This is a genomic window from Blastomonas sp. 34TW, from assembly GCF_059803595.1.
The window spans coordinates 55,391-112,340 of record NZ_JAPFGW010000006.1; the positions used below are offsets into that span (position 1 = coordinate 55,391).

Annotated in this window: 51 protein-coding genes and 1 tRNA gene (2 of these 52 cut by a window edge); 30 read left to right on the forward strand and 22 right to left on the reverse strand. The window is 63.2% G+C overall.

What is annotated here, in order from left to right; translation table 11 throughout:
* The 6 genes from hslU to OPU69_RS09495 form a co-directional block, all read left to right on the forward strand.
* On the forward strand, nt 1-257 hold the 3' portion of the coding sequence (gene hslU / locus OPU69_RS09470) for an ATP-dependent protease ATPase subunit HslU (RefSeq protein ID WP_498510609.1). The gene continues 1,045 nt to the left of window position 1, outside the view; only the last 257 of its 1,302 coding nucleotides appear in the window; its start codon lies off the left edge, out of view; it ends in the stop codon at nt 255-257.
* Between the two features lie 122 nt (nt 258-379).
* The gene (locus tag OPU69_RS09475; RefSeq protein ID WP_498510611.1) at nt 380-2,008 is read left to right on the forward strand and encodes a methyl-accepting chemotaxis protein; all 1,629 of its coding nucleotides are present in this window, start codon (nt 380-382) and stop codon (nt 2,006-2,008) included.
* Between the two features lie 155 nt (nt 2,009-2,163).
* Nucleotides 2,164-3,549, forward strand: a complete 1,386-nt coding sequence (locus OPU69_RS09480; RefSeq protein WP_498510613.1) for a M48 family metalloprotease — start codon at nt 2,164-2,166, stop codon at nt 3,547-3,549.
* Nucleotides 3,550-3,644: 95 nt separating this feature from the next.
* Nucleotides 3,645-4,424: a DsbA family protein gene (locus OPU69_RS09485; RefSeq protein ID WP_067513546.1), complete on the forward strand. Its 780-nt coding sequence runs from the start codon at nt 3,645-3,647 to the stop codon at nt 4,422-4,424.
* Between the two features lie 42 nt (nt 4,425-4,466).
* Complete coding sequence (locus OPU69_RS09490) at nt 4,467-5,456, forward strand: M48 family metalloprotease (protein ID WP_498510615.1); 990 nt, start codon at nt 4,467-4,469, stop codon at nt 5,454-5,456.
* A 142-nt stretch (nt 5,457-5,598) separates the two neighbouring features.
* Nucleotides 5,599-6,495 carry an OmpA family protein gene (locus OPU69_RS09495; protein ID WP_060977872.1) on the forward strand — a complete coding sequence of 299 codons (897 nt, stop codon included), beginning with the start codon at nt 5,599-5,601 and terminating at the stop codon, nt 6,493-6,495.
* A 60-nt stretch (nt 6,496-6,555) separates the two neighbouring features.
* On the opposite strand, the gene OPU69_RS09500 is transcribed toward OPU69_RS09495, so the two are convergent.
* Nucleotides 6,556-7,155 (reverse strand): HD domain-containing protein, encoded by a 600-nt coding sequence (locus OPU69_RS09500; protein WP_498510617.1) that lies wholly within the window; start codon nt 7,153-7,155, stop codon nt 6,556-6,558.
* 103 nt (nt 7,156-7,258) lie between these two features.
* On the opposite strand from OPU69_RS09500, the gene OPU69_RS09505 reads away from it, so the two are divergent.
* Nucleotides 7,259-8,356, forward strand: coding sequence for a sensor histidine kinase (locus OPU69_RS09505; RefSeq protein WP_060977874.1), 1,098 nt, complete (start codon nt 7,259-7,261; stop codon nt 8,354-8,356).
* Nucleotides 8,353-9,159, forward strand: a complete 807-nt coding sequence (locus OPU69_RS09510) for a LytR/AlgR family response regulator transcription factor (protein ID WP_060977875.1) — start codon at nt 8,353-8,355, stop codon at nt 9,157-9,159. Before OPU69_RS09505 ends, OPU69_RS09510 begins: the two co-directional genes overlap by 4 nt.
* A 120-nt stretch (nt 9,160-9,279) precedes the next feature.
* Here OPU69_RS09510 and OPU69_RS09515 read toward each other — a convergent pair whose 3' ends face one another.
* Nucleotides 9,280-9,735 (reverse strand): nucleoside deaminase, encoded by a 456-nt coding sequence (locus tag OPU69_RS09515; protein ID WP_498510620.1) that lies wholly within the window; start codon nt 9,733-9,735, stop codon nt 9,280-9,282.
* Between the two features lie 147 nt (nt 9,736-9,882).
* Between OPU69_RS09515 and rpmB the strand changes: the two genes are divergently transcribed.
* Both rpmB and OPU69_RS09525 read left to right on the forward strand, forming a co-directional pair.
* Complete coding sequence (gene rpmB, locus OPU69_RS09520; protein WP_060977877.1) at nt 9,883-10,164, forward strand: 50S ribosomal protein L28; 282 nt, start codon at nt 9,883-9,885, stop codon at nt 10,162-10,164.
* Complete coding sequence (locus OPU69_RS09525; RefSeq protein ID WP_060977878.1) at nt 10,164-10,631, forward strand: Rid family hydrolase; 468 nt, start codon at nt 10,164-10,166, stop codon at nt 10,629-10,631. Before rpmB ends, OPU69_RS09525 begins: the two co-directional genes overlap by 1 nt.
* On the opposite strand, the gene OPU69_RS09530 is transcribed toward OPU69_RS09525, so the two are convergent.
* Both OPU69_RS09530 and OPU69_RS09535 read right to left on the reverse strand, forming a co-directional pair.
* Nucleotides 10,600-11,637 carry an esterase-like activity of phytase family protein gene (locus tag OPU69_RS09530; protein WP_498510622.1) on the reverse strand — a complete coding sequence of 346 codons (1,038 nt, stop codon included), beginning with the start codon at nt 11,635-11,637 and terminating at the stop codon, nt 10,600-10,602. The two genes, OPU69_RS09525 and OPU69_RS09530, sit on opposite strands and share 32 nt — an antisense overlap.
* Nucleotides 11,638-11,653: 16 nt before the next feature.
* Nucleotides 11,654-13,528: an ABC transporter transmembrane domain-containing protein gene (locus OPU69_RS09535; protein ID WP_498510624.1), complete on the reverse strand. Its 1,875-nt coding sequence runs from the start codon at nt 13,526-13,528 to the stop codon at nt 11,654-11,656.
* Nucleotides 13,529-13,801: 273 nt separating this feature from the next.
* Between OPU69_RS09535 and OPU69_RS09540 the strand changes: the two genes are divergently transcribed.
* Both OPU69_RS09540 and dgcA read left to right on the forward strand, forming a co-directional pair.
* On the forward strand, nt 13,802-15,022 hold the full coding sequence (locus OPU69_RS09540; RefSeq protein ID WP_498510626.1) for a polyhydroxyalkanoate depolymerase: 1,221 nt from the start codon (nt 13,802-13,804) through the stop codon (nt 15,020-15,022).
* Between the two features lie 69 nt (nt 15,023-15,091).
* Nucleotides 15,092-16,060, forward strand: a complete 969-nt coding sequence (gene dgcA / locus OPU69_RS09545) for an N-acetyl-D-Glu racemase DgcA (protein WP_498510628.1) — start codon at nt 15,092-15,094, stop codon at nt 16,058-16,060.
* A gap of 55 nt (nt 16,061-16,115) precedes the next feature.
* Here the strand turns inward: dgcA and OPU69_RS09550 are convergent, their stop codons facing one another.
* From OPU69_RS09550 to OPU69_RS09575, 6 genes are all read right to left on the reverse strand, one after another.
* Nucleotides 16,116-16,625: a pyridoxamine 5'-phosphate oxidase family protein gene (locus OPU69_RS09550; RefSeq protein ID WP_498510630.1), complete on the reverse strand. Its 510-nt coding sequence runs from the start codon at nt 16,623-16,625 to the stop codon at nt 16,116-16,118.
* 141 nt (nt 16,626-16,766) lie between these two features.
* Nucleotides 16,767-17,942 carry an acetyl-CoA C-acyltransferase gene (locus OPU69_RS09555; RefSeq protein WP_060977883.1) on the reverse strand — a complete coding sequence of 392 codons (1,176 nt, stop codon included), beginning with the start codon at nt 17,940-17,942 and terminating at the stop codon, nt 16,767-16,769.
* 51 nt (nt 17,943-17,993) lie between these two features.
* On the reverse strand, nt 17,994-18,452 hold the full coding sequence (locus OPU69_RS09560) for a MaoC family dehydratase (RefSeq protein ID WP_060977884.1): 459 nt from the start codon (nt 18,450-18,452) through the stop codon (nt 17,994-17,996).
* A gap of 185 nt (nt 18,453-18,637) precedes the next feature.
* On the reverse strand, nt 18,638-19,816 hold the full coding sequence (locus OPU69_RS09565) for a mechanosensitive ion channel family protein (protein ID WP_060977885.1): 1,179 nt from the start codon (nt 19,814-19,816) through the stop codon (nt 18,638-18,640).
* A 27-nt stretch (nt 19,817-19,843) separates the two neighbouring features.
* Complete coding sequence (locus OPU69_RS09570; RefSeq protein ID WP_060977886.1) at nt 19,844-21,205, reverse strand: putative O-glycosylation ligase, exosortase A system-associated; 1,362 nt, start codon at nt 21,203-21,205, stop codon at nt 19,844-19,846.
* A complete protein-coding gene (locus OPU69_RS09575) occupies nt 21,198-21,371 on the reverse strand; it encodes a hypothetical protein (RefSeq protein ID WP_167348194.1) in 174 nt (57 codons plus the stop codon). Before OPU69_RS09575 ends, OPU69_RS09570 begins: the two co-directional genes overlap by 8 nt.
* A 123-nt stretch (nt 21,372-21,494) precedes the next feature.
* Here OPU69_RS09575 and OPU69_RS09580 point away from each other — a divergent pair, with 123 nt between their 5' ends.
* Together OPU69_RS09580 and OPU69_RS09585 are read left to right on the forward strand one after the other, a co-directional pair.
* Nucleotides 21,495-22,742, forward strand: a complete 1,248-nt coding sequence (locus OPU69_RS09580) for a TIGR04063 family PEP-CTERM/XrtA system glycosyltransferase (RefSeq protein WP_498510634.1) — start codon at nt 21,495-21,497, stop codon at nt 22,740-22,742.
* A gap of 27 nt (nt 22,743-22,769) precedes the next feature.
* Complete coding sequence (locus tag OPU69_RS09585; protein ID WP_498510636.1) at nt 22,770-24,209, forward strand: hypothetical protein; 1,440 nt, start codon at nt 22,770-22,772, stop codon at nt 24,207-24,209.
* 98 nt (nt 24,210-24,307) lie between these two features.
* Here the strand turns inward: OPU69_RS09585 and OPU69_RS09590 are convergent, their stop codons facing one another.
* The 4 genes from OPU69_RS09590 to OPU69_RS09605 form a co-directional block, all read right to left on the reverse strand.
* Nucleotides 24,308-24,751, reverse strand: a complete 444-nt coding sequence (locus OPU69_RS09590; protein ID WP_498510638.1) for an ExbD/TolR family protein — start codon at nt 24,749-24,751, stop codon at nt 24,308-24,310.
* Nucleotides 24,752-24,789: 38 nt separating this feature from the next.
* On the reverse strand, nt 24,790-25,323 hold the full coding sequence (locus tag OPU69_RS09595; protein WP_060977890.1) for an ExbD/TolR family protein: 534 nt from the start codon (nt 25,321-25,323) through the stop codon (nt 24,790-24,792).
* 177 nt (nt 25,324-25,500) lie between these two features.
* Nucleotides 25,501-26,268, reverse strand: coding sequence for a MotA/TolQ/ExbB proton channel family protein (locus OPU69_RS09600; protein WP_060977891.1), 768 nt, complete (start codon nt 26,266-26,268; stop codon nt 25,501-25,503).
* Nucleotides 26,269-26,365: 97 nt separating this feature from the next.
* Entirely contained in the window at nt 26,366-27,028 is a 663-nt protein-coding gene (locus OPU69_RS09605; protein WP_498510640.1) for an energy transducer TonB, read from the reverse strand.
* A 313-nt stretch (nt 27,029-27,341) separates the two neighbouring features.
* Here OPU69_RS09605 and OPU69_RS09610 point away from each other — a divergent pair, with 313 nt between their 5' ends.
* Nucleotides 27,342-28,181: a hypothetical protein gene (locus OPU69_RS09610; protein WP_498510642.1), complete on the forward strand. Its 840-nt coding sequence runs from the start codon at nt 27,342-27,344 to the stop codon at nt 28,179-28,181.
* A 48-nt stretch (nt 28,182-28,229) separates the two neighbouring features.
* On the opposite strand, the gene OPU69_RS09615 is transcribed toward OPU69_RS09610, so the two are convergent.
* Nucleotides 28,230-30,296 carry a S9 family peptidase gene (locus OPU69_RS09615; protein ID WP_498510644.1) on the reverse strand — a complete coding sequence of 689 codons (2,067 nt, stop codon included), beginning with the start codon at nt 30,294-30,296 and terminating at the stop codon, nt 28,230-28,232.
* 222 nt (nt 30,297-30,518) lie between these two features.
* Here OPU69_RS09615 and OPU69_RS09620 point away from each other — a divergent pair, with 222 nt between their 5' ends.
* The 3 genes from OPU69_RS09620 to OPU69_RS09630 all read left to right on the forward strand — a co-directional run bounded on the left by OPU69_RS09620 (nt 30,519) and on the right by OPU69_RS09630 (nt 35,854).
* A complete protein-coding gene (locus OPU69_RS09620) occupies nt 30,519-32,303 on the forward strand; it encodes an aminopeptidase P family protein (RefSeq protein WP_498510798.1) in 1,785 nt (594 codons plus the stop codon).
* A 252-nt stretch (nt 32,304-32,555) separates the two neighbouring features.
* Nucleotides 32,556-35,225 carry a TonB-dependent receptor gene (locus OPU69_RS09625; protein ID WP_060977894.1) on the forward strand — a complete coding sequence of 890 codons (2,670 nt, stop codon included), beginning with the start codon at nt 32,556-32,558 and terminating at the stop codon, nt 35,223-35,225.
* 161 nt (nt 35,226-35,386) lie between these two features.
* Nucleotides 35,387-35,854, forward strand: a complete 468-nt coding sequence (locus tag OPU69_RS09630) for an acyl-CoA thioesterase (RefSeq protein WP_060977895.1) — start codon at nt 35,387-35,389, stop codon at nt 35,852-35,854.
* Nucleotides 35,855-35,918: 64 nt separating this feature from the next.
* On the opposite strand, the gene OPU69_RS09635 is transcribed toward OPU69_RS09630, so the two are convergent.
* From OPU69_RS09635 to OPU69_RS09645, 3 genes are all read right to left on the reverse strand, one after another.
* On the reverse strand, nt 35,919-36,524 hold the full coding sequence (locus OPU69_RS09635) for an FKBP-type peptidyl-prolyl cis-trans isomerase (protein WP_060977896.1): 606 nt from the start codon (nt 36,522-36,524) through the stop codon (nt 35,919-35,921).
* Between the two features lie 129 nt (nt 36,525-36,653).
* Nucleotides 36,654-36,860 carry a 30S ribosomal protein S21 gene (gene rpsU, locus OPU69_RS09640; protein WP_007688176.1) on the reverse strand — a complete coding sequence of 69 codons (207 nt, stop codon included), beginning with the start codon at nt 36,858-36,860 and terminating at the stop codon, nt 36,654-36,656.
* A gap of 189 nt (nt 36,861-37,049) precedes the next feature.
* Complete coding sequence (locus OPU69_RS09645; protein ID WP_498510647.1) at nt 37,050-37,697, reverse strand: SOS response-associated peptidase; 648 nt, start codon at nt 37,695-37,697, stop codon at nt 37,050-37,052.
* 30 nt (nt 37,698-37,727) lie between these two features.
* Between OPU69_RS09645 and OPU69_RS09650 the strand changes: the two genes are divergently transcribed.
* Both OPU69_RS09650 and OPU69_RS09655 read left to right on the forward strand, forming a co-directional pair.
* Nucleotides 37,728-38,489, forward strand: a complete 762-nt coding sequence (locus OPU69_RS09650) for a class II aldolase/adducin family protein (RefSeq protein ID WP_060977898.1) — start codon at nt 37,728-37,730, stop codon at nt 38,487-38,489.
* Between the two features lie 62 nt (nt 38,490-38,551).
* On the forward strand, nt 38,552-39,091 hold the full coding sequence (locus OPU69_RS09655; protein WP_498510650.1) for a (2Fe-2S)-binding protein: 540 nt from the start codon (nt 38,552-38,554) through the stop codon (nt 39,089-39,091).
* On the opposite strand, the gene OPU69_RS09660 is transcribed toward OPU69_RS09655, so the two are convergent.
* Complete coding sequence (locus OPU69_RS09660) at nt 39,075-39,746, reverse strand: uracil-DNA glycosylase (RefSeq protein ID WP_498510652.1); 672 nt, start codon at nt 39,744-39,746, stop codon at nt 39,075-39,077. The genes OPU69_RS09655 and OPU69_RS09660 overlap by 17 nt on opposite strands.
* A gap of 22 nt (nt 39,747-39,768) precedes the next feature.
* On the opposite strand from OPU69_RS09660, the gene folK reads away from it, so the two are divergent.
* The 8 genes from folK to OPU69_RS09700 all read left to right on the forward strand — a co-directional run bounded on the left by folK (nt 39,769) and on the right by OPU69_RS09700 (nt 50,050).
* Nucleotides 39,769-40,263, forward strand: coding sequence for a 2-amino-4-hydroxy-6-hydroxymethyldihydropteridine diphosphokinase (folK, locus tag OPU69_RS09665; RefSeq protein ID WP_060977901.1), 495 nt, complete (start codon nt 39,769-39,771; stop codon nt 40,261-40,263).
* Between the two features lie 84 nt (nt 40,264-40,347).
* Nucleotides 40,348-40,423, forward strand: a tRNA-Lys gene (locus OPU69_RS09670).
* Nucleotides 40,424-40,636: 213 nt separating this feature from the next.
* On the forward strand, nt 40,637-41,479 hold the full coding sequence (locus tag OPU69_RS09675; RefSeq protein WP_498510654.1) for a cobalamin B12-binding domain-containing protein: 843 nt from the start codon (nt 40,637-40,639) through the stop codon (nt 41,477-41,479).
* Nucleotides 41,480-41,646: 167 nt separating this feature from the next.
* Nucleotides 41,647-43,479, forward strand: coding sequence for a DUF885 domain-containing protein (locus OPU69_RS09680; RefSeq protein ID WP_498510656.1), 1,833 nt, complete (start codon nt 41,647-41,649; stop codon nt 43,477-43,479).
* Between the two features lie 148 nt (nt 43,480-43,627).
* Nucleotides 43,628-45,019 carry an MATE family efflux transporter gene (locus OPU69_RS09685; protein ID WP_498510658.1) on the forward strand — a complete coding sequence of 464 codons (1,392 nt, stop codon included), beginning with the start codon at nt 43,628-43,630 and terminating at the stop codon, nt 45,017-45,019.
* Nucleotides 45,020-45,095: 76 nt separating this feature from the next.
* Entirely contained in the window at nt 45,096-46,091 is a 996-nt protein-coding gene (locus OPU69_RS09690; protein WP_060977905.1) for a glycosyltransferase, read from the forward strand.
* Between the two features lie 209 nt (nt 46,092-46,300).
* Complete coding sequence (locus OPU69_RS09695; protein ID WP_498510660.1) at nt 46,301-47,368, forward strand: cell wall hydrolase; 1,068 nt, start codon at nt 46,301-46,303, stop codon at nt 47,366-47,368.
* Nucleotides 47,369-47,731: 363 nt separating this feature from the next.
* Complete coding sequence (locus OPU69_RS09700; RefSeq protein ID WP_060980208.1) at nt 47,732-50,050, forward strand: EAL domain-containing protein; 2,319 nt, start codon at nt 47,732-47,734, stop codon at nt 50,048-50,050.
* A gap of 463 nt (nt 50,051-50,513) precedes the next feature.
* Here the strand turns inward: OPU69_RS09700 and OPU69_RS09705 are convergent, their stop codons facing one another.
* Nucleotides 50,514-51,797 carry an enoyl-CoA hydratase-related protein gene (locus OPU69_RS09705; RefSeq protein WP_082730690.1) on the reverse strand — a complete coding sequence of 428 codons (1,284 nt, stop codon included), beginning with the start codon at nt 51,795-51,797 and terminating at the stop codon, nt 50,514-50,516.
* 86 nt (nt 51,798-51,883) lie between these two features.
* On the opposite strand from OPU69_RS09705, the gene OPU69_RS09710 reads away from it, so the two are divergent.
* Nucleotides 51,884-53,089 carry a DUF3667 domain-containing protein gene (locus tag OPU69_RS09710; RefSeq protein ID WP_498510663.1) on the forward strand — a complete coding sequence of 402 codons (1,206 nt, stop codon included), beginning with the start codon at nt 51,884-51,886 and terminating at the stop codon, nt 53,087-53,089.
* An 11-nt stretch (nt 53,090-53,100) separates the two neighbouring features.
* Here the strand turns inward: OPU69_RS09710 and OPU69_RS09715 are convergent, their stop codons facing one another.
* Together OPU69_RS09715 and OPU69_RS09720 are read right to left on the reverse strand one after the other, a co-directional pair.
* A complete protein-coding gene (locus tag OPU69_RS09715; protein WP_498510665.1) occupies nt 53,101-53,505 on the reverse strand; it encodes an acyl-CoA thioesterase in 405 nt (134 codons plus the stop codon).
* Nucleotides 53,506-53,588: 83 nt separating this feature from the next.
* On the reverse strand, nt 53,589-55,949 hold the full coding sequence (locus tag OPU69_RS09720; RefSeq protein ID WP_498510667.1) for a TonB-dependent receptor plug domain-containing protein: 2,361 nt from the start codon (nt 55,947-55,949) through the stop codon (nt 53,589-53,591).
* A 189-nt stretch (nt 55,950-56,138) separates the two neighbouring features.
* Between OPU69_RS09720 and OPU69_RS09725 the strand changes: the two genes are divergently transcribed.
* Nucleotides 56,139-56,950 carry the 5' portion of a phytase gene (locus OPU69_RS09725; protein WP_060980212.1) on the forward strand. It continues 268 nt past the right edge of the window, so the window shows 812 of its 1,080 coding nt (coding positions 1-812); it begins with the start codon at nt 56,139-56,141; its stop codon lies off the right edge, out of view.

Genomic DNA, 56,950 nt, shown 5'->3' on the forward strand with positions numbered 1-56,950 from the left:
TGGGTACCGAGGAGTTGAAGCTGGAATTCAGCGAGGACGCGCTGCGCGAGGTCGCGCGGATTGCCGCCTCGGTGAACGAGACGGTGGAGAATATCGGCGCTCGCCGTCTCCAGACCGTGATGGAGAAGTTGCTGGAAGATATCAGCTTTAATGCAGAAGATCACCGCGGCGAGACGATCAATATAGATGCCGATTACGTTCGATCGCAGCTGACCGGTATCGCCAAGAATACCGATCTCAGCAAATACGTGCTGTAAATTATCGGGGGTTTGATCGACGGACGCCTTGCCTGCGAATCATTTTAGCGGCGTGTTAACCACGAACGTGACAAGTGATTCGCATGACAAGCTTGCGATCTCGGCAGAAACTGGCCCCAAACATGGGACAGCTCGGATTCCGTGCGCAACCCTCCCTGGGCGATGGCACGGATAGCCATCGGCATCCCGAACTCGCATCGATCTCTATCGCCGTCCACCATATGCAGCGCATCTGCACCTGCAGCGTGCACATGCTGCCCAGTGCGATCATTGTGGCGGTGGTCCTCAGCTGGGCGGCCTGGGGCACGCCGGGACGGATGCTGACGTTGACGGGCACGAGCCTGAGCGTCCTGTGCGTGTTCAGCCTTGTTCCGTTGGGCGGTGTATTGAAGCGGTTGGCGGAGGGCCAGGACAGTGCCGACCAGAACCGGCTGGCCAGATTGCATCTGCTGTTCTGCATCAATGCGCTGGTCTCGGGACTGAGCTGGGCCTTGGCATTTGGCGGCCTGATGCACTCGCAAAACAGCCATCTGATCGATCTGGCCGTTCCCCTGGGCATAGGTATCGCCGCGATCGGCGCACTCAACTTCCTGCCCCTGCCCTCTGCCAATCTGTTCTGGTTGAGCGCCATGATGAGCGGTCTGTTCACGGGGATCATGGCGACCGGATACGCCATCACCGTCTACTTCTTTCCGCTCGCGGCGATCTTTGCCATCATCATGTGGCGCAACACTGCGGCCCTATGCAGCAACTTCGCCAGCCATCTTGTGCAATCGGATGAACTGGCCAAGGCGCGAGAGCGCGAATTTGCTCTGCGGCAGAGCGAGGCCGTGGCGGTCGCCGAACGCGATCAGCGTGCCCAGGCGGCGCTGGTTGCGCAACGCGAACAGCATATGGCTGCGCAGCGCAAGGCAATGGCAGCGCTGGCCGAAGGGTTCGAGCTTTCCGTCGTGCAGACCATCGATCGGCTGACCGACGCGCTGGCGCAACTGGGCAAGAGTGCGGCGGCGCTGCACAGCATCGGCGAGGAGACCGACAGCAGCGCGACCCAGGTTACTGCGCGAGCGAGCAATGTCGGCCTGTCGGTGCAGCATGTCGCCACTGCCATCGAGCAGCTCAACCGATCGGCCAAGGCGATTGCGCAGCGCGTCGATGCCCAGCACCAGGCAGCGGCGGCCGCCCGCAGCGCCAGCATGTCGGGCAGTGTGGCCGTGAGTGCGCTTGCCACCCAGGCGGAAAAGGTTTCGGAAATCACCACGCTGATCAACGAGATCGCCTCGCAGACCAATTTGCTGGCGCTCAATGCAACGATCGAGGCTGCCCGTGCGGGCGAGGCAGGCCGCGGCTTTTCGGTCGTCGCGCACGAGGTCAAGCAGCTTTCGGGCCAGACGCGCGGCGCAATCCAGGCCGTCGACGAAACGGTACAGGGAATCCGCGCACGCATGGACCTGACCGAAATGACGATCGATTCGATCGCCGACCAGATCGACCTGGTAACCGAAGGCGCGGCGCATATTGCCAAGGTCATCGCCGATCAGGGCGAGGCGACCAGCGACATCCACTCGAGCAGCCTGCAGGTGGCCAGCGATGCGCACGCGATGGAAGAAACCGCGCAGGCCGTCCGCCACAATGCCGAACGGGTCAAGTCGGTCTCCGATGACATGCGGCTTGTCACCTCGCAGCTAGAGGAACAGGCGCTGGCGCTGCGCCGGGCGAGCAGTGCGTTCCTGGCCGAACTCAGGGCCGCCTGAAACACCTGTCGTCGCATTTGTTGCCGCCCCGCTGGGCATATCGTCCGCACCACGCTAAGTTCGACCCCGAATATGCGGTTTCATCGCATGTTCATCGGCGGGGCTTCACCTGTCCCGCCTTCGATCGAGCCTCCAGCCATGGAAACCGGCAGCGCATGCAGCACCGCTCCCAGCCTCAGCCTCCTGCGATAGCCCGGCTGCTTGCCAGGATGCTGGCGCTGTGCGCGGCTGCCATGCTGGCGATCCAGCCGGCGGCGGCGCAATCGATCCTGCGCGATGCGGAGACCGAGGCGCTGCTCGCAGACATGTCGCGCGACCTGATCCTTGCCGCAGGGCTTCTGCCGTCCAATGTCAATGTCGTCGTCATCAACGACCGCAGCATCAACGCCTTCGTCGCCGGGACGCAGGACGTGTACATCCATAGCGGGCTGATCGAGGCGGCGGACAATGCCAACGAGGTTCAGGGCGTCATCGCACACGAACTCGGGCATATCGCACTCGGCCATTCGATCACCCGGTCGGAAAACGCCTCGAAAGCTGGCAATATCACCATCCTGTCGTTGCTGCTCGGCCTTGCTGCGGTGGCGGCCGGCGCGGGCGAAGCGGGGCTGGGTATCATCGGTGCAGGCCAGCAGGCCGCTCTGGGCAAATTCCTGGCGCACACTCGTGGCGAAGAATCGGGAGCCGATGTCGCCGGCGCGAAATATCTCTCGCAGGCAGGCCTGACCGGCAAGGGCTCGCTCGCCTTTTTCAAGAAGCTGCAGAACCTGGAATTCCGTCTCGCGATCCCGCAGGAGGACAGCTACAACCGCTCGCACCCGCTGTCGGGCGAACGCATCTCGCTGCTGCAGGAAATCTACCAGGACGACCCGGCGTACAACAATCCGCTCGATCCGGCGCTCGAAGCGCGGTTCCAGCGGGTCAAGGCCAAGCTGGTCGGCTATGTCGCCGAACCCACCGAGACGCTGCGCGATTATCCCGAGACCGACCAGAGCGTGCCTGCGCGCTATGCCCGGGCCTATGCTTGGCACAAGAGCGCCTACCCTGAAAAGGCGCTGGCAGAGGTCCGCTCATTGCTCGCCGAGGCACCCGACGACCCGTATTTCCTTGAAATCTACGGCCAGATCCTGCTCGAATCGGGGCGCCCCAAGGAAGCAATCGCCCCGCTGCAAAGGGCGGTGGCCAGCACCAACGCCCAGTCGTTGATCGCCGGCGTCTATGGCCATGCGCTGATCGCGACCGAGGATCCGTCGAACCTCGCCGAAGCCGAGCGCGTGCTCAAGGCGGCGGTGGCACGCGATGCGGAAAATCCGTTTGCATGGTATCAGCTGGGCGTGGTCTATGCCGATCGCGGCGATACCGCGCGCGCGGCGCTGGCCAGCGCAGAACGTTACGTGCTTCAGGGCAATGCGCCATTGGCGCTTCAGAGTGCCGAACAGGCGATGACCACCCTGCCCCAGGGCAGCGCCGACTGGATCCGCGCGCAGGATATCGCGATCCTTGCCCGCGATGCGGTTGAACGCCAGCGCCGCCGCCGCTAAGTCGCATCGATCCATTGCATTTCACCAACCAAGGGCCCGCCATGACATCGCAATCGTCTTCTTCCGGCGAGGCCCGTTCAGGGAAACTTCCATTTATGATCGGTGCCGGTTTGCTCACCATCGCCGCAGGTGTCGGCACGCTTCTGTGGCAGAGCGGTGCGACCGTGACCTCGGGCGGCGCGGCGGCACAGGATGCCGACAAGGCGGCGGCCGCCGCCGGGTTCGATACGAAGGACAAGGCGGCGATCGAGGCCATCGTGCGCGCCTATATCCTGGAAAATCCGGAGATCATTCCCGAGGCGGTCGAGAAACTGCGCGGCAAGCAGGCGGCCAAGCGCATCGCCTCGGTGCGCAGCGAAGTCGAAACGCCCTATGCCAGCGCCTTTGCCGGCAATCCCCAAGGCGATGTCGTGCTGGTCGAATATTCGGATTTCGCCTGCGGTTTCTGCCGCCAGAGCGTGGCCGATGTCGCGAAGCTGTTGGGCGAGGACAAGAACCTCAAGATCGTGTTCCACGAGCTCCCCATCCTGTCGGACGAGAGCCGCGTTGCAGCCGCCTGGGGCCTGGCCGCCGCAAAGCAGGGCAAATATTATCCGTTCTACAAGGCGATGTTCGCCGCCGGGCGCCCGAGCCAGGCGACGATCGAGCAGGCCGCCAAGACGGCAGGCCTCGACATGGCCGCTGCGCGTGGCTTCGTTGCCAGCAAGCAGGCCGAACAGGTGCTCGACGACAATATCCGCATCGCGCAGCAGCTCGAATTCAGCGGGACGCCCAGCTGGGTCGTGGGCAACCGCGTGCTCAACGGTGCGGTCGGCTATGACGAGCTCAAATCGGCGATTGCCGATGCCCGGTCGGTGAAGAAGCCGGTCGGCTGATTCATGCGCAGGGCTGCGTGCGCCTGGGCCATGGCGGGGCTGATGGCCCTCGCGGCCCCGCTGCCCGCCATCGCGGCTTCAGGATCGCCCAAGGCTTCCGAATGGTCGCTTGCTGAGTTGCGCGCGGCCGATGTCCGCGTGCTCAGCGTCGGTTACCGGCTCGCCACGGCCAGCGCGCCGTTCTGTCGCGCGATCGAGAACGCTGCCGGGATGACGCTGCATCATATCGGGCAATATCCCGATGCCGATGCGGCGCGTGCCACCTTCGGCTTTGCCAGCGACTATGCCGTGCTTGCGCTGGTCGCCGATGGCCCGGCTGCGCGCGCAGGTCTTCGCACCGATGATGCGATCGTCTCGCTCAACGGCATGCCCCTTGCCCCAACTGCCGAGGAACTCGCGGCGATCGATCAGGTCGCGGCCTATCGCCCAATCGCCTGGGCCGATGCGCGGATGCGGGCAGCGCTGGACAAGGGACCGGTGGCGCTGGGCATCCTGCGGGGCGGCGAGCCGATGACGGTCACGGTCGCGGGCACACCGGCCTGCCGAAGCCGGTTCGAGCTGCGCCCGAGCGATTCCTATGGCGCATCCGCAGACGGCGATATCGTCGGCATCACCGTGCCGATGCTGGCCTTCATGGTCGATGATGACGAACTTGCGGCCATCCTGGCGCACGAACTGTCGCACAATCTGCTCGAGCATCGCAGGCGGCTCAACGAGGCGGGGGTTCAGCGCGGGCTGATGCAGCAGCTCGGCCGCAACGCCCGCATCACCCTGGCCACCGAGATCGAGGCGGATCGGCTATCGGTCTGGCTGATGGCCAATGCCGGCTATGATCCGCGCGGCGCCATCCGCTTCTGGACGCGCTATGGCCGCCAGCGCGGCAAGGGCATCTTTTCTGCACCGACGCATTACCGCTGGAAGAAGCGGGTGAGGCTGTTTGAAGATGAACTCGCGACACTGCAGGCGTCCGTGCAGGAGCCCCGCGGCTGGTATCCGCCGCTGCTCGCTGAACCACCAGCGCCGCTCGAGTAACGGGCCAGGACCGTTTGTTCCTCGCCTCGCCGTATGCATCGGGTCGTCTTGCCGCAGGTTTCGAGTCGCAACAGGAACCGATAGCCCCATTTGTCAGTCTCCCGAGGAACAGGGACGAATTTCATTTCCTCAAGGAGCATCTATGCCTTTTCATGCCACCACGTCGGGCATTCGTCTGACCCTGGCCGCGCTCGCGCTTTCCGCCTCGCCTGCGCTCATCGCCCAGCAGAACACGCCACTGCGCGCCGATGTCGCGAGCGAAGCCGAAGCGCTTCCCGATCCCGCGACGATGACCAAGGGGCCCGAGATCAAGGGCGTGCTCACCGCGCGCCAGGGTGACCGAATCCAGGTGCAGACTGCCGATGGCAGCCGCACGATCCTGTTCGTCAACGACCAGACCCAGGTCCGAGCGACTGGCGGTCTGTTCGGAGCAAGCCGCACCCAGCTCGATACCGGCGCGCTGCTCAACGGCCTGCCGCTGACGATCAAGACGCTGCAGTCGGGCGACGCGCTGCTCGCCAGCCAGATCACCTTCAAGAACACCGACTTCAAGACCGCTTCAATGATCCGCACCGGCACCGCGCAGCAGTTCGCCGAACAGTCGGCGGCGACCGAGGCGCTGCGCGGACGCATGGGCGATATCGACCAGTATAACGTCAAGGCGACGACCAACGTCTATTTCGACACCGCGCAGGCGAAGCTCAGCGATCAGGCCAAGGCAGAACTGTGCGCCGCTGCAGGGTCGGCTGAGCAGATGGACAACGCGCTGCTGCTGGTCGTCGGCTATACCGACGCTGATGGCGACGAGGAATTCAACCAGACGCTGAGCGAGAAGCGCGCGGCGAGCGTGATCAACTATCTGCAGCAGGTCTGCAAATGGAAGCCCTATCGCATGCTGACGCCTGCCGGGATGGCCGAGGCCGATCCGGTCGCAGACAATATGACCGAAGAGGGCAAGGCGCAGAACCGCCGTGTTGCGGTCAATGTGCTGGTGAGCAAGGCGGTGGATGGCCTTTACGCCGAAAATTCGGCGCGCTGACCGGTCCGGGTGCCAGAAACATGCAAGGAAGCCCTCCCGCTTGGGGAGGGCTTTTTGCTGTCAGGCCTGTTCGGCGACCTTGGCATACATCGAGTTGATCGGGCGAGCCATCACCCGGCGCACCATCGGCTCGAAGAATTCGAGCGGTTCGCTCTCGTAATCCGGATCGAACGCGGCCTGATCGTATTTCTCGCAGAATTCCGCGCAGGCGTCGAAATGGGGCGAGCTGCGGAAATTCTCGCGCACGTCGCGGTCGCCGCCGATGAAGTGGAAATAGTAATAGCCCTGGAACGCACCGTGGTTGGCGCAGATCCAGTGGATTTCCTCCGACACGAACGGCTTGACGATCGCAGCTGCGACATCGGGATGGTTGAAGCTGCCCAAGGTGTCGCCGATATCGTGGAGCAGCGCCATCACGACATATTGCTCGTCGCGCCCGTCGCGATGCGCGCGAGTTGCAGTCTGCAGGCTGTGCTGCAGCCGATCGATCGGAAAGCCGCCGAAATCGCCATCGAGCAAGCGCAGGTGCGCCAGCACGCGATCGGCCAGCCCTCCTGCGAATTCGCGGTACTGCCCGGCGATGATCGCCCAGTCTTCCTGCGTCCCGTTGGTCATCGCGGTGAACTTGGCCCGAGCCTCGGGCGCCAGCATATCCGTCATGGGGCATCCTCTCCTGTCTGTTTGCACGAAGCGTAACCCAGCCTGTCAGAGGATGCAAAAAATTGTGGGGTGCGGGAGCGAAACCGGCTAGACCGGGTTTACCATGGCGATGCTGCCCATCAAGCCGACACCGTTCTTTGCCAACAAGAACCGGGCCTTCTGGAACCTGCAGACGCTGGGCTGGGCGGGAGCCTTGGCGCTGCGCGGCATATCGGGGCTCGCCAATGGCCAGCCGATCTCGTTTCTGGTACCGATCATCATCGCGACGATCACCGGCTATTCGGTCTCGCTGGTGATGAGCGTGATCTACCAGACGCTGATCGACCGCAAGCCGCTGGTCACCTGGGGCGTCACCCTCATCGTGCTGCTGACCGGCTCTGCGCTCTGGGCGTTTGTCGATGCCTGGGTAGCCACGCTCTATCGCCCCGGCACCGACAGCAATTTCACCGCGATCCTGCTCGGCGCGTTCTATCTCGACCTCACCCTGCTCGGCGCGTGGTCGGCGCTCTATTACGCGATCAACTTCTTCCTGAGGATCGAAGAGCAGCAGGACCAGATGCTGCGGCTGGAGAACCAGGCGACCAGCGCGCAGCTGGCGATGCTGCGCTATCAGCTCAACCCGCATTTCCTGTTCAACACGCTGAACAGCATCTCGACGCTGGTGCTGCTCAAGCAGACCGAACCGGCGAACGCGATGCTTTCGCGCCTCTCGTCGTTCCTGCGCTACACGCTCGCCAACGAGCCGACGGCGCGCGTGACGCTCGAGCAGGAAGTCGAGACGCTGAAGCTTTATCTCGACATCGAGAAGATGCGCTTCGAGGAGCGGTTGCGCGCGCATTTCGACATCGAGGCGAACGCGGCCAAGGCGCTTCTGCCATCGCTGCTCTTGCAACCGCTGGTCGAGAACGCCATTAAATATGCCGTGACGCCCAAGGAGGACGGCGCCGATATCACCATCTCGGCGCAACTCATCGGACCTCTGCTGCGTATCACCGTGACCGACACAGGGCCCGGATTGAAGAAGCAAGGCGAGAAGGCCAATGCGTCAACCGGGGTCGGGCTGGCGAATATCAGGGACAGACTGTCCCAGGCATATGAAGACAATCACCGGTTTGAGACACGATCATCACCCGGGGGCGGCTATAGCGTGATTATCGAAATTCCGTTTGAAACACGCGAACAAAGGCAATTACAGGCATGACCATCCGCACCATCCTGATCGATGACGAGAAACTCGCGATCCAGGGCATGCAGCTCCGGCTGGAAAAGTTCGAAGACATTGAGATTATCGATACCTGCCTCAACGGACGCGAGGCCATCCGCAAGATCAAGACGCTCAAGCCCGATCTGATCTTTCTCGACATCCAGATGCCGGGGTTCGACGGTTTTTCGGTCGTGCAGGGGATCATGGATATCGAACCGCCGCTAGTGGTGTTCTGCACCGCCTATAGCGAACACGCGATCAAGGCGTTCGAAGCGCAGGCCGTCGATTATCTGCTCAAGCCCGTCGAGGACGTGCGCCTGGCCGATGCGATCGATCGCATCCGCGAGCGCATCCGCGACAAGAAGGGCCGCGAGGAAGCGGTCAAGCTGATGAACGTCCTCAACGAGGTCGCTCCCGATGCGGTCGAAAATCTCGATCTGGGCGAAGAGGACGAGGCGGCTGCTTCGAACCGCTACGAAAAGCTCATCAACATCAAGGATCGCGGCCAGATTTTCCGCGTGGATGTCGACACGATCGAGCGCATCGACGCCGCGGGCGATTACATGTGCATCTATACCGGGGACAATTCGCTGATCCTGCGCGAGACGATGAAGGATCTGGAAAAGCGGCTCGACCCGCGCAACTTCCAGCGCGTGCACCGCTCGACCATCGTCAACCTGGGGCTCGTCCGTCAGGTCAAGCCGCACACCAATGGCGAATGTTTCCTGGTGCTCGAATCGGGCGCGCAGGTGAAGGTCTCGCGCAGCTATCGCGACGTGGTGGCAAGATTCGTCCACTGATCGGGTAGCCGTATTGATCGCTTGTGGTCGTTACCCCCGCGAACGCGGGGGTCCCGCTTTTTTCGCGGCCCGTCGCTGATAAGCGGGATTCCCGCGTTCGCGGGAATGACGGCAACGGCGCTAACGCCGCGCGGCGAAGAACGCCTTGAGCATCGCGGCGGCCTCTTCCTCTCCCACACCAGCATAGACCTCCGGCTTGTGGAGCACCGTGGGCTGATGGAACAGGCGCGGGCCATGTTCCACCGCCCCGCCCTTGGGGTCGCTGGCCGCATAATGCAGCCTCGCGATCCGGGCGTGCGCGATCGCGCCCGCACACATCGCGCACGGTTCCAGCGTCACCCAGAGCTCGCATCCCGCCAGCCGGTCGCTGCCCAGTGCCGCGCAAGCCTGGCGGATTGCCATGATCTCCGCATGCGCGGTGGGATCGTGCAGGGCACGCGGCTGGTTATGGCCTCGCCCGATGACCTCGCCCTTGCGGACGACGATCGCGCCCACCGGCACCTCGCCCAGCTCTGCTGCCTTGCGCGCAAGATCGAGCGCGAGAGCGGCATATTGGCGGGCGGTTTTGAGCGTCATGCCCTCCGCCTTGCCGCAATGCGCCTTGCGCTGCCAGCAGATTCACGGCAGATACGGGTTATCGGCGCGCAGGCGGTTGACTTGAAGGTCATCTGACGCTAACCGCCCCGTTCTTCTAGCAAACCTATTGCATCAGGATTCTTTATCATGTCGCGCATCTGCGAACTGACCGGCAAGGGCCGGATGGTGGGCCACAATGTGTCTCACGCCAACAACAAGACCAAGCGCGTGTTTCTGCCCAACCTGCAGAACGTCACGCTGATGAGCGAAAAGCTCGAGCGCAGCTTCAAGCTCCGCGTGTCGACTTCGGGCCTGCGCTCGGTCGAGCATGTCGGCGGCCTGGACAACTGGCTGCTCAAGACCAGCGAAGACAAGCTTTCGGCGCGCGCTGCCAAGATCAAGCGCGAACTGCACAAGGCTGCGGCCTGATGGCCTGCCAGCGCACCGTGCTTCATGCCGGTGCGCTGGGCCTTGCAGTATTGGCCGTCCCCGCACAGGCGGGCACGCGCACCACTGCCGAGGTACTCTACTCCGAAAATCCGCAGGAACGCGCCTTTCAGGAGAGCGCGGGCTATAGCGATGCCGTGATCCTGCGCGACGGTACCGTCTATCTGTCGGGCGTGGTGGTTGGCCCAACGGCAGACAAGGCTGCGTTCGAGCGCAGCTATCGCCGCATCAGCGACATCCTGCTGCGCGCAGGCGCGACCTGGGAAGATGTGGTCGAAATCACCAGCTATCACACGGATATAGAGCCGCAAGTTGCGGTCATGTCTGAAGTGCAGAAGCAGTTCATCACCCCGCCTTTTGCCGCCTGGACCGCCGTGCAGGTCACGCGCCTCTATTCGCCCGGCGGTGTTACCGAAATCAAGATCGTGGCGAAGAAGGCGGTTCGCTGAGTTCGAACTTGAGCAGCAGGCTGCGCTGCAGCAGCAGGTAATTGTCGTCCGCAATCACCCACAGGATCGTACGCTGGCCTTCGCGATCGACGGCGATCCCTTCCATATTGTCGACCGGCAGAGGCGGTCTCAGCGTCGCGATGACGCTCGGGCGCACCAGCGCCTTGGGCTTTATCTCGTCCGTCTCGATCAGCGCTATCTTGGCGCTCACCCCTTCGGCCAGATTGAACCTTCGGTGCAGCGCGACCAGTCGGCCGCTTGGCAGCTGTGCGATATCGGTGATGCGATAGCCCTGTGGTGGCTGATAGGCGAACGACGCAGCCTTGGCACCCGGTTCGGCAGGATCGCTTCGGAAGATGAGCCCCACCGTCACGCCAGGACGAATCGAACGCGATTCGGAAAACACGAGAAACCGGCCGTCGCGCAGCCGCACCATCGCCTCTGCCCCGCCGTTGTTCGGCCATTCCTGCATGGACCGCGGCTTGCCGGTCGCCTCGGCGCGCGCGAAGCCGGGGGCATAGCGCCGGATGCGGTGGCGCTGCTCGAACCCCACCCAGAACCGGCCCGAGACGGGATCGAAGGTCAGGCTTTCCGAATCCTGATCCTTCTTGGTGCTGCGCTCGCCCTTGCGCACCGGCAGCGGTGCAATGAAGCTGTCCTGCGCCCTGCCCTTGGCCGTGATGGTCAAGCCCGCAAGGATGGCGGCATCGCTCAGCGCGATCAGGCGGCCATTGCCCATGGCATGCAAAGCGGAAACGCCGCCGAATTCACTGTTGTCGCTTTGCAGCTCCCAGCCTCCGACCAGCGTCAACGGTCCGTCGCCGATCCGATGCGGCAGGCGCGGCAGGTCGCGCGGCGTCCGCACCGTAATCTGCTGGCTATCATTGCCGGGAATCGGCGAATCGGCAACGAACGCACCAGTACCAAGGAAGAACAGCAGCGAGGTGAGCGCGAGAGCGCGCCGCAGCGCGACGCGCCCGCGCGGTTCGGCTTTGATCGGCTCCACCGCCCGGCCCTCCCCGTCACTCGGCAGCGAGCGGCCCTTCGTTGAACTGCAGCGCCGAAAGCCGCGCATACAGGCCATTGCGCGCCGAAAGCTGGTCGTGCGTGCCTTCCTCGACGATACCGCCATCGCTCATCACGACGATGCGATCGGCTGAGCGGATGGTCGCGAGCCGGTGCGCGATGACCAGCGTCGTGCGGCCCTGCATCAGGTGCTCGAGCGCATTCTGCACCAGCTTCTCGCTCTCGGCATCGAGCGCCGAGGTCGCCTCGTCGAGCAGCAGGATCGGCGCGTTGCGCAAGAGCGCACGGGCGATCGAGATGCGCTGGCGCTGACCGCCTGAAAGCCGTGCCCCGCCCTCGCCCAGATAGCTGTCGAGCCCCTCGGGCAGCTTGCGCAGGAATTCCTCGGCATTGGCCGCGCGCGCCGCCTCCCAGATCTGCTCATCGCTGGCCGCCCAATTGCCGTAGCGCAGATTGTCGCGTGCGCTGGCGGCGAAAAGCACGCTGTCCTGCGGCACGAAGGCCATGCGCTGGCGGATTTCCCTGGGGTCGGCGGAGGACAGCGCCACGCCATCGATCCGTACCGATCCGGCCTGCGGATCGTAGAACCGCTGGGCGAGCTGGAACAGGGTCGACTTGCCTGCACCCGAGGGCCCGACGATCGCAACGGTTTCGCCCGGCGAGACCTGGAGCGAGAAGTCCTTGAGCGCCAGCGTTTCGGGGCGGGTCGGATAGGCAAAGCTCACATTCTGGAAGCTCAGCTGGCCGCGCGGGGGCACTGGCAGCACGATCGGATTGGCCGGGGCCTTGATCTCGGGCTGCTCGTTGAGCAGCTCGTTCAATCGTCCGGCCGCGCCGCCCGCGCGCAAAAGGTCGCCATAGACCTCGGTCAGCGCGCCGAAGGCTCCCGCGACCAGGCCACCGGTCAGCACGAACGCGGCAATATCGCCGCCCGAGAGCCGCCCTTCAATCACGTCGATCGCACCCTGCCACATGATCGCGGTGATCGCGCCGAAGATCAGCGTGATGACGACCGCCGTCAGGCTGGCGCGCAGCGTGATGCGGCGGCGCGCGGTGGCAAAGGTCGTCTCGACCGCCTCACCGAACCGAGCAGCCTCGCGCTCTTCCTGCCCGAATGCCTGAACAATCTTCATCGCGCCGAGCACTTCGGTGGTGGTCGCGCCGACATTGGCGACGCGGTCCTGGCTCGAGCGTGCGACCTTTTCGAGCCGACGGCCGATGAACACGATCGGCAGCACGACCAGCGGGATGCCGAGCAGCAGCATGCCGGTCAGCTTGGGCGCAAGCGAGAACAGATAGACGATGCCGCCAATGCCCACGACCAGATTGCGCAGCGCGACCGAGACCGTGGTGCCGACGACCTGCTCGACGATCGCGGTGTCCGAGGTCATGCGCGAGGCGATTTCCGACGGCCGGTTGGTTTCGAAGAATGACGGGGCGAGGCCCAGCAGGTTGCGCTGCACCGCGAGCCGGATATCGGCGACGACGCGCTCGCCCAGCCACGAGACGAAATAGAAGCGCAAAGCGGTCGAGACGCCCAGGATCACCGTGATCATGAACAGATAGCGGAACCAGCGGCCGATATCCTCGGTGCTGCCGCCATCGCCGCCAAAGCCGCGATCAATGACGAGCTTGAAGCCTGCAGGAATGGCGAGCGTCGCCCCGGCGGCCACGGTCAGCGCCAGCAGCGCAAAGGCGATCTGGCGCGGATAGGCCGCTGCAAACTTGGCAAGCATCGCCAGATTGCCCAGCTGGCGGGGATTGCCGCGCTTGCCCTTGCCACCCTCGGCAAGGTCTGTGACCGGTTCGTCGAGGCCCGCAGGGTCGTTTGCAGCCGCCGCAGCTACCGCTGGATTGTGTGTTTCCGCCATGGCTGTGCGACTAGCAGGCCATCCGGCTGCACTCAACGTTTTTGGGTTGCCCGCCACCGTCAACGTCACCGTTTCGGGACGTCAGATTTACATCTCCCTAAACGCCTGTAACCGATTGATTAACCCGTGCGTGCGAAGCTTTTTACCGGCAACCACGCACGCCGCACCTGCGTTAATCGCTTGTATTTTCGGTGGTGCAGCGCAACATTGGCAGGTGAGAGGCCGCCGGACAGAGCCGCACCAAGCGGACACGGCGGTTTGCAGGGGAATTTGATGCTTTACCACGCCTATGAACTTCAACGCTCGTTTCTTTCGAGCGCCAGCGCCATCGCGACGATCGGCGCGAACATGCTGAACAGCCCGCTCAATCCCATGACATTCTTCGGAGGCGAGCCGATCATGGCTTCGGCGCTCGAGGTGTTTGCGCACGCCTCCGCGCCCTATGGCAAGCCGGCCTTCGGCATTACCACGGTTGATATCGACGGCGCGCCTAGCGCGGTGCATGAGGAGATCGTTCTCAGGCGCCCGTTCGGTGACCTGATCCGCTTCCGTCATGAGAAGCTGGCCAAGGATGCGCCGCGGCTGCTGATCGTCGCGCCGATGTCGGGTCATTATGCCACGCTGCTGCGCGGCACGGTCGCGCGGATGATCCCCAAACACGAAGTCTACATTACCGACTGGGCCGATGCGCGCGACGTGCCGCTGAAGGAGGGCCGGTTCGATCTCGACGACTATATCGACTATCTGGTCGGTTTTCTCGAGCATGTCGGCCCCGGCGCGCACATGCTCGCGGTATGCCAGCCTTCGGTGCCGTGCTTTGCCGCCGCTGCGCTGATGTCGGCGGACCAGCATCCCTGCCGTCCGAAAACGCTGACGATGATGGGCGGGCCGATCGACACGCGCGAGGCACCCACGGCGGTCAACACCATGGCCACGCAGCGTCCGCTCGCCTGGTTCGAGCATAATGTGATCGCCAAGGTGCCCTTCCAGTACAAGGGGGCAGGCCGCAAGGTCTATCCGGGCTTCATGCAGCTGACCGGCTTCATGACGATGAATCTGGGCAATCACATGATGAGCCATTGGGAGATGTTCAAGCATCTGGTCAACGGCGACGGCGAAAGCGCCGATGCGACCAAGGATTTCTACGACGAATATCGTTCGGTCTGCGACATGACCGCCGAATTCTATCTGCAGACGGTCGAGAACGTGTTCCAGACGCACAGCCTGCCCAAGGGCGAATTCCTGCACCGGGGCAAGCGGATCGATCCGTGCGCGATCACCGACATCGCCTTGCTGGCGATCGAGGGCGAACGCGACGACATCAGCGGGCTCGGCCAGACCCGCGCGGCGCTGACGCTGGCGCCGAAACTGCCCAAGGCGAAGAAGAAATATCTGATGGCCGAAAGCGTCGGCCATTACGGCATATTCAACGGCAGCAAGTGGCGCGAACGGATCGCCCCGGTCGTCGAGGACTGGATTGCGAGCCACGATTGATCGCATGATCGGACCGGGAGCGGCGTTTCAGGCTTGCCGCCCCGGCCCCCGGCCCTTATCGCCGCGACCATGATCAAGTTGAAGACCGTGCGCGTCGAGCGCTTTGCCGTTGACGGCAGTTTCATCATCAGCCGCGGCGCCAAGACCGATGTCGACGTCGTCTATTGCGAAGTCACCGATGGCACGCATGTCGGCTGCGGCGAGGGCACGCCCATCTATTACGAGGGCGAGACCGCGGACCTGTGCGCCGAAGCGATCGACATGCGCGCCAAGCAGAATCGGCCACTGACACGCGAGGACCTGCTCAAGACGATGATGGAAGGCGCAGCGCGCAACGCGCTGGATGCCGCGCTCTGGGATCTTGAGGTTCAGGCGTCCGGCAAGCCGCTCTGGCAGCTGGCGGGCCTTCCGCAGCCCAAGCCGCTGGTTACCGCGTATACCATCTCGCTCAACGAGCCCGAAGTGATGAAGGCCGATGCCCGGAAGGCCGCCGCCAAGGGCTATCCGCTGCTCAAGCTGAAGCTGAATGGCGAGGATGACCTGCTGCGCGTCGCTGCGGTACGCGTCGGTGCCCCCGATGCGCGGCTGATCGTCGATGCCAACGAGGCTTGGGAAGAGGTCGATCTGGAAGAGATGACGGGTGCGCTGAAGAAGCTCGGCGTCGAGCTGATCGAGCAGCCGGTCGAGGCCGGTTTCGAGGAGGATCTCGAAGGCGTCGAGAGCGCCCTGCCCTTCTGCGCCGACGAAAGCTGCCATGTGGCCGAAGATATCGACCGGGTGGCGTCGACCTTTCAGGTGGTGAATATCAAGCTCGACAAGGCTGGCGGACTGACAGAAGCGTTGCGTCTGAGCGAGGCCGCCAAGGCGCGCGGGCTGAAGACGATGGTCGGCTGCATGCTCTCGACGAGCTTGGGCATCCGCCCCGCCTTCCATCTGGCGCAGACCGCCGATTGGGTTGATCTCGACGGTCCGGCATTGCTCAAGAAGGACCGCGCAGGCGGCTTCAAGTTCGAAAATGGCATCATCAGCCTGGGCTGACACGAAAATCCGCCGTCTGTCCGGACGCGATGGGCAGACGGCGGAAACTTTCAGGTCAAAGCGCAGTTTCGACGTGCTTGCCCTCGAGGTCCTTGGCCGACATCGTGCCGCCGAACGCCATTTTCAGCTTGCCCATCAGCGACATGTCCGCCTGCCAGATTTCGATATGGCTGGGGTCGAAGCGGAACATCACCAGATCGGGATCATTCTTGCCCTGATCGTACCAGGCCTCGACCGTGTTCGACCAGAATTTGTCGATGACGGCGGGATCGTTGTCGATCGTCAGCATACCCGCAATGCAGGCGAACAGCTTGTGCCCTTCGCCGACATATTGCGCCATCGCATCATTGGTCGAGCTGAGACCTTCGGCGAGGCGGCTCGAGCGCGAGCCGTAGAACCAGATCGGACCGTGGCGGCCATCAAACTGTGCGGTCATCGGCATGCTGTGTGCAACCTGCGCAGGCAGGCCGAGCATCAGGAACGGACTGCTTTCAAGCGCGCTCCAGAAGGCGTCGAGCGCCTCTGACGTATCTTTGGTGGAAGCATGGGGGGTGTCGGGGGTCATATCGTGCTCCTGTCTTGGTAACAGGGGATACGACGGACCGCGAAGCGCGTTCCCGAGCTCGCCTTTGCTGCACACAAAGAAGAACCCGCCCTGGCATCGCTACCAGGGCGGGTTCCGGATGCCTTATCGGCGTCTGCGCGATCAGAAGACCTCGTACAGGCCCGCCGCGCCCATGCCGCCGCCGACGCACATGGTGACGACCACGTATTTCGCGCCGCGGCGCTTGCCTTCGATCAGCGCGTGGCCGGTGCAGCGCGCGCCGGTCATGCCATAGGGGTGACCGATCGAGATCGAACCGCCGTTGACGTTGAGCAGCTCGTCAGGAATGCCAAGCACGTCCTGGCAGTACAGCACCTGCACCGCGAACGCCTCGTTGAGTTCCCACAGACCGATATCGTCCATCTTCAGGCCGAAGCGCTTCAGCAGCTGCGGCACCGCGAAGACCGGGCCGATGCCCATCTCGTCGGGCTCGGTGCCGGCAACGGCCATGCCGACATAACGGCCCAGCGGCTGCAGACCCTTCTGCTCGGCGAGCTTGGCTTCCATCAGCACCGACGACGATGCGCCGTCGGACAGCTGGCTGGCATTGCCCGCAGTGATGTTCATGCCGGGACCCATGACCGGCTGCAGGCCCTTCAGGCCTTCCAGCGTGGTGTCGGCGCGGTTGCCCTCGTCCTTGGTCACCTCGACATCGGTCATCGTGACCTCGCCGGTTTCCTTGTTCTTGAACGCCATCTTCGCCTTTACCGGCACGATCTCGTCGTCGAACTTGCCAGCAGCCTGGGCGGCGGCAGTGCGCATCTGCGAGCGATAGGCATATTCGTCCTGACGATCGCGGCTGATATTGTAGCGCTTGGCCACCGTTTCGGCGGTCTGCAACATCGGCATGTAGATGTCCTTGTGCATCGCCAGCAGCTCCGGATCAGGGCCGACGCGCATTTCGGGGGTCTGCACCATCGAGATCGATTCGACGCCGCCTGCGACGACGACGTCCATGCGATCGACGATGATCTGCTTTGCGGCGGTCGCGATCGACATCACGCCCGACGAGCACTGGCGATCGATCGACATGCCGGCGACGGTGACGGGCAGACCGGCGCGCAGTGCAGCAGTACGGCCGATGGTGTGCTGCACGCCCTGCTGGAGCGCAGCGCCCATCACGACGTCATCGACTTCGGCGCCCTCGATGCCGGCACGCTCGACGGCGGCGCGGATCGAATGCGCCGCGAGCGTCGGCGACGGGGTGGCGTTGAAGCCGCCGCGATAGGCCTTGCCGATCGGCGTACGTGCGGTGGAAACGATAACTGCATCACGCATGGAAATTCTCCTTCAAAGGCTCGCCGCTGTTCGATGGCGAGCGGAAACGGGTCACACGAAAAACTGGCTGATCCACTCGGCCATCACGGCGGGTTTCTCTTCGCCCTCGATCTCGACCGTGAACTCGAGCGTCTGCTGCCACTGGCCAGGGCGCTTCTCCTCGAGCTCGAGCAGCTTGAAATGGCCGCGAACGCGCTTGCCCGAGCGGACGGGCGCAAGGAAGCGAACCTTGTTGCCGCCATAGTTGACGCCCATCTTCACGCCCTCGACGCGCGGGCAGTCCGACTTGGCCATCAGCACCGGGAAGAGCGAGAGCGTGAGAAAGCCGTGCGCGATGGTGCCGCCAAACGGCGTCATCTTGGCCATTTCCTCGTTCACATGGATGAACTGGTGATCGCCCGTCGCATCGGCGAACTTGTTGATCATCTCCTGATCGACCAGCAGCCATTCCGACGTGCCCAGATTCTGGCCCACCATGTCCTTCATTTCCTGCGGGGAAATTGCGCTCATTTCTGTCCCTCCTGTCGATAGTGCAGCAGCCGCCGCGGCGTGCCGCTGTCGTTTGGAATGCGCGTCTTTTGGCGCTTTTCCGCCAGTCATACAAGGCAAGACTGCGCGCCGCTACGGCATGCGGGCGAAGCAAAGCAGTTTACGGAAACGGAAAGCGCAAACCGGCAGAACGACTCGGGTGATCCTCAGCTGTGTTCCTGCACTGTCACCGGAAATCCGCCCACCGGATAGGGCATGATCATCGCACCATCGGGCCCAGCGGTGAAGGTGGTCTGGGTCGGATAGGCAAATTCCAGCTTCTCGGCGTTGAAGCGCTCCAGAATAGCCAGACCGATCCGATGCCGCCCTTCGAACACGACCTCAAAATCGGCGCTCATGATATCAAAATCGAGCTCGAAATCGATCGAACTGGCTCCAAAGCGAACAAATCCGCATCGGATGAAGACTGCCCCTGCCTCTTCGACAATCTGCTTGAGCATGCCCGGCACCAGTCGTGCCCTGTCCGGCGCGGTCTGATAGATCAAACCGATCGTGTAGCGCGTGCGCCGACGGTTGAGCCGGGTATAGTTGATGATCTGCTTGCCGAGCAGATTGGTGTTCGAAATGATGATCTCCTCGCCCGTAATCGAGCGGAGCCGGGCGCTCTTGAGGCCGATCTTCTCGACCGTCGCGGTGGTCGTATCAAAACCGATCGTCTCCCCGCGCTTGAACGGCTTGTCGAAGATGATCGACAGCGCCGCGAACAGGTCCGAGAATATGCCCTGCGCCGCCAGACCGATGGCGATACCGCCGATCCCCAGACCCGCAATCAGGCCGGTGACGTTCACGCCCAGATTGTCGAGCACCATGATCGCGGCGATGGCGAACAGCACCACCGTCACCAGCAGCCGGATCAGCGACATCGCGTTGGCCAGCGTCTCGCTGCCCGCATCGTCGCTGCCCGAAGCACGGCGCTCGATCATGCCCAGAATGATCTCGCGCGCCCAGATGGCGACCTGGAACACGGCGGCGACGGTGAACAGGAAGGTCACGACGCGGAAAATGCCATCGGGGGCTTCGGAGAAGCCGACGACGAGCCGCGCCGAGACCATGATCAGGAAATACTGCTTGGTCTTGGACAGGGTGCGCCCGATGATCGCGGCGAGCGACAGCCGGTCGGGCTGGCGTTCCGCGTATTTTCGGGCGTGCCGCTGGACATAGGCGAGCGCCAGATAGATCGCCGTACCGACGCCCACCGCAATCGCGATTTCTACCGCATGCGCACTGATCCAGGCCCATAGGCCCGTCAGCTTCTGCTCGACATCTTCAGCGGTGATCGGTTCAGGCAGAACCGGGGATGCGTCGGCGGTCTTTTTGGTCGTCATGCCGCCGAGTTAGGGTTGCACTGTCCATTAGGCAAGTTTGGGCGCAGCTTTGCCATCGATCAGCGGACGGAAGGCGGCCTCCTTGCGACGACGCGCCAGATAGGTGTCGAGCCCGATCTGCATTGCGATCAGCATATAGACGAACGGCTGGAACGCGATGCCGACAAAGGCCGACCCGACCATGAAGATGATCTGCCCGTTCTGCAGCGCCAGCGCGAGCGGGACGACCCAGCGTTCGTCCTCGCGATCGCGCTTGCGGTGGATCCGCTGGATGATCTCCATCCGCACGATTCCGCCGAAATGGATGACCAGCCACAGGAAGAGCCCGAAAAAGCCCTGCTCGCCCAGCATCTCGAAATAGCTCGAATGATAGGCGCGGCCCTTGTCGACGATCTCGTTCTTCTCGATCAGGGTGTTGGGGCCATCGCCCTTGGCCGCGACCGTATCGAACTTGACCCGGTTCTGGAGATAGGCCTCGAAGCCGCCGCCTCCCGGGTTCTGCTGCACATATTTCCAGGTCCAGGCCCAGACAGCAACCCGGGTGGAGGCCGACTGATCCGCCTTGTATTCGCCGATCGTCGCCATGCGGTTGGTATAGCTTTGCGGCAGGAACGGCACCGCTGCCACCGCCAGCGCAGCCGCCACGCCGGCATAGAGGAAGCGATAGCGCACGAAGCGCAGCATCAGCACACCGAGAACCCCGATGCACACCAGCCCGGTTCGCGCCTGGGTTCCGATCGGGATCAGCAGACAGGCGAAGATCAGCGCATAGGCAAAGGTCTTCACCCGCCAGTCGGGCGGAAACACCGTGCCGTAATTGGCCAGCCACAGGATCAGCGGGATGATGCAGATGGCGACGGTCGAGATGATCGAGCCTTCGTAAAGCCCGCTATTGTCCGAAATCAGCAGCTGCATGACGCCATAGCCGCCACCGCCCGAGGCCAGCGTCTTGATGCCGCCGGTGATGATGATCGAACTGGCGCACAGCACCATCATCAGCCCCAGCGCCTCGATGCGCAGCTTGGTGCGCAAGGTCAGTGGCAGGAACATCGCGAAAACCAGCGCCTTCCACACCCATTCCCATTTGCCTTGCGCGTCGATCGGAAAGTCCGCCGTCCGCGTGGTATAGGCGCACCACAGGAACAGCAGCAGCATCACGCCCTGGCGGAACGAGACGCGCATGTCCTTCTTGTCGTCGGCGATCAGCCAGCCCAAAAAGGCAAGGCCGAAGACGATCAGCGAGATGGGCACCGCATTGAGCATCCAGTAGGACAGGCGCTGCGGCGCGACGATATCGATATAGGCGTAGGCCAGCACGAAAAGGAACGGCCGCTTGAAGCCCAGCGCAAGAAATGCGGCCAGGAACGCGACAAAGGCAAGGTCACGCATCGCTGCGCTCCTGCTGGCGAGGCCGTGGTTTCGGCTGGAAGAAGCCGGAGCCCAGCTTGTCCTTTTCGGGCGGATCTTCCTTGTCCAGATCGGCGCGCCAGACGAGCCGCCATGCCGCAACGGCAATCAGCAGGTGCGAGATCGCAATGGCAAAATTGTCGACCATGAACCTGCGGCCCTGCCCCAAATGGTGATGCACCGACTATGCAACAGCCGGCTTGCGGTTTACAGCCATAAGCGCAATGGGTTGACGCGGCGTTAATCCTTTTGCGCCATAGGCTTGCGCGCCATGACCCGGATCCTGCACGTTCTCGATCACAGCCTTCCGCTGCACAGCGGCTACAGCTTCCGCACGCGCGCGATCCTGACGGCGCAGCAGCGCGCCGGGCTTGAGGTGCGCGGCGTGACCAGCGTCCGGCATCAGGCCTCTCTGCCCGCCGGTTCGCATGTCGAAGCGGTCGAGCAGCATGACGGCCTGACCTTTCACCGCACCATGGAAGCCGTATCGGGTCCGCCGGGGCTGCGCGAATGGCGCGACATTGCCGCGCTTGCCCGTGCGACAGAGGCGACGGCGGCGATCTGGAAACCCGACATCCTGCACGCGCATTCGCCCGCGCTCGATGGACTTGCCGCGATCCGCGCCGGGCGCAGGCTGGGCCTGCCGGTGCTCTACGAGATCCGCGCCTTCTGGGAAGACGCCGCGGTCGGCAACGGCACGGGCAGCGAGACCTCCGCCAAATACTGGCTCACCAGGCAGATGGAGAACCGCGTCGTAGCGCAGGCGGATGCCGTCGCGGTGATCTGCGAAGGGCTTCGGGATGATCTCGTCGCGCGCGGCTTCCCGGCGGACAAGATCATGGTCTCGCCCAATGGCGTCGATCTGGAGCTGTTCGGCACGCCCGTGCCCGCCGACCCGGCCCGCGCCGAGGCGCTGGGGCTGACCGGCAAGACCGTGCTTGGCTTTATCGGCAGCTTCTACCCCTATGAGGGGCTCGACGACCTGATCGCCGCCATGCCTCTGCTCATCGCGCACAATCCCGACATCCGTCTGCTGCTGGTTGGCGGCGGCCCTGCCGAAGCGGATTTGCGCGCGCAGGCCGAGGCCTCCCCTGCGGCGCACGCCATCCGTTTTGTCGGCCGCGTGCCGCATTCGGAGGTGGAGCATTATTACAGCCTGACCGACATTCTGGTCTATCCGCGCAAGGCGATGCGGCTGACCGAGACCGTCACCCCCCTGAAGCCGCTCGAAGCGATGGCGCAAGGGCGCCTGGTTGCCGCCTCGAATGTCGGCGGCCACCGCGAACTCATCGCCGATGGCGTCACCGGCACGCTGTTCGCGCCCGATGACCCCCAGGCGATGGCCGATGCGCTGGCCGGGCTGATCGCGGGGCGCGAGGGCTGGGACGAGCGACGCGCCACTGCCCGGCGCTTCGTTGCCAAGGAGCGCAACTGGGCGCGAAATGTGGAACGTTATCAACCCGTTTACCAACGCATGCTAGAACGGACCATGGGCAGGCGCATTTCCAGCGCGGCCTGATGACGATGGCACCAGGGTCTTAGCAGCATGGCGACACCGCAAGCGGACGAACAGGAGAGCACCGGCGCCGCCGGAGCCAGCGTCCTCGCGCGCCATCCTTCGGCGATCGCGCTGGGTGGAGGGGTCGCTGCAGCGTTCGGCAGCAGCTTCATCCCGATGAATGCCATCGAAGGCTTTGTCACTGCCTATGGCATCGCCGAATTGCTGCCCGCGGCCGCCCCGCCGCTGGGCGATACCGCCAGGCTGGCGCTGAGCGCGGGCATTGGCACACTGACCGCAGGAGCGCTGCTGGCGCTGCTGCCGCGTGCGGAGAGCGACGAAATGGGTTTTGAAACTTCCATCCGGAAAGCCGACAACACCGGCACCGACGCGAGCCAGCCTGGCGCGCCAGTGGCCAAGAGCGGCAAGCTGGCCAGTTGGCTGCGCACGCTGCGCTTCGGCAAGAGCGAACCCGCTCCCGGCACGATCACCGACTTTTCCGACCTCGCCGCGCCGCGCATCCGCAATGGCGACCAGCATCCCGATGCCCCGGTCCGTGCGCCGATCCGCGCCAGCGAAGACCTGGGTGCACCGCTGACCGAGAGCGAGCCGGTCGCGGCAGCGCCGCTCGAACTGGGTGAAAGCATGGCGGTCATCGCACCCGTGAACGCTCCCGAGCCGATTGCGCCGGCCCCTGCCCCGTCGCTGCGCTTTGCGCCCCCGCCCTTTGCAGCGCCGCTCGTCGAGCCTGATATCGAAGAGGACGCCAAAGCGCGCGTCGCCGAGCCGGACGCGCCCGAACCCGAACCTACTGTCGAACTGGCGCAAGCATCGGAAGAACCGGCTACCGACGCGCGGTTCGAGCACGTCGCCGAACCCGAACAAGCCGAAGCGGCATGGTCCGTCGCCGCTGCAGCGCATCCCGTGCTGGATGCCATGCCGGTCGACGCTCTGCCCGAAACCGGGCTGGCGGACGAGCTCGACCATCTCAGCGTGGCCGAATTGCTGGCGCGGCTCGAATCCGGTCTGGCGCGGCGGCGGCACCAGGCGCAAACCGATCGGACCTCTATGGCTGCTGCCGAGACTGGGGCGCAGATTTTCGCGCTTGGGAAGCCGTCGGTCGACGAAACCGGCGAAGGCGAGGCCGTCCGTCCGTTTCGCCTCCGCCTTGGCGATGTTCCGCACTTCGAAGAACAGGCCTTCGCTGCGGACGAACCCACCGAAGTCCCGGTGGTCGAGGACAGCGCTGAAGCGGAGACGGCCAGTTTCCGGGCGCAGCCGCTCTGGGACGAGGAGGTGGAATATCTGCCGCCTTCGGTTTCGACGAGCGCCGCGGAGCCGATGGTCGATGAAGCTGCGACCGACGCGCCAAAAGCCGTCGAAGCCGCCCCTGCGGCACCGGCGGCCACCGAAGACGACATGGACGCCGCGCTGCGCGATGCGCTCGCGACGCTGCGTCAGCTCTCGGATCGCCAGCGCGGCAGCTGATCGCCGCATAGCTGGCACGAAAAAGGGCCAGGCAAAGAAAAAGGGCGGCGTATCGCTACGCCGCCCTTTTCTGTGTCAGCACCAGGGCTGCCGGTCCATTACTGGCCCGGCGGCTTCTGGAAGGTGCCGTACTGTTCGTTACCCACAAAGCCCAGCTTGGTCACGCCGCTGCGCTTGATCACGGCGAGAACCTCGTCAGTGATCTGATAGCGCGAACGGGCGTCCGGCTGGAACTGCAGTTCGGGTTCCGGATCCATGTTGCGGGTCTGCGCCAGAATGCCTGCCAGCTGTCCCTGCGATACCGGGGTGCCGTTCCAGGCAATGGTATCGTTGGTATCGATGGTCAGCTTGTTCTTGACCGGATCGATATCCGTTTGCGGAGGCGTCTGGCTATCGACCGGCAGGTCGATCTTCACCGCATGGGTCTGGACCGGGATGGTGATGATGAACATGATGAGGAGCACGAGCATGACGTCGATCAACGGCGTCGTGTTCATCTCCATCATCGGCTCGCCATCGTCCTTGCCGCCACTCATTGCCATATCAAGCTACTCCAATTCCTGTGTGCGCACCGAAGCGCTTAACCTGCTTCAACCAGCGCGATGGGCGAGGAAATGAAGCCCACCTTGGCGAAACCGGCGCGCTGCACGGTGAAGATTGCGCCACCGATGCAACGATAAGGTGCATTGACGTCACCGCGGATGTGCACTTCGGGAAGATCTTCTTCCTTCAGGTTTTCCACGCCACCGGCATTTTCAATGATCGATTCCAGGCGCTTCACAGCGAGTTCCTGAAGCTCGGCATTGTCCACCGGCGTCACGTTCACATAGACGCGGCATTCGCCGTTCGGGCTTGCGCCCGCGAAGCCTTCGTCACCCGGGCTGAGGCCATTGGCATCAGTCGAGGAAACCGAAAGCAGGATGTTTTCGTTCTTCGTCTCGGTCGGTTCGAATTCGACGACCGGGATTTCCAGATCATCCACCGTCTGGATCACGACCGGGATCGCGATCAGGAAGATGATGAGAAGCACCAGCATCACGTCCACGAGGGGCGTGGTGTTGATGTCCGACATCGGCTTCTCTTCGCCGCCGGCGCCTCCAACGCTCATTGCCATCGCAACAAATCCTATTCTGTCATGCCACTAGCCCGAAAGAGCGGTGGCTGTGTCACCGGCCGGTCGGGAAAACCCGGAACGGCCAGTCTATCCGATGCAGCTTCGGCGACAATCGCCGGGCTGCGCGGGAGGGATGCGGTGCCGGAAAGGCTGGCCGCATCCCTGCCCCATGCCGGATTACTTCTTGATCGGTGCGGCGGCCGGAGCGGCGGGCTTGGCAGCGGGAGCTGCCGGAGCCTTGGTCGCCGGGACCACAGCGCCGTTCGAAGCCATGTAGCCCAGAACGTCGGTCGAAAAGGCGCTCAGCTGAGCAGCGATCAGCTTGTTGCGAGCCTGCAGCCAGTTATAGGCAAGCACGGCGGGAACGGCCACGCCCAGACCCAGTGCGGTCATGATCAGAGCTTCACCGACGGGGCCAGCGACCTGGTCGATCGATGCTTGCCCTGCGATACCGATCTTGATCAGTGCGCGGTAGATACCGATAACGGTACCGAACAGACCGATGAACGGCGAGGTCGCGCCCACGGTTGCCAGGAACGGCAGACCACCAGCCAGCTTGGCGTTGATGGCAGCTTCCGAACGGCTCAGCGAACCGTGCAGCCAGTCATGCGCTTCGACGGGGTCGGTCAGCTTGGCATGCTCTTCCTGTGCCTTCAGGCCGTCGTCGACGATCTGGCGATAGGCGGTGTTCTTCTCGAGCTTGTTGGCGCCTTCCTTCATGCTGCCAGCGCGCCAGAAGGTTTCACGAACCTTGGCACCCTGCGAAAGCACCTTCTGCTGTTCGAACAGCTTGGTGAACAGGATGAAGAACGAACCGAACGACATGATACCCAGGATAACGACGGTGGCGTAAGCGATTACACCGCCCTGCTCGAGAGCTTCCGCGAAACCGAAAGCGTTTTTCGGCGCTTCACCTGCAGCCGCAGCCAGCATTTCAATCAACATCAAAACTTCCTCTCAGAAAATAGATAGAGCGCCGCGTGAAAAATCGGTGCGTCTAGAACCAAAACCCAATCCGCCGCAGCGGCATCCAGTCCAAATGTTACTTCGGAATTTCCCAGCGAACCGCGTTCGAATAGGTATCCGAAATCGCGTTTCCGGCAGCGTCGAGAGCCGGCTTGAAGCGCGCCCTGCGGGTCACGTTCTTGCAGGTCGCCTCGTCGAGGTCGGCATGGCCGCTCGATCCGGTGATCTCGCAGTTCGTCACACGGCCGTCGGGACCGATGGTGACGCGGAAACGAGTGGTACCAGCACGCTCTTCACGCAGTGCGCGAGCGGGGTAATCGTTGGGGGTTGCCCAGCTGCCCGGGTTGCCACGCGGCGATGCACCCGAAGCCTTGGAAGGCGGCGGCGGCGGTGCCGGAGGCGCGGGCGGCGGCGCAGCGACAGGCTGCGGGATGAACACCGGCGGCGGAGTGTTGGTGGTGGTGATGACCGGCGCCGTAGTTGGCGGCGTCCGAACGATCGGCGGCGGCGTTACGACCGGCGGCGGCGTGATCGGCTGGTCCGGCGGAGGTGGCGGCGGCTCTTCCGGCTCGATCACCTCTTCCTCAACGTCAACAACGTTCAGCTTTTCAGCCACCGTCGTAACCGCTTTGTATGCAAGTCCTGTTACCAGGGCATAGATCACCACGATGTGGATCAATGCCACGATAACGAGGGAAACTATCTTGTTTCCGCTTGCCTGTTGATCAGCATAGGCCATTCAGAAACGACGCTCCTTACCCTATTGAAACCCGTCATCCGGGGAGCGCCGACATTGCAATCCACGACACCCGGACAAACCAGCCGATGACCGCAGCTGGTGCATGAAACACACAAGTTGCGGACTGCAACCCGTTAAGGTTTGCCTCCCGCTCCCCAGCCGTGTTCCAGCCTCTGGTTTGTTTTTCTCTTGCCCGAAAGGGGATTTAACGCGCAACTTATCAGCAGGCAATCGCTTAAATGGATTCAGTTTGAATTAACCTTTGAGCCCCGACAGCCGCCCTTCCGGACAGCGAAAACGAGGAGACTCCCCCATGCCGCACGCGCTCAAATCGCTTGCTGCCGCCACCGCCTTAACCGTCGCAATTAGTGGTGGTTTTCCTATCGTATACGGCGCGAATGCACAGGTTTCATCCGAAACGGAGGGACCGGGCTATGTCGCTCTGGCCCGCCTCGCGGATGCCGCTCCGCAGGTGCTGCGGGTACAGGTCAAGAAGACCACCGTCGTCGATCCGGCGCGCGCGCCCGACGTCGCTCCCACTATGGCACGGCTGTTCGTCGAGGCGCAGGTATTGAATCTCATTCGCGGAAAGCAGGGCGTCAGCGAATCGATTCGCTATCTGGTTGACGTGCCGCGTAACGCCAAGGGCAACGTTCCCAAGCTGAAAAAGCAACAGTTCCTGCTGTTCGCCCGCCCCGGGACGCGTGCCGGGGAGGTGCAGCTTGTCTCCAAGGACGCGCAAGTCGCCTGGACCGCGGCCACCGAGCAGCAGGTGCGCACGATCGTGACCGAACTGGTCAGCACCGGGGCACCGCCCGCGATAAAGGGCATCCGCGAGGCGCTGCACGTGCGCGGCAATCTGCAGGGTGAAGGCGAGACGCAGGTCTTTCTGGCAACGTCGACCGGCGACCCGGTATCCATCACCGTCCTGCGCCGTCCCGGCCTGGCACCGCGCTGGGCGGTGTCGCTGACCGAGATCGTGGACGAGGCTGCCGCTCCGCCGAAGCGCAACACGCTGCTCTGGTATCGCCTCGCCTGCTCGCTCCCGCGCGAAATCCCGGCGCGGGCGCTTGTATCCGATACGCCTGCGGACAACGATCTGGCGCGCCGCGACTATAATTTCGTGCTGGAACAGCTCGGTCCCTGCCGCTGAGGCGGCACCGGGGCCGGGCGCATCCGCCCTGCCCCGGCCCCTACCCGCTTACTTGCCCGCCATGCCCATCTGCCAGAGGATGAAGGCGAACTCCTCGGCCGTTTCCTTGAGCGAATCGAACCGGCCCGACTTGCCGCCATGGCCTGCGCCCATATTGGTCTTGAGCAGCAGTGCGTTGTCATCGGTCTTGGTGACGCGCAGCTTCGCCACCCATTTCGCCGGCTCCCAATAGGTCACGCGCGGGTCGTTGAGCCCAGCGGTCACCAGCAGCGGCGGATAGGCTTGGGCCTTCACATTGTCATAGGGGCTGTATGATCGCAGCAGGTCGAACGCCGCCTTGTCGGTGATCGGATTGCCCCATTCGGGCCATTCGCCCGGGGTCAGCGGCAGGCTCTCGTCGAGCATCGTGTTGACCACGTCGACGAAGGGCACATGCGCCACGACCGCGCCCCACAGATCGGGATCGGTGTTGACGACCACGCCCATCAGCTCGCCGCCTGCGGAGCCGCCGCTAGCTGTCACCTTGCCCTTCGAAGTGTAACCCTTGGCGATCAGCCCCTTGGCGACGTCGACAAAATCGTTGAACGTGTTGGTGCGCTTGGTCAGCTTGCCGTCGAGATACCATTTGCGGCCCAGATCGTCGCCGCCGCGGATATGTGCAATGGCATAGGCAAAGCCGCGATCGACCAGGCTGAGCCGGGTGACCGAGAAGCTTGGCGGCACCGCATAGCCATAGGCACCATAAGCATAAAGGTGCAGCGGCGCGCTGCCGTCCTTCCTGAAGCCCTTGCGATAGATGATCGAGACCGGCACCTGCGTCCCATCGCGCGCGGCGATCATCAGCCGCTCGGTCTCGTAGTCGGCGGCGTTGTAGCCCGAGGGCACTTCCTGCACCTTGAGCACGGTCAGCTTCTGCGTCGCGACATCATAATCATAGACGGTGTCGGGCGTGACCATCGATTCATAGGCGAGGCGCAGCACCTTCATGTCCCATTCGGGATTGTCGCCCAATGACGCGGAATAGCTCGCCTCGGGGAAGGTGATCGGCTGGACCTTTTTGGGGTCGGCATAATCCCGGATCTCGATCTGATCGAGGCCACCGCGCCGCCCTTCAATGACATAGAAGTCCTTGAACGCGTTCATGTCGGTCATGTAAAAATCGTCGCTGCCGGGGATGAGCGTCGTCCATTCGCCCGGATTGTCGATGCTCGCAGTGGCGAGGCGGAAGTTCACATGCTCATCATTGGTGTGGATGAACAGCGTGCCGTCGCGCTCCTCGACGTCATATTCGCGGCCCTTCTTGCGCGGGCTGACCAGGATCGGCTCGCCCAGCGGCTTGTCCGCAGGCAGCAGGCGAATCTCGCTGGTCTCGTTGTCGCCGGTGGCGATGACGATGTACTTCTCGTTCGAGGTCATGCCGACATCGACGCGGAAGCCCTCATCCGCTTCCTTGTACAGCTCGACATCCTTGTCCAGCGGCGTGCCCAGCACGTGCAGCCGGGCGTTGTCGGTGCGCCAGTTCTCGTTGGCCAGGCCATAGATCAGCGCCTTGCCATCGGCGGTCCAGACCAGGCTGGAAAGCGTCCCCGGGATGACATCGGGCAAGATGGTGCCGGTGGTCAGATCCTTGAACCGCGCCTCGAACCGCTCCGACCCGTTGTCGTCGACCGAATAGGCGAGCAACCTGCCATCGGGGCTGACCGAGAAGGCGCCGAGGCGGAAATAGTCCTTGTCCCTGGCAAGCTCGGTCTCGTCGAGGATGAGCTGCTTCTCGCCGCCTGCGACCGGCTTGCGATACCATTTCTTGTACTGCGCGCCCTTGTCATACTCGACCCAGTAGAGCCAGTCGCCGTCCTTCTGGGGAACCGAGCTATCGTCCTCCTTGATGCGGCCCTTCATCTCCTCGAACAGCGCGTCGGTGAGCGCCTGGTGCGGCTGCATCGCGGCTTCGAACCAGCGGTTCTCCGATTCCAGATAGGCCAGCACATCGGCATCATCGACCTTGGGATAGCCCTGGTCGCGCAGCCAGTGCCACGGGTCCTGCACGGTCACGCCGTGGCGTTCGTAGCTATAGGGCCGCTGATCGGCGATGGGCGGCTGGGGCGTGTCGGACATGGATGCACTTTCGTTAGCAAGAACGGGGGATGACAGGGCCATTGCCGCCACCAGCGCGGCGCGGGCAATGGCGGATGAGAAACTGGGTCGGATCGGCATGTACGGCTCCCTTCGAACTGGATCACGACAGAACGGTCCGGTCGCCAGACTGGCGCTGGTCACGGATTGTCTCTATCTTGCCGCCCAACCGCTTTTGCAAGGAGTTGATACCCCGCCATGCTGATGTCCACCCATGAAGCCCGCCTCGCCGCCTTGCGCGAAGAAATGAAGCGTCAGGGGCTGGATGGTTTCGTCGTTCCGATCTGTGACGAGCATATGAGCGAATATATCGGCGCCTATGCGCAGCGGCTGGAATGGCTGACGGGTTTTGGTGGATCGGCGGGCAGCGCGGTGGTGCTATCCGACCGGGCGGCGATTTTCGTCGATGGACGCTATACCATCCAGGTGCGCGATCAGGTCGACGGACGGCTGTTCGAATATGTCGGCACCGCGCAGCAGAGCGTTGCAGACTGGCTGGGCGCAAATGTCGGCCAAGGGGCCGTGATCGGCTATGATGCCTGGCTGCACACCCGCGACTGGGTGAAACAGGCGAGCGCAAAGCTGGCCAAGGTCGGCGCGTCGCTCAAGGAAGTGGCAGGCAACCCCGTCGATGCGGTATGGCACGATCAGCCCGCGCGCCCCGATGCGGTGATGAAGCCGCATGCGCTCGAATATGCCGGCAAGGATGCGGGCGAAAAGCGGGCCGATGTCGCAGCCTGGCTGGCGGACGAGAAGCTTGATGCTGCGGTCATCACTGCGCTCGATTCGGTTGCCTGGCTGTTCAACGTGCGCGGCGGCGATGTGACGCACACGCCGGTGACGCTTTCCTATGGCGTGGTGCATCAGGACGGCAGCGCCGACCTCTATGTCGCCCCCGAAAAGGTGACCGACGATCTGCGCGCGCATCTTGGCAACCAGGTCGCGCTGCATGGCTATGACGCCTTTCCTGCAGGGCTCGATGCGCTGAGCGGCAAGGCCGTCGCGGTCGATCCCGAACGCGCGGTCGCGGCGATCTTCGCCCGGCTCGAGGCTGCGGGCGCCAGGATCGTGGCCAAGCGCGACCCGAGCGTGCTGCCGCGCGCAATGAAGAACCAGACCGAGATCGAAGGCCATCGCGCCGCGCAGGCACGCGACGGCGCTGCGGTCAGCCGCTTCCTGCACTGGCTCTCGATCGCTGGCCCGGCAGGCGGTGAGACCGAACTTTCGGCCGCCGCCAAGCTGCTCGAATTCCGCGAGGCGACCGGCAAGCTGATCGACACCTCGTTCGATACCATCTCCGGTGCATCCTCTAACGGCGCGATCTGCCATTATCGCGTATCGGAGGAGACCAATCTGCCGATCGTGATGGACAGCCTGTATCTGGTCGATTCCGGCGGCCAGTATCTCGATGGCACCACCGACATCACCCGCACCATCGCGATCGGTACGCCCACAGCAGAGATGAAGCGTCGCTTCACCCAGGTACTCAAGGGCCATATCGCGCTCGCCACCATCCGCTTCCCCAAGGGCACGACCGGCGGCCAGCTCGATACGCTCGCACGCCAGTTCCTCTGGGCCGATGGCGTCGACTATGCGCATGGCACCGGTCATGGCGTCGGCAGCTTCCTGGCGGTGCATGAAGGCCCGCAGCGCATTGCGGCATTCGGGGGCCAGGGCGAGCCGCTGCGCCCCGGCATGATCTGCTCGAACGAGCCCGGCTATTATAAGGCGGGCGAATATGGCATCCGCATCGAGAATCTGGTGCTGGTCGAGCCGCTCGAGATCGAGGGCGCGGAGCTCGACATGCTCGGCTTCGAGACGCTGACCTTCGCGCCGATCGACCGCAACTGCATCGAACCCGAACTGCTCAGCCCCGCCGAACTCGGCTGGCTCAATGCCTATCATGCCAAGGTGCTGGAGGTGGTAGCGCCGCAGCTAGAGGGCGATGCGCTGGCCTGGCTGGAGGACGCCTGCGCCCCGATCGGTTGACGTCCGCGTCAATTTGGGGCGATCCTACCGCTTTACGCCAACGGAATGCTGCGACGCACAATTGCCGCCGATGCAATTGACGTCGCGGCAAAGGTTAATTGCGTTGCAAGAATGTCACGCAGGTAGCGGAATCGCCTGCGTTTCCTAGCTTTTCATTTGTGACAGTCGGGTGTCAGTCATAAGGACATCCCAAAGCCATACGAGCCCTGGGACGGGGCCGTTCTTGTCAGCCATTTTAGGGGAGAACACCCGATGATCATCACCGACACCCGCCTGAAAACGATTCTGCTTTCGGGTGCAGCGCTCGGCACGCTCGCCATGCCCGCTACTGCCTTTGCGCAGGACACCGCGCAGGATGCCGAGAACGCCGACAGCAACGTCATCATCGTGACCGCATCCAAGCGCGAAACCACGCTGCAGGAAATTCCGATCGCGGTTTCGGTCACCAGCGGCGAAGACATCGAGGACGCCCAGGTTCGTGACCTGATCGACCTCCAGACCCTGGTCCCCAGCTTGCGCGTCTCGCAGCTGCAGAGCTCGGCCAACACCAACTTCATCATCCGCGGCTTCGGCAACGGCGCGAACAACCCCGGCATCGAACCTTCGGTCGGCGTGTTCATCGACGGCGTATACCGCTCGCGCTCGGCTGCGCAGATCGGCGACCTGCCCAACATCCAGCGCGTCGAAGTGCTGCGCGGTCCGCAGTCGACCCTGTTCGGCAAGAACGCATCGGCGGGTATCATCAGCATCGTCACCGAGCGTCCGCAGTTCGAATTCGGCGGTCAGGTCGAAGCGACCTATGGCAATTTCAATGCCCGTATCCTGCGCGGCGACATTACCGGCCCGATCAGCGAGACCCTCGCCTTCAGCCTCGCCGGCAACATCAACAAGCGCGACGGCTATGCGCGCGACCTGAACCTGGGGCAGAAGTTCAATAACCGCGACCGCTGGGGCGTGCGCGGCCAGCTGCTCTGGGAGCCCAGCGCCGACCTGTCGTTCCGCCTGATCGGCGATTATGACAAGATCGACGAAAACTGCTGTATCGCTGCCAATGTCCGCGAGAACCCGGCCATCACCGCAGCGCTGCGCGCTGCCAGCGGCCAGGCGCGTCCGCTCGAGGCGGCCGATCCGTTCTCGTATCGCGTGCGCAACAACATCCCCTCGACCAACGAGATCGAGAACTATGGCGCCTCGCTGCAGGGTGACTGGAATGTCGGCGCGCTGACCTTCACCAGCATCACCGCTTATCGCGAAGTGCGTTCGCTGACCAATCAGGATTCGGACTTCACCAGCGCCGACCTGATCGGCCAGAACCTCGCCAACACCTCGATCGACACCTTCACGCAGGAACTGCGCGTCGCTTCGGACTTTGACGGCCCGCTGAACTTCCTGCTCGGCGGCTTCTATTTCAACGAAGACATCAAGTTCACCAACGACCTGCTGTTCGGTCGCGACTTCCGTGGCTATGCCAGCGCGCTGATCGGCCCTGCCGTCGGTGGTGCCGCCGGTGTCGAAGCGCTGCTGGGCGTGCCCAACAACACCTTCTTCCGCCAGGGCCAGGGCATTTTCGACGACTTCACCTATGGCAACGACGCGTTCTCGCTGTTCGGCCAGTTCGACCTGAAGCCGACCGATCGGCTGACCTTCACCTTCGGCTTCAACTATACCGAAGACAAGAAGCGCGTCCGTTCGAACGTCGTCAGCACCGACCCGTTCTCGGCGCTCGATTTCGTCGCCATCGGCAACACGCTGATCACGCAGCAGGCGACCGCTACCACGGTCGGCCAGCTTCTTGGCCTGCCCGGTGCAGCCAATGCCGCACAGATCGGCGCTTTCGCGGCGGCAAATCCCGCTGGATTCGCTCAGGTTCAGCAGGGCGCTGCGGCCTTTGCCCGTGCGAACAACACCAACCCGGCGGTGAACCCGCTGCTCGGCCTGCGCGCGCTGCAGTTCCTGCCGCCTTTCCTCAACTTCCCCAACGCGGTGGAAAGCGGCCGGACCAAGGACGACGATTTCTCGTACACCATCCGTGCGAACTACGAGATCACCGACAATCTGAACATCTACGCCACCTATGCCACCGGCTTCAAGGCGACCTCGTTCAACCTGTCGCGTGACAGCCGTCCGTTCCCGACCGACTTCATCCCGGGCTCGCCGGTCAACAATCCGGCTGCTTCGCCGATCCGCAATGCCGGTCTGGCGCTGCCGAACCTGACCACCGGTTCGCGCTTTGCGGGTCCCGAAGAATCGGAAGTCTATGAAGCCGGCATCAAGGCCCAGTGGCCGCTGGTCGCGTTCAACCTGACCGTGTTCAAGCAGTCGATCCGCGGCTTCCAGAGCAACGTCTTCACCGGCACCGGCTTCGCGCTCGCCAATGCGGGCAAGCAGTCGACCTTCGGTATCGAGTTCGACGGCAGCGTGCGCCCGACCGATGGCCTCAACCTGTTCGTCGCGTTCACCTATCTCGATCCGAAATATGACAGCTTCCTGAACTCGGCGGTGGGCGATCTGACCGGTGCGACCCCGGCGGGCATCCCTGCCCTGTCGGCATCGATGGGCGGTTCGTACACCTATGAATTCGCAAGCGGCACCAAGTTCACCGTTCGCGGCGACTATGCCTATGAAAGCGACGTGCAGATCGCCGAAGGTCTGCCGGGCTTCATCGTCACCAACCCGAACGGTACCCGCAATTTCCAGCCCGCGCTGGACATTGCCCGCCAGTTCCGTCGCCAGACCGACCTGGTCAACGTGTCGGCGACGCTCGAGCTGACCAATGGCTTCGAGATCAGCGCCTGGGCACGCAACCTGCTCGACGACCGGTTCATCTCGACCGTGTTCGACTCGGTGGCGCAGTCGCAGAGCATCTCGGGCTATCCCAGCCTGCCGCGCACCTATGGCGGTTCGATCCGCTTCAAGTTCTGATCCAATCACGGTTTGACCGGGCTTGGTCACGATCAGGTTGGCAAGAGACCCAACCGATTGAAAACAGGGAAATGGGGGGCTTCATGCCCCCCTTTTTTTGTGCCCAGCATTGTGTATGCGGAGCAGACGATCCGGAAACGAGAACGAGAGAGGGGAACAGCATGTCGGACGCGCCCATCCGCGCCCATTATCGCAGCATCGCGCCCAAGCGCGTGCACTATCACGAGGTCGATATGCAGAATATCGTCTTCAACGCGAACTATCTGATGTACGCCGATGTCGGCATCACCGAATATTTCCGCGCGCTCAATCTGGCGAGCGGAAAGCCCGAGAGCACCGGCTTCAACCTGTTCGGTCCCGATCACGACATGATGGTGCGCCACGCCGATGTCGATTTCCGTGGCAGCGCCGTCGCAGATGACATCATCGACCTCGCGGTGCGCATCAAGCGCTTTGGCTCGAGCTCGCTGACCAGCGAGTGCGCCATCTTTCGCGGTGACGAACTGCTCACCGTGGTGACGATCAGCTATGTCCATTTCGCGATCGCGACCCGTCGCCCCGCGCCGGTGCCGCAATGGTTCAAGGACATGGTCGCCGCGTTCGAGCCGGTTCGCCCCGAAGGCGTCTGACCGCCAGAAACTGAAGCCAAAGAAAAAGCCCGGTGTTGGCACCGGGCTTTTTCGTGTTTCCAGATCAGTTGCCCGGCATGCCCGGCGGCGGCGCCCCCGGAGGACCACCCGGCGCACCCTGGCCTTGGAGCTGCTGCTGCATGGCGCGCAGCTGCATCTCGGGGATGAACTCGATCAGGTCGACGTCGAAAACCAGCAGGCTGTTGGCGGGAATGACGACTTCGCCGGTCTGCGGATTCTTCTTCTCTTCCGCGCCATAGCCGAGCTCGGGCGGGATCCAGAGGCGATACTTGCCGCCGCGCTGCATCTTCTTCAGCGCCTCGGAAAAGCCCGGGATCGATCCGGCAACGGGCATCGGCACCCGCTGGTTGGCATCGAACGGCGTGCCGTCCATCAGCGTGCCCTGATAGTTGATCAGCGTGACGTCCGCATCGGTCGGCGAAGGGCCACTACCCTTGACCAGTTCCTTGAACTGCAGGCCGCTTTCGGTGGTCACCACGCCCGGTTCATCGCCATTGCTGGCAAGAAAGCCGGCGGCCGATTGCGGCACCGACTGCAGGCCGGCCCAGGCCGTGCCGCCCGCAATGGCAACAGCGGCGGCAACACCGATCCACAATTTGGTCAGCGAGCCCTTGGCCAGCGGCGGGATGGGAACGCGGGTAACGGACATGGCAGCCTCCGGTTATCGTACCACAAACCCCTGAAAAGCACTGCAAGGCCTCCACCTTCCAGTCCCATCAGGGGTCGTTGCGACGAATCGGCGTCCCCGACCCGTCAGGTTAGCGATGCTATAACCGGCTTATTTCGCGCCGTCACGTTCCATGCGCTTGCGCTCCAGCTTGCGTGCACGACGCACGGCAGCGGCCTTTTCACGCGCGCGCTTTTCGCTGGGCTTCTCGTAATGCCGACGCAGCTTCATCTCGCGATACACACCTTCGCGCTGCAGCTTCTTCTTGAGCGCCCGCAGCGCCTGGTCAACATTGTTATCGCGTACGAGAATCTGCATAAACTTACGTCAGCTCCATTTCGATTCACGGCCTGCAAACCCGCTCGCGCCACGCCGAGGGGCGCGGAAAACGGACAGCAAAGCCAAAGCTAGAAGGCCAATAAAACAGGGCACGCCAGCCGCATGGCTGTCGGTCACGCGGGGCCGATACCAGCGCGCATCGGCATTTTCAAGGAATTTCGGCACGTTTCAGCCGAAAAGCCCAGGCTGTGCCTCGCTTGCATCGGTTGGCGACACAGGGGGCAGCTCGGCCATGGCATTATCGGGAAAGGGTGCGACCAGCCGCTCGGCTTCCTCCCATTCGGCGCGCAGCCATTGCCCCAGACCGTCGCCCGCCAGCATCACCGGCATCGCCTTGGGATGAACCGCACCGACCAGCGCATTGGGCTCGCAGGTAAGAAAGGCGAAGCGTGCGCCCTCCTCCACCGGGCGCCAGATGCCCGCAAAGGCGAAGGGTTCGCCCGATGCAAGCGCAAACCAGTGCTGCCGCTTGCGCTTCGTGACAGGATCGGGGGCGGCGCCATATTCGCAGAACGCGGTCACCGGCACCAGGCAGCGCCGCGCCCGATCGCGCAGCGCGCCGCGCCACATCGGCGAGTTCAGGTTACGCACATTGGTGATCGGCCGCTTGACCTCGCCGAAAGGGGGCCAGCCCCAGCGCATCGTCGCGAGGCTAGCGCCCTGCCCCTGCGCCACCAGCACTGGTGCCTCGTAATCGGGATAGATGCCCTCGAACGGCGGCAGGTTCGCCCCGCCCAGATCGACCGTACCCAGCGCCGTACCGAACAACTGGCGGATTGCATCGGCGTTGCTTGTCATGCGATACAGGTTGCACATAGCCACCAAAGATAGAGACAGGAGAGCGTGATGGCCACCGCGTTGAAGCCGAGCCCCCAGATGACCACCGAGGAGCATGAAGCGCGCAAGCTGCTCGCCTCCTGTTACCGCGTGTTCGACATGATGGGTTGGTCGGAAATGATCTACAACCACATCACGCTCAAGGTGCCGGGCGAGGAAGACGCCTTCCTGATCAACCCCTATGGCCTGCATTTCAGCGAGGTCTGCGCTTCCAACCTGGTCAAGATCAATTCCGATGGCGAAAAGCTCGACGGCTCGCCCTATCCGGTGAACAAGGCGGGCTTCACCCAGCACAGCGTGTTCCACAAGGAACTGCCGGACATGCACTGCATCATCCACACGCACACCACCGCGACCATGGCGGTCTGTTCGACCGAAGGCGGGTTGCAGCCGACCAATTTCTATGCGTGCAACTTCATCGGCAACATCGCCTATCATGATTTCGAGGGCGTCACCGTCCGCGCTGAAGAAGGCGCGCGGCTGGTCGAGGCCGTTCGCGGGAAGCGGGTGCTGATGCTGAAGAACCATGGCCCCGTCGTCATGGGCCGCACCCTGCCAGAGGCATTCATCACCTATTGGTCGCTCCAGCGCGCGTGCGAGATCCAGCTCGCCACCATGTCGATGGGCAAGCCGATCATCGTGCCCGACGAGGTGGTCGCGGTGCACCAGCGCGATCTCAGCCAGGTGCAGCTGCCAATGGGCGCAGGCGTGCCCGATTTTGCCGCGATGGTGCGCAAGGTCGACAAGATCGACCCGAGCTGGCGCGACTGATCCGCATCCGGGCGGTCTGTGATGGGTGACTTGCAAGCGCGGCTCGGATAAGCGCTGAGCCCATGACCAAGTTCACCGTCAACGACCGCCCGGTCCAGTACCGGCTCGACCCGGAGACGCCGCTGCTCTGGGCGCTGCGCGATGCCTCGAACCTCACCGGCACGAAATATGGCTGCGGCAACGGCGATTGCGGCGCGTGCATGGTCGTGGTCGATGGCGAGGCGATCCGCTCGTGCCTGGTCAGCATCGCCGAGGTCGAAGGGCGCTATGTCACCACGATCGAGGCGCTGAGCCGCGATCGCAGCCACCCGGTGCAGCAGGCGTTCGTCGCCGAACAGGCGGTACAATGCGGCTTCTGCACCCCGGGCATGATCATCGCGGCGAGCGTGCTGCTGCGCAAGCACAGCGATCCCAGCGATGCCGAGATCGACGCCGCGATCCGCAACCTGTGCCGCTGCGGCACCTATCCGCGCGTGCGCGCCGCGATCAAGCGGGCGGGCCGGGTGATGCGCCGTCAGGAAACGATCGCTGCCGCACCGCCGCCGGGCATCTCGCCCGAGGACGCGGCCAAGGACGTGCCCGCGCTCACCCCGCCGGAGTGATCTCGTCGCGTGCAGCCAGCGCGCGCTCGAACACCGCCTCGAACATCGCTTCGGTCAGCCGCCCGGTATTGGTGTTGTACCGGCTGCAATGATAGCTGTCGATCAGCACCCGCCCGTCGCCCAGATCGTGCCGGGCATTGTGCGCAAATGGAAAGGCAGCCGCGCGCAGCCCCAGATGCCGCAGGAAGCTGTCATGCGCGATCCGGCCGAGCGCGATGAACACGCGAAGCTGGGGCAGCGCATCGAGCTGCGCGGACAGGAAGCGGCGGCAGGTGTTGATCTCGGATGGCGTCGGCTTGTTCTGCGGCGGCAGGCACTTGACCGAATTGATGATGATAATGCCCTCGAGTTCCAGCCCGTCATCGATCCGCGATTGGTATGTGCCGCGCGACAGACCGAACTTCGCGAAGGTCGCAAACAGCAGGTCGCCCGCATAATCACCGGTGAACGGGCGGCCCGTGCGGTTCGCTCCGTGCATGCCGGGGGCCAGCCCGACAATGCCCAGCCAGGCGTTCGCATCGCCAAAGGCGGGGACCGGCGCGTTCCACCATTCGGGGTGCCTGGCCTGGCATTCGCGGCGCAGCGCGACGAGGCGCGGGCACAGCAGGCAATCGACCGGGGGTTCGGTATGCGCAATGGGGCTTAACTCCATCATGCTCCCGCGCTAGGCGCTGGGCATGGATGAGGCAAGTACGCAGCATTTTCTGATCGCGCTGGGATCTAACCGGCGTCATCATCGCATCGGAACTCCACGCAAGGTGCTCGATGCCGCATTGCTCGCGCTGGCGAACGAAGGGGTCGATGTCCTGGCCGTCGCGCCCGTGATCGAGACTGCGCCGATCGGCCCCTCTCTGCGCCGCTATGCCAATGGCGCAGCGATCATCACCACGCCGTTGCTGCCCGATGCGCTGCTGGCGCTGTTCAAGCGGGTCGAGGCGCGCTTCGGCAGGCGGCGCGGTCAGCGCTGGTCGGCGCGCACGCTCGATCTCGACATCATCCTGTGGTCGGGCGGCAGCTGGTATTCCCCTTCCCCGCCGCTCATCGTGCCGCACCCGGCCTATCGCACCCGCGCCTTCGTGCTGCGCCCCGCCGCGACGATCGCCCCAAACTGGCGCGACCCGCTGACCGGGCTCAGCATCGCGCAGCTTTGCCATCGTGCGTCACGGGGTTGACCCGATGGGCCGGCCCGACTAGGGGGATGCCCGCACCCGGGTCCGCCCGGCCACCGATGGCGCAACCCTCGCGCCACCCCCAGGGGGCCCTTAGCTCAGTCGGTAGAGCAACTGACTTTTAATCAGTAGGTCGCTGGTTCGAACCCAGCAGGGCTCACCATTTCCAAAAATGCACGGACTTGGAGCACGTCGGACGTTTCCGGCTTTCCGCAAGCCGCTGATGATTGTCGTTCGTTCCGCCAACAGGAAGTTCTCGACAATCCGGTCCGGCCATGATGTTGTTCGTCCATAGAATTCCGAAGCAGTGAACGCATAGGAGAGGGCCATGGGGCGAGGCGCGCAGGCACCGATCCCGCAGATCGATCGACACAGCTTGCGGCGGCTGGAAACGCATTTCGTTGCGCCGGACATTTATCGGCGGGGTGACCTCGCGCTGCGCCAGAGCCAGCTTGCGCAGATGGTCGCCGATCGGGTGATACCGCAGCTGCTGCGCCTGCACGACGAGATCGTGCCAGAAGCGCCGTCGGTGGAGGCGGTGCTCTCCGTCCTGGCGCCCAATCGCGGCGACATTGCGGGACTTGCCGACATTGTTCTTGGCGACGATCTCAAAGCGGCGGTGCGCTATGTGATTGTGCTCCGCGACCGTGGGCTTTCGATGGAAACGCTTTTCATCGAGCTGCTCGAGCCGACAGCCCGGCACCTGGGCGAGATGTGGGACAATGATGCCTGCGACTTCATCGACGTGACACTCGGCGTCGCACGGCTGCAGAAGCTGCTCGCCGCGTTCAACGACACGCATGTCTGCGATGCACTCGACATGCGGCGCACTGTCCTGATGGCCATGACGCCCGGCGATCAGCATTTTTTCGGCGTAACCATGGTGGAGCGGTTTCTGGAAGCGTCGGGCTGGAAGGTGCAGACCGAAACGGCCGCGTGCGCCGAGGAGATCGCCGACGCCGCGAGGACACGCTGGTTTGCAGTTGCCGGTCTTACTGCCGGCTCCACCCAGATGATCGACAGCCTTTCCGAGACTATCGCTCTGATCCGCAAGCGCTCGCAAAACCCGCATATCGGCATCATGGTCGGCGGGCCGCTTTTTGCCGAGGATCCTTCGCTGGTTGCCGCCGTTGGTGCCGACGCGACAGCCCCCAGTGCACCTACTGCCGTCCTGGTGGCGCAAAAGCTCTCGGATGCAGCATCCGCCCATTTGAACTGAGCTCGGTCAAATCGCCACGCCCGGCAAGGTACTTCCATAAAACTGGGTTTGATCGATGCCGCGATGCCGGGTCGGCAGGCTGGACATTCGTATACCGTTCGTCGAAGACGGGCTTCCCCGTTTGCAATCATGCACTTATGGTCCGCGCCAAACCAAGGGGAATCATCATGAAAATGTCGCTTCGTTTCGCCGTTTCCGCCTTCTCGCTTGCCCTGGGGCTGCCCGCTTCGGTCGCCATCGCCGGTGATGCCGCTGCGCAGACGGCCGAAACCACCCAGGATGCCGCGCTCACCGCCTTTCTCGATACCGAGTTCGAGGCGTGGGTGAAGATGCAGCCGCAGCTCGCCACGCGGCTCGGCCGCAAGGACGGCGGCGACAAGTGGAACGACCCGAGCGAAGCCGCCGCCGCAGCGCAGCTCAAATGGCGGCAGGACAGCGTCGCGCGGATGAAGGCGAAGTTCGATCGGGCCAAGCTGTCGCCCGAAGCGCAGGTCAACTACGACATCTGGGAGCTGGAGGCCGAGCGTGCCGCCTTGTCCCATGCCAACCGCCTCTATCGCCCGCCCTTCTATTCGCGGCTTTACTCGGCGCACAGCCAGCTGCCCGATTTCCTGATCAACACGCACACGATCGCCGACGAGACCGACCTCAAGAATTACATCGCACGCATCAAGGGCATGCCTGCCGTGCTCGACGTGGCGATCGAGCGGACCAAGGCAAGCGAGGCAGCCGGCATCCGCGCACCGAAATTCCAGGTCGAAACGATCATCGCGGGCAGCGAGAAGCTGACCAGCGGCGCGCCTTTCGGCGACGGCCCCGATGCCGCGCTCTGGGCCGACGTGAAGGCCAAGACCGAGGCGCTGGTCAGTGCCGGCAAGCTGCCGCGCGCTGCTGCGGACCAGCATCTGGCCGAGGCGCGCGCGGCGATCGTCGCGCTCAAGCCCGCCTATGAGCGGGTCATCGCCTGGGCCAGGGCAAGCCTGCCCAACGCGCCGAGCGGCAAGGTGGGCGCGCTGACGCTGCCCGATGGCGCAGCCTATTATGCCAATGAGCTCAGGCTCAACACGACGACCGACTACACCGCCGAACAAATCCACCAGATTGGCCTGTCGGAAGTCGCGCGGATCGAGGCCGAACAGGATGCGCTGGCGCAGAAGGCCGGGTTCAAGGATCGCAGCGCCTATTATGCCGAGCGCGCGCGCCTCAATCCGCCGCGCCAGTTCGACGATGCCGCGCGCAAGGAATATCTCGATAGCGCCAATGCGTTCGTGAAGCACACGCGCGGTCTGCTCGGCCCCTATTTCAACACGCTGCCCGCCTATGGCATCGAGGTGGTCCGCGAACCCGCGTTCTCCGAAGTAGCAGGCGGCGCTGCGCACGCCTCTGCCCCCAGCCCGGATGGCGCGCGCCCGGCGCGCACCTATGTGCATCTGGTCGGCACCGTGCCCGATCCGGCGGCCAAGTACACTTTGATGTGCCATGAGGCGGTGCCGGGCCACAACATGCAAGGCGACATTCAGGTCCGGCAAAAGAGTGGACCGCAATTCCGCGCGGTGACCGGCTATGTCGCGTTCGGCGAAGGCTGGGCGCTCTATGCCGAATCGCTGTGCAAGGAAATGAACGCCTTCCCCGATATCGCCGCCGATTTCATGCGGCTCGATGCCGAGCTGTTCCGCGCGGCGCGGCTGGTAGTCGATACCGGGCTGCACGCCAAGGGCTGGACCGAGGATCAGGCGGTCGAATACATGAACACCACCGGCCGCCAGCCGATCGAGCGCTCGCGTTCCGAAATCCGGCGCTATATCACGCTGCCGGGCCAGGCCACCGGATACAAGATGGGCATGCTCAAGATCGTCGAGCTGCGCCAGAAGGCCGAACAGGCGCTGGGTCCCAAGTTCGACATCAAGGGCTTTCACGATCTGCTGATCGCATCGGGTTCGCAACCGCTGTCGATCCTCGAGCGCCGGGTCGACGACTGGATCAAGCGCAGCCAGGGCTGATCGTTGCTGACGCAAAAGCGGGTTTCGATCAGAAACCTGCTTTTGCTGACGCGATGATCGACTATATGGGCGTCACCGGGCGGCGCTGGATGTCGACCGAACAGACGGACACGCCGCCATTTCTGACCCCGCTAATGCCACTGTCGAAATGACCCCGACCGATGCCGGATCGGAAGAGACCGGCATGGGCGTCGCAGCTGCCCCGCAACCCAGGCCAGGCAGCGGCAAATTCCTGACCGGAAGCCTGATGCGGCACGTGGCGGTGATGACGCTGACCTCGAGCATCGGCCTGCTGGCGCTGTTCGTCGTCGATTTCGTCGATCTCTTCTTCATTTCGCAGCTGGGCGATCCCGCGCTGACGGCGGGCATCGGCTTTGCCAGTACGCTTCTGTTCCTCAACTCGTCGCTCAATATCGGCCTGATGATCACGATCAGCGCACTTGCGGCGCGGCGGATCGGCATGGGGCGCGCGGAAAGCACCCGTGCATTGCTGGGCGAGGTGCTGATGATCGGCGTCGCGCTATCGAGCGTGATCGCGCTAGTTTTCTGGATCTTTGCCCCGCAATGGGTCGAGCTCATGGGTGGCAGCGGAGCGGCCCGAGACGCTGCGGTCAGCTATATCCGCATCGTGGCGCCTTTCGGCCCGGTCACGGTCACGGGCATGGTCTGCTCGGGGCTGTTGCGGGCCTATGGCGACGCCCGGCGCGCGATGAATACCACGCTGGCGATGGCGATGGGCAATGCCGTGTTCGATCCGATCCTGATGTTCGCCCTGGGCTGGGGATTTGTCGGCGCAGCCTGGGCAACGGTCATCTCGATCATCATGATGGCAGCAACGGGCATCATTCCGATCCTGCGCCATTATGGCGGCTTTGCCATGCCCTCGCGCGAGAGTTTTGCTGCCAATCTTACCGACATCCGCAAGATCATGGTGCCGGCGGTGCTGACCAATCTGGCGACGCCGGTGGGCGGCATCATCGCCTTCCGCCTGATCGCAGTCTATGGCGAAGCATCGGTGGCCAGCTATGCGGTGATCGGCCGGATCATCCCGCTCGCCTTCTGCCTGCTGTTTTCGCTGTCGGGATCGATCGGCCCGATCATCGGCCAGAATTACGGCGCCGGTCAGCTCGAGAGGGTGCGCGGCACCATCGACCGCGCAGTGATCTTCGCCGCTGGCTTCACCCTGCTCATCTGGCCGGTGCTGATCCTCGGCGTCGATGCGATCGGCTGGATCTTCGATCTGCCGGCGGGCGGCATGGACCTTATCCATGCCTTTGCCTGGGTCGTCGTGCCCCTGTTCTTCTTCAACGGCCTGCTGTTCATCGCCAATGCCAGCTTCAACAATCTGGATCGCGCGTCCTGGTCGACCTGGACCAACTGGGGGCGCAACACGCTGGGCGTCCTGCCACTCGCGATGCTGGGCAGCCAGATGGCCGGAGCGCCGGGCGTGCTGGTCGGCCAGGCGGTTGGCGGTGTGCTCTTCGGGCTGGGTGCCTATTGGCTGACCCGGTACAGGGTAAATCAGCTGCGGCAATTATAGGTTAACCCGTTTGGCGATAGGCGATGTTGCAGCTATTTGTGCAAGTCAGTTTCTCACATCCGGTTTTACGCTGATCATGTCCTCGCCCGATACTCCACTGATCTCGGTCATGATGAGCGTGTACAACGCGGAGCGGTACGTTGCCGAGGCGATCCAGAGCATCCTGGGCCAGACCGAGGGGCGGTTCGAATTCCTGATCGTCAACGATGGCTCGCGCGATGCATCAGGATCCATCATTGATCGCTATGCCGCGCAGGACAGCCGCATCCGTGCGATCCACCAGGAAAATCGCGGCCTGATCGCCAGCCTCAACCGCATGCTCGATGAGGCGCGCGCACCGCTGGTGGCCCGGATGGACAGCGACGATGTCTCGCGGCCAGAGCGGTTTGCCGTACAGCTCGCCTGGATGCAGGCGCATCCCGATATCGCGGTGCTGGGGACCAATACCGACGAGCTCGATGCCGACGGTGCGTTCTTTCCATGCAGCGATTTCCATCCCGAACACCCCGCCGACATCCGCGAGCGGCTGATGGCGGCGAGCGCGATGTGCCACCCTTCGGTGATGATGCGCCGCGATGTCATCCGGTCACTCGGCGGCTATCGCGCCGCGTTCCGGCATTGCGAGGATTATGACCTGTGGCTGCGGGTCAGCGAACGCCACGACCTGTACAATCTGCCCGACCGGCTGTTCCTTTATCGCCGTTCGCCCGACCAGGTGAGCGAGAAGCACATTCTGGTGCAGGCGATCGGGGCAGCGTGCGCGCGCTATGCCGCGCAGCAGCGGCGCGCAGGCCTGCCCGATCCGTTCGAAGGCGCCACCAGCCTTCCCTCGCTCGACCAGATCGATGCGGTACTGGGCAGCAACGGTGTGGGCGCGCGGATGCGGCTCGAGGTGATCGACAGCATCAAATATTCGCCCGAGGCGATGAGCGGCGGTGGGCTGGAACTGATGCAGGCGCATCTGCGTGACGGAGGCACCAAACAGGGTTTCTGGCGGACGGCAGGACGCATGGTGAAGATGGGGATGATCCCTCAGGCACTCACGCTCTCGCTCGATCTGATGCGCTACTGACCCTTTCGAGTCACCCCGGCTTTTCAGCCTGTTAACGCCTGCTGCCATGCGTGTCCCTGTGCGAGACAGCGCAATTTGGGCGCTGATTTGGTAATGGTTTTGCGCTATCGGGGGCGTGTGACAGCGATCATATCGCTTCCCCCACCGTCAGGATAACGCTCCTCCCCATGCTTTCGCGCCTTGCCCCCCTCTTGAGAGCCCATGGCGCGATGGGTCTGCGCGAATGGATCGCCTGGCTTTTGCTGGCGCTGGTCCTTTCGGTCGGAGCTTCGCAGATCGTTCGCGCCCAGCGCGCCGACGAGATCGAGCGCGCACCCCGCTATCAGCCCGAAGGCGGCATGGCATTCGAGCATGCTGGAGAGAATTTTCCAGGCTCCGCCTTCTATTATCTCGACGATGCAGGCTCGCTCGCGCCGCCCGCGCCTGCGGTGCTCATCGATCAGGAGCCTGGCCCGGGCACAGCCACCTACATGGTGCACGGCATGGCCCTAACCGGATCGCCGCTCGATCATGCCCGCGCGCTTCAATGCCTGACGGCTGCGATCTATTACGAGGCGGCAATGGAGCCCGATGCTGGCCAGCAGGCGGTCGCACAGGTCGTGCTCAACCGCGTGATGCATCCGAGCTATCCCAACACCGTGTGCGGCGTCGTCTATCAGGGGTCGGAACGCGCCAGCGGCTGCCAGTTCACCTTCAGCTGTGATGGCGCAATGGCGCGCACACCGAGCCCGATCTACTGGGCGCGGGCACGCCGCGTCGCCGAACGTGCATTGGCCGGCTATGTCTATCGCCCGGTCGGCACGGCAACGCATTATCACACGACCGAAGTCTCCCCGTACTGGGCACCCAGCCTCGATTATATCGGCACCATCGGCGCGCATCGCTTCTACCGCTGGCAGGGTGCGGCGGGGCGCAGCATCGCCTTCAACGCGCGCTATCTGGGCGGCGAACCCTTTCCGGGACCCAAGCCGCGCACCGTCTTCACGCTGGCTGGCGGCGTCGATCCGCTCGATCCGCTGGTGCTGGCCAAGGCCTATGAGGCGGCCCGACTGAAGGCGGAGTCGGAGAATGCTGGCGCGCTCGAAGCCCAGCGGCTTGGTCGCCCCTCTGCCGTCGCCAATCCCGCGATATCGGGCAGCCCGGTGCCTGCCTATGCGCCCGAAATCGCACGGCGCGGCGGCGAGAATGCGCTGCGCGGCAGCAACCTGCCCGATAACAGCCAGATACGCCCCGAATATCGCAATTCCGGCCAGTGGATACGCCAACCGGGCAGCTGAAATGCGCTCCGCCACGCGGCGTTACGCACGCATTAACCACGTTTGGCAACCAGCTTCGCGAAACCGCGCTTAGCACTTGCTATCTTATCATCCGACCTCGGCCGCCATGTTGCGCCGCCGCCTGTCCCGAATTGGGACTCGGCGCCAGCAGGGACTGCCGACCGCTTGCTCGCAAAAGCCAGGGAGGCGCAAAAAAACCGTCCTGTTTTCGGTAACTTGGTGCTCTGGACGTCACACGCGATCGTTGGATGGGCCGCTGCTACCAGAGCCGGATGCAGGCGACCGATGAAACCTTCGATCCGAGGCAAATTTGCATTTGGTTAACCGCCTGCAGGGTATGACGGTTTACGAGGAAGTAACCACATGAAGTCCGTCGCCACTCGTAACAGCAAGAAACCGGCCAGCCCGATGCGCATCCTGCTCATCTGGACGCTGGTGTCGGGCCTGTTGTTCGGCGTGGCAGAATTCGCTGAGCCGCTGGATGACCTTTTGCTGGCCATCCGCAACAAAGCGCGTGAGCACAATGCCAGCGGTCAGGTCGTCGTGGTAGGCATCGACAATCTGGCGCAGCAGGAAGTGGGCGACTGGCCTTGGAAGGCCGATCGCTATGCTCGGATGATAGAAAATCTCGGAAATGCCGGTGCGCGACGAATTTTCTTCGATTTCCCGATCAATGGCCTCAAAAATGACCCGGGCGCACCACGACTTATCGAGGCGCTGAAAAGCCATTCGGGAAAAGTCTATCTTTCGGCCGCCTTTTCTAACGACGATTCGACCGGCAAGCGAATTCCGCTCATTCCGCCGCATGAGGCAAGGCGATACTCGCATCTCGTGAACACGAACGTGTGGATCAACGGATACAATATCGTCTGGTCGGCCCGATATGCCAACCGGGTCGGCGACCTTGTCGTCCCGTCGATCGCGTCGGTTCTGTCGGGAGCTCGTGGCGGGATCGATGAAGAGTTCCCGATTGATTATTCAATCGCCATCGGTTCTCTACCGTATATCAGTGCGAGCGAGATTGTCCGCGGTGACGCGGTGGTCTCGCGCGTGCGTGGCCGCGATGTCATTATCGGCACCAATGCCAACGGCATAGGCAATCGCTATTCGGTTCCCGGCCACGGCCCATCGGCAAGCGTTTTCGTGGCAGCTCTGGCTGCCGAGACCCTTCTGGCCGGCGCTCCGGGAACTTATGGCTGGTGGGTGCCATTCCTTCTGGCTCTCGCCGTCACCGCAATGATGATGCGCGTTTCGCGAACGCCTCTGGTGCTGGGAATGCTGGTGCTGCTGCCAAGTTGCGCGCTCGGGCTACCGCTCTTGCTCGAATCCTATGGGCACTACACGCAGATCATGCCGGCGACAGTCCTGATGCTCGGCTCGATGGGTCACCTGGCATGGCGGCTGCATCGCCAGCGGTTCGACGAGCGTGGCATGGTCAACGAGGTTTCGGGGCATCCCAATCTCAACGCCCTTCGCGCAGAAGGCGTCGAAACCCAGGATGGACTGATAGCGGCCCGCATCCACAACTATGCCGAAGCCGCCACAGCTCTGCCTGCTGCTGCAGAAAAGGAACTGGTCGAGCAGATCATCCTGCGCCTGTCGCTCGGCAACGGAGGATGCAAGGTCTATCAGGGTGACGAGGGCATTTTCATGTGGCTGGTTCCGGCCGGTTCGGTAGGCAATGTCGGCGATCAGCTTGCCGGTCTCAGTGCCATTTTCCGCAGCCCTGCCAATGTCTCCGGGCGCCTGATCGACCTTGGTATCGCCTTCGGGGTCGATGCCGATCCCGGCCGGTCGATCCAGAGCCGGATGTCGAGCGCCCTACTCGCCTGCCAGGAGGCCCAGAATGCCGGCGAGCATTGGCGCGTCTATGATCCAACCAAGCTCGAGGCGACCGAATGGCGCGTGACCATGCTGGGCGAACTTGACGCTGCGATCGACAATGGTGAGGTCTGGGTCGCGTTCCAGCCGAAGCTCGATCTGCTGTCCGGCGAGATCTGCGGCGCGGAAGCGCTGGTCCGCTGGACGCATCCCGAAAAGGGTCCGATCAATCCCGAGGAATTCATTACTGCGGCTGAACGCCATGATCGGATCGAAAAGCTGACCGAACACGTGCTCAACCGCGCGGTGCAGGTCGCAGCCAGCCTGAACAAGGGCGGGCGCAAGTTCGACATGGCGGTCAACCTGTCGCCGCGGCTCATCGGTCATGCAAATCTCAAGCCGATGGTGGTCCAGACATTGCGCCGCCACGGCCTTCCCGCCGAGCGCCTGATTCTGGAAATCACCGAAACCGCAGCGATGTCCAGTGCCGAATCGGCGATGCAGGAACTGCGCGACCTGCGTGGTATCGGGCTGCAACTGTCGATTGACGATTATGGCACCGGCTTTTCGACGCTAGACTATCTCAAGCGCTGTCCGGCAACGGAGCTCAAGATCGACCGCAGCTTCGTGCGCATGCTGGTATCGAGCCGGTCCGACCGAATCATGGTCAATTCGACGATAGAACTGGCTCATTCGCTCGGTGAAGAGGTGGTGGCCGAGGGCGTCGAGGACAATGAGACGCTCCAGCTGCTTGGTCAGATGGGGTGCGACAAGGCCCAAGGCTATCTGATCGGGCGCCCCATGCCCTATGAGGCACTGGTCGATTATCTGGCTGATCACTCGCCAGCCAAGGCTGCCTGAACACCCAAATCCTTGAAAATTCTAAGCATTCCAGTCCGTGGCGAATCGCCGCGCGCCGCGCCGCGCAATGTCATTGGTTAATGGCTTGTTGACCATTTTACATTCTGTTAGCCTTCTTTCTGGGCGTGTCTCGTAGTTCGCGCCCTAAATGGAGTGCTAAAAATGGCAAAGCGTACCAAGCAGCCGGTTCGCGGCTTCTGGGACTGGGTCCTGGGCGGCGGCTGGAGCAACTGATTTAGAGGTTCTTTTTCAAGAACTTAGATCAGGTGGCCCCGATCGCAAGGTCGGGGCCATTTTTGGTATCGCAGGGCCGAGCAGCAAGCAGCACCGACGAAACGCAGGGCCGTCGTGCAGATGCAATCCGGCGATCATCAGTCAAAGTTGACTGTCGATTCGAAAAGGTTAACGCCAGAATTGCACAGTTCGCCGCTGCATAGGCCCCGATACTCAGCGTCGTCTGTCTCTACTTGCCTTCGAAGCGCGGCGGGCGCTTTTCGAGAATGGCATCGATCGCCTCGCGATGATCGTCCATCTGCTGCAGCACCCCTTGCCAAATCGCCGCCTGATCGAGATGCTCGGCGAGCGTCACGTCGCGCGCATCCTTGATCAGTCGCTTGGTTTTGCGAATCGCGGCAGGCGGGAATTGCGCCACCATGTTCGCAAGCTCCATGGCACGCCCGATCAGTGCGTCGCCCGGCACCACTTCGGACACCAGACCATAATGCTCGGCCTTGGCCGCATCGATGAACTCGCCGGTCAACATCATTTGGGTCGCCTTGGCATGGCCGATGATCCGTGGCAGCAGCCACGCGCCGCCATCGCCCGGGATGATGCCTACGCGCAGGAAACTCTCGGCAAAGACCGCATCCTCCGCCGCGATGCGGATGTCGCACATGCAGGCAAGGTCGCAACCGGCACCGATGGCATGCCCTCGAATCGCGGCGATAACCGGGACCGATAGTCGCTCCATCGTCATCGGGATGCGCTGAATCTGCGTCTTGTACCAGTTCTCGAGTTGCATCGGGCTCATATGCTGCTCGGATGTCAGAGCCTTGATCTGCTTGATATTGCCGCCCGAACAGAAGCCCGGCCCCTCGCCGGTCAGCACGACGCAGTCGATATCGGGATCGGCATCGGCAGCTTCGAGCGCAGTGACGAGCGCGCCGATCACCTCCTCGGCCAGCGCATTGCGCGTTTCCGGTCGGTTGAGCGTGATCGTCGCGATCCGACCCTCCACCGCATAAAGCACCGGCGGCGGCGTGTCGCTTGCGGTGCGGGCGACCCGATCGGCATAGCCGCCGCCGTGGAACAGCAACGGCGGCTTGCCCTCGCTCTCGTAATCGACGACCTCGCCGACCATGATCACATGATCGCCGCCCTCGTAAAGATGCCGCGTGTTGCAGATCAGCCTTGCCGAACAGCCCTGGATGTTGGGCGGCCCCTCCTCCCCGATATCGAGCCCGGCAAACTTGTCCTCGATCCGGGAGGCGAAGCGGTTGGAAAGATCGTCCTGATCGCTCGCCAGGATGTGCACCGCGAACTGTCCAGCCTGCTCGAACGCCGCCATCGACCGGGCCGAGCGGGCCAGCGACCACAGGATCAGTGGCGGATCGAGCGACACCGAGTTGAAGCTGTTCGCCGTCACTCCCACCGGGACGCCATCGGCATCGCGCGTGGTGACGATGGTAACGCCGGTGGCAAACTGCCCCAGTGCATTGCGATAGGTCTTGGGATCGAAATGGGCCATTCCCCTGCCCTAGCCGCACGCGATTGCCCCGCGCAACGGCAAAAGTCCGGGGCGTGATCCAGACAATTTGCTTGGCCGGTTTTGCCATGGCCAGTACACTGGCAGCCGAGACACAGGGCGGCGGGGCAACAACGGCAATGAGCGGCGAATTTGAAATGGCAGGCGCTATTGCCGAGGGCGGAATGTGGGCGCGCGTCGCCGAACCCAAGGCAGGCGAAGCGCATGCCGAAGGCCATGGCCAATGCCTCAACTGCGGTACGATCCTTGCCGGCCCGCACTGCCACCAATGCGGTCAGGCGGCGCATGTGCATCGCTCGATCTCGGCCTTCTGGCACGACATCCTGCACGGGGTGCTGCATTTCGACGGCAAGTTCTGGAACACGCTGCCGCTGCTCGCCTGGCAACCGGGGCACCTCACCCGCCGCTACATTCACGGCGAACGGGCGAAATTCATCAGCCCGATGGCGCTGTTCCTGTTTGCGATCTTCCTGATGTTCGCAATCTTCTCCTATGTCGGCTCGCCCAATTTCACCGGAGAAAAACCGGGATCGGCCGCATCAGAAGGCGTCAATCTGGTCGACATCAACAATGGCGACTGGCGCGGCGCGATGCGTGCCCAACTGACGAAACTGGAAGAGAAGATCGCCAAGCGCGAGGCCGAGCTCAAAGAGCTGCCCGCGGATTCCCCGGCCCGCGCCAAGATCGAAGCGCAGATCCGGGAATTCAAAACCGATGCGAACGGGCTGAGCTTCGCGACCGGGGGCAAGCCGCGCTATCCCGAGCTGCTGGCCGAAGACGGCACCCCGATCCCGGAAAATTTCGAGTTCAACACCGACGTCAACACCGGCTTTCCCGCTTTCGACGCGTGGATCAACAAAGTCGCAGCCAAGGCCAAGAAGAACCCGGAGCTGCTTCTCTACAAGATGCAGTCGAATGGCTACAAATTCGCCTGGCTTCTGATTCCGCTATCGATCCCGTTCGTCTGGCTGGCCACTATCGGGAGGCGTGGCCACCGCTTCTATGACCATGCGGTGTTCACAACCTATTCGATCGCATTCATGTCGCTGCTGTTCATCGTCGTGACATTGTCGGTGAAATTCAACCTCATGCCGGGTCTGGTGATCACCGCCGCGCTGTTCTATGCGCCGTTCCACATGTACCGGCAGCTGCGCCACGCCTATGGCACGTCGCGGATCGGCGGGATTTTCCGGCTGGCGCTGCTGCTAGGCTGCACGGCTATCGTCGTGCTGCTGTTCCTGACGATCCTGATCAACCTGGGGCTGATCGGCTGATCGGATAGGGGTCAGCTGCCGAAAAAGCGCCGCTTGATATCCTCGGCCAGCCGCGCGGGGCGCAGCGTTTCGGCGTCGAGGCAGCACCAGCTCGACTTGACCTCGGCCAGCACATCCTCGCCGCGGCGGATGATGGTCTCGTAAAAGGCGCGCGCGCCATGCACCTTTTCCAGCATGACCGATGCGATCACGTGATCGTCCAGAAACGCGGGCTTGCGATAGGTGATCTCGTGCTTCAGCGCGACCCACAGATGCTCGGCCACCGCCTGGGGCGGCGCGATATTCTGCCAGTGCGCGATCACCGCATCCTGCACCCATTTGAGATAATGGGCGTTGTTCACATGCCCCATGAAGTCGATCTCGGACGGATCGACGCTGATGGGATGGTCATGGCGGATGGCAGCGGAGTCAGGCATGGCCGCAATGTAGCGATTTGTGCAGGTTTACGGAAGCGGCAATTGCCGGAGGCTGAAGCGAGCCCCCGGCAATGGCAGGGCGATCAGAAGGCGTAGCGTGCAATCAACTGGAAGACCGGTCCAGCCTCTTCTGACTCCAGCTCGTATTCGTCGAAGCTGCGGTCGATCTGATCATCGACCGTGGTGAACTTGTTGAACACTTCGCGCTTCTTGCCGTTGAGCAGGTTCGAGCCAACGGCGCGGATCGTCAGGCTGTTGCCGAAGCGCTTTTCGATGAAAATTTCCAGATCAGCACCATAGGTGGTGGTGACTTCCTCACCGATAACCCGCCCCACTGCGCGGCCCTGTTTGCGATAAGTGGCACCAAAGGCCATCCCGATCGATTTCAGGTCCTGGATCGCGCCGAAATTGTAGACGAATTTCGACTGGTCGTTGAACCGGCGGTCGCCGAAGATATCGGTGATCTCGCTGTCGAGATACGACACGTTGCCGAAAATGCCCGTATCCGGAAGGCCAAGAAAGCCGAGGTCGGTCGACATGTCGAATTCCACGCCATAGACCTTGCCGTCGCCGACATTGCGCGGCTGGAACACAAACGTGCCCGCACCTTCCGAACCGACCCTGCCGGTATTGGTAAGCTCGATCAGGTTCTGGACGTCACGGTAGAAGAAGTTGATGCCGACGATACCGCCGCGCCCGATGCGACGCTCATAGCCCAGATCGATGCCCCAGGCGGTCTCCGGGTCGAGCTGCGGATTGCCAAGGAGATCGTTATCGCCCAGTTCCGATTCCAGCAGCGCAGGCGAAATGAAGTTGAACTCCGGACGACGGTTGGTGCGCGCCACCGAGCCGATGATCCGATCGCGGTCAGTGATGTCGTATTTGAACGAGGCCGAGGGCAGCAGCTTCTCATAGTCGTTGCCCTGTACGCCGGCAGCCGGAACCGTCGCATCGACGATGTTCAGGTCGGTCGTCTCGTAGCGCAGGCCGGCTTCCCAGGAGAAGCCGCCGTGGCGACCTTCGACCAGCGCAAAGCCGTCGATGCGACGTTCCTCGATGGTGTTCACGCTGCCCGGCTCGGGAGCGAGTGCGCCGAAGGCGGTGTTGAGGCTGGTCGGGTTTTGCTGGAACTGGTTCCAGTTTCGCGCCGCAGCCACATTGAAGCGGTTGCGCACCGTCAGGATTGCGGTGTCGCGATCCTTGTCCTGATAGAAACCGCCAAAAACCAGCTTGATCTCATCGCTGAGATCGACGGCATGCTCCAGCTTAACCGTGAATTCGCTGTCGTCGATGTCGGTTGTGGTCAGGTCGCCGGTGAAACGTGGGGTTGCCCGGTCGAAATCGACCTCGAATTCGGTCTCGCGCTGCTTGTCGGTGAAATTGGCATAACCGATGCGTAGCGAGGTCTTGCCCGCCGACCATTCGTGCGAGAGTTTTCCGTCGATCGTATAGTTTTCCTGATCAATCTCGTTCACATTCGCATTGTCGGTCAGCAGGTTGCCGCTGGCAGCGCCATTACGCACTGGACCGTTGATCGCGGTCGGGCTGTTATACTCGTAGCTGCGCTCGGACTCAGTGCGATCCGTGCGGACATAAAAGCCGCGAATCTGGAAGTTCGTATCGCCGCCATCGATCTCATAAGTGGCGTTGACCGAATAATCCTTGCCGTCGCGCGTGTCGGTCTGATCCTCGCGATTGACGAAGTCCTGCGTTGCGAAGCTGGGATTATTCTCGGGCGAGTCGCTGTAGCGCAGGCTCGACTTGAGCTTGGGGTTGTGACGCCCCTGGAAATTGCCACCGACCAGCAGACGGCCCGGGCCGACCTTGCCGCCGAACACCGCGCCGAAGCTGGGTTCGAATTCCTCGTCATCATAATAAAGCGCACCGCCGCGCACATAGCCGCCGTCGAGCTGATAACCGTCGCGCAGCACGATGTTGAGCGAACCCGCTACCGCATCGCCCGTGCGCCGTGCCGAGTTGGAGCGCACGATCTCGACCCGCGAGATCAGTTCGGCCGGAATGCGGTCGAGGAAGAACGAACGGTCAGCCTGGCCGCCGGGAACGCGCTCACCATTGATCAGGATCTGGGTATAGCCCGGCGGCAGACCACGCAGACGCGGACCGTCGCTTTCGATAACGTCCGAGAGGAAGGTGACCGAGGGCACGCGCTTAAGGGCGTCGCCGGCGGTCAGCGGCTCGAAGCGCTGGAAATATTCGGTGCCATATTCGAGCACCGGCTCGGCGCCGTCGACACGGTTGCGGTAGCCGATCTGGCCCTGGACCACGATATCCTGCGAGGTCGTAATCTCCTGGTCGCTGTCGCGCGGCTGCTCTTCGGCCACAGCGTCCTGCGCCGAAGCGAGCACGGGCAGCATCGCCAACCCGGCAATGCCCGCGAGCAGCGTGCAGCGCGTCGCACGGTTGAAACCGAAAATATTGGTCATGAGTTTCCCCCCGAATCAAACAGCCGGATCGGCTGCGTTCGGCGCGCCGCTAACAGCGCTCCAAGACGGGTGGATGAACTTCAGGTTTCAGATTTGCGTCAGTTCTTGCACAAAACTGTCATCAGCGCGCCATATCGACGTGGCAGCGGCCCCATACCGCAAATTCACTTCGACAAAGGATTTCCCGTCATGGCCGCTCGTTCTTCCATCCCCCTTTTCGGGGCGAGCCTTTTCGCTCTGCTGGCCGGTGCCTGCGCGCCCAAGGAAATCCCGCTCGAGACCCGAATCGCCAATGCGCTGCCGGCCGTCGATGTGCCTGCCACGGCGGAAACCGTGCCCGTCGGCACCGCCAATGCCGATGCGGCGGACGATCCGGCGATCTGGCGCAACCCGGCCAATCCCGCCGCCAGCCTCATCGTCGGCACCGACAAGAAGGCCGGGCTGTATGTCTATGGCATGGACGGCAAGGTGCGCGGCTCCTCGCTGACCGGACGCTATAACAATGTGACTCTGTTCGCAGGCGAGCATGGCATTGTCGTCATCGCCAGCGACCGCACTGATCCCGTCAATTCCAAGCTTGCGCTGTTCCTGCTCGATCCGGCCACCGGTTCGCTTGCTTCGCTCGCGAGCGTGCCGAGCGGCGTGGGCGAAGGCTATGGCGTGTGCGTCACCGCTGCGCCGCGCATCGCGATGGTCGGCGCGCCCGATGCGATGACCGCCTATGCCGCGATCAAGGACGGCACCGTCCGCCAGATCAGCATCACGCACAAGGACGGGAAAGTCGAGCACAGCGCCGGCGCGACCTGGAAGCTCAAGACTCAGATCGAAGGCTGCGTGGTCGATCCGGCGACCGGCGCGCTCTATGTCGGTGAAGAGGATGTCGGCATCTGGAAGATCGACCCCGCGCGCCCCGAGGCCGCACCGGTGCTGTTCGCCGCCGCCGACAGCAAGCAGCTGGTCGCCGATGTCGAGGGGCTGGCGCTTGCCACGCGCGAAGGCGC

Bases quoted from the DNA above. Each gene is read 5' to 3' on its own strand.
- OPU69_RS09475 (WP_498510611.1), top strand. From the start codon at position 380: ATGGGACAGCTCGGATTCCGTGCGCAACCCTCCCTGGGCGATGGCACG.
- OPU69_RS09480 (WP_498510613.1), top strand. From the start codon at position 2,164: ATGCAGCACCGCTCCCAGCCTCAGCCTCCTGCGATAGCCCGGCTGCTT.
- OPU69_RS09485 (WP_067513546.1), top strand. From the start codon at position 3,645: ATGATCGGTGCCGGTTTGCTCACCATCGCCGCAGGTGTCGGCACGCTT.
- OPU69_RS09490 (WP_498510615.1), top strand. From the start codon at position 4,467: ATGGCCCTCGCGGCCCCGCTGCCCGCCATCGCGGCTTCAGGATCGCCC.
- OPU69_RS09495 (WP_060977872.1), top strand. From the start codon at position 5,599: ATGCCTTTTCATGCCACCACGTCGGGCATTCGTCTGACCCTGGCCGCG.
- OPU69_RS09500 (WP_498510617.1), bottom strand. From the start codon at position 7,155: ATGACGGATATGCTGGCGCCCGAGGCTCGGGCCAAGTTCACCGCGATG.
- OPU69_RS09505 (WP_060977874.1), top strand. From the start codon at position 7,259: ATGGCGATGCTGCCCATCAAGCCGACACCGTTCTTTGCCAACAAGAAC.
- OPU69_RS09510 (WP_060977875.1), top strand. From the start codon at position 8,353: ATGACCATCCGCACCATCCTGATCGATGACGAGAAACTCGCGATCCAG.
- OPU69_RS09515 (WP_498510620.1), bottom strand. From the start codon at position 9,735: ATGACGCTCAAAACCGCCCGCCAATATGCCGCTCTCGCGCTCGATCTT.
- rpmB (WP_060977877.1), top strand. From the start codon at position 9,883: ATGTCGCGCATCTGCGAACTGACCGGCAAGGGCCGGATGGTGGGCCAC.
- OPU69_RS09525 (WP_060977878.1), top strand. From the start codon at position 10,164: ATGGCCTGCCAGCGCACCGTGCTTCATGCCGGTGCGCTGGGCCTTGCA.
- OPU69_RS09535 (WP_498510624.1), bottom strand. From the start codon at position 13,528: ATGGCGGAAACACACAATCCAGCGGTAGCTGCGGCGGCTGCAAACGAC.
- OPU69_RS09540 (WP_498510626.1), top strand. From the start codon at position 13,802: ATGCTTTACCACGCCTATGAACTTCAACGCTCGTTTCTTTCGAGCGCC.
- dgcA (WP_498510628.1), top strand. From the start codon at position 15,092: ATGATCAAGTTGAAGACCGTGCGCGTCGAGCGCTTTGCCGTTGACGGC.
- OPU69_RS09550 (WP_498510630.1), bottom strand. From the start codon at position 16,625: ATGACCCCCGACACCCCCCATGCTTCCACCAAAGATACGTCAGAGGCG.
- OPU69_RS09555 (WP_060977883.1), bottom strand. From the start codon at position 17,942: ATGCGTGATGCAGTTATCGTTTCCACCGCACGTACGCCGATCGGCAAG.
- OPU69_RS09560 (WP_060977884.1), bottom strand. From the start codon at position 18,452: ATGAGCGCAATTTCCCCGCAGGAAATGAAGGACATGGTGGGCCAGAAT.
- OPU69_RS09565 (WP_060977885.1), bottom strand. From the start codon at position 19,816: ATGACGACCAAAAAGACCGCCGACGCATCCCCGGTTCTGCCTGAACCG.
- OPU69_RS09570 (WP_060977886.1), bottom strand. From the start codon at position 21,205: ATGCGTGACCTTGCCTTTGTCGCGTTCCTGGCCGCATTTCTTGCGCTG.
- OPU69_RS09575 (WP_167348194.1), bottom strand. From the start codon at position 21,371: ATGGTCGACAATTTTGCCATTGCGATCTCGCACCTGCTGATTGCCGTT.
- OPU69_RS09580 (WP_498510634.1), top strand. From the start codon at position 21,495: ATGACCCGGATCCTGCACGTTCTCGATCACAGCCTTCCGCTGCACAGC.
- OPU69_RS09585 (WP_498510636.1), top strand. From the start codon at position 22,770: ATGGCGACACCGCAAGCGGACGAACAGGAGAGCACCGGCGCCGCCGGA.
- OPU69_RS09590 (WP_498510638.1), bottom strand. From the start codon at position 24,751: ATGGCAATGAGTGGCGGCAAGGACGATGGCGAGCCGATGATGGAGATG.
- OPU69_RS09595 (WP_060977890.1), bottom strand. From the start codon at position 25,323: ATGGCAATGAGCGTTGGAGGCGCCGGCGGCGAAGAGAAGCCGATGTCG.
- OPU69_RS09600 (WP_060977891.1), bottom strand. From the start codon at position 26,268: ATGTTGATTGAAATGCTGGCTGCGGCTGCAGGTGAAGCGCCGAAAAAC.
- OPU69_RS09605 (WP_498510640.1), bottom strand. From the start codon at position 27,028: ATGGCCTATGCTGATCAACAGGCAAGCGGAAACAAGATAGTTTCCCTC.
- OPU69_RS09610 (WP_498510642.1), top strand. From the start codon at position 27,342: ATGCCGCACGCGCTCAAATCGCTTGCTGCCGCCACCGCCTTAACCGTC.
- OPU69_RS09615 (WP_498510644.1), bottom strand. From the start codon at position 30,296: ATGTCCGACACGCCCCAGCCGCCCATCGCCGATCAGCGGCCCTATAGC.
- OPU69_RS09620 (WP_498510798.1), top strand. From the start codon at position 30,519: ATGTCCACCCATGAAGCCCGCCTCGCCGCCTTGCGCGAAGAAATGAAG.
- OPU69_RS09625 (WP_060977894.1), top strand. From the start codon at position 32,556: ATGATCATCACCGACACCCGCCTGAAAACGATTCTGCTTTCGGGTGCA.
- OPU69_RS09630 (WP_060977895.1), top strand. From the start codon at position 35,387: ATGTCGGACGCGCCCATCCGCGCCCATTATCGCAGCATCGCGCCCAAG.
- OPU69_RS09635 (WP_060977896.1), bottom strand. From the start codon at position 36,524: ATGTCCGTTACCCGCGTTCCCATCCCGCCGCTGGCCAAGGGCTCGCTG.
- rpsU (WP_007688176.1), bottom strand. From the start codon at position 36,860: ATGCAGATTCTCGTACGCGATAACAATGTTGACCAGGCGCTGCGGGCG.
- OPU69_RS09645 (WP_498510647.1), bottom strand. From the start codon at position 37,697: ATGTGCAACCTGTATCGCATGACAAGCAACGCCGATGCAATCCGCCAG.
- OPU69_RS09650 (WP_060977898.1), top strand. From the start codon at position 37,728: ATGGCCACCGCGTTGAAGCCGAGCCCCCAGATGACCACCGAGGAGCAT.
- OPU69_RS09655 (WP_498510650.1), top strand. From the start codon at position 38,552: ATGACCAAGTTCACCGTCAACGACCGCCCGGTCCAGTACCGGCTCGAC.
- OPU69_RS09660 (WP_498510652.1), bottom strand. From the start codon at position 39,746: ATGATGGAGTTAAGCCCCATTGCGCATACCGAACCCCCGGTCGATTGC.
- folK (WP_060977901.1), top strand. From the start codon at position 39,769: ATGGATGAGGCAAGTACGCAGCATTTTCTGATCGCGCTGGGATCTAAC.
- OPU69_RS09680 (WP_498510656.1), top strand. From the start codon at position 41,647: ATGAAAATGTCGCTTCGTTTCGCCGTTTCCGCCTTCTCGCTTGCCCTG.
- OPU69_RS09685 (WP_498510658.1), top strand. From the start codon at position 43,628: ATGACCCCGACCGATGCCGGATCGGAAGAGACCGGCATGGGCGTCGCA.
- OPU69_RS09690 (WP_060977905.1), top strand. From the start codon at position 45,096: ATGTCCTCGCCCGATACTCCACTGATCTCGGTCATGATGAGCGTGTAC.
- OPU69_RS09695 (WP_498510660.1), top strand. From the start codon at position 46,301: ATGGGTCTGCGCGAATGGATCGCCTGGCTTTTGCTGGCGCTGGTCCTT.
- OPU69_RS09700 (WP_060980208.1), top strand. From the start codon at position 47,732: ATGAAGTCCGTCGCCACTCGTAACAGCAAGAAACCGGCCAGCCCGATG.
- OPU69_RS09705 (WP_082730690.1), bottom strand. From the start codon at position 51,797: ATGGCCCATTTCGATCCCAAGACCTATCGCAATGCACTGGGGCAGTTT.
- OPU69_RS09710 (WP_498510663.1), top strand. From the start codon at position 51,884: ATGGCCAGTACACTGGCAGCCGAGACACAGGGCGGCGGGGCAACAACG.
- OPU69_RS09715 (WP_498510665.1), bottom strand. From the start codon at position 53,505: ATGCCTGACTCCGCTGCCATCCGCCATGACCATCCCATCAGCGTCGAT.
- OPU69_RS09720 (WP_498510667.1), bottom strand. From the start codon at position 55,949: ATGACCAATATTTTCGGTTTCAACCGTGCGACGCGCTGCACGCTGCTC.